Source organism: Nocardia sp. NPDC004168 (genome assembly GCF_040610355.1).
In the GTDB taxonomy this organism is placed as follows: Bacteria; Actinomycetota; Actinomycetes; order Mycobacteriales; family Mycobacteriaceae; genus Nocardia; species Nocardia sichangensis.
In genome coordinates, this window is the sequence record NZ_JBEXME010000016.1 from 1 (window position 1) to 56321 (window position 56321).

Here is a 56321-nt window from a genome sequence, read left to right on the forward strand (position 1 = left end):
CCTCTGGCGACGACGACGTCGACCGCCACACAGGACGCGGCCCATGCGTGCATTCCCGTCGCAGCCCCGAAACCCGCGACCAGCCGTGGAAACGGCTGCCCCGCCTCACGATCCGCCTGGTCAGGACCCGGACAGCGCCTTCTTCAACGCGGTTGCCGCACCCCGATAGACGGACAGAAGATCCTGGCCCTGCTCGGGATAGTTCACGATCGATACCTGTTCGACGCCCGAGTCCGGCAGCACGGCGCCGGTGGACATGTGCGCGTTGTCGAGCACGAACTGCGGCTTCTTCGCACTCAACTCCGCCAACTGACCGGGCGTCACGGGTTCAGGACCATAGGTGCCCACAATCTGCGCACCTGCCAGCTCGGCCGCCCACGTCGAGAACACCTGGGCGATGACCGTCGGCTGCCTTCCACCCGGCCAAGCCGAGCGGACGTCCCCGCCGAGCTTGTCGTACTCGGTGCTGAACGTCGCGGTCCACGCCTGCGCCGCCGCGGTGGTGCCGAAGCGCTCGCCCAGCGCCTGCACTTGGGCTTTCACCTTGGCCGCGGAGTTGTCCAGATCGACTTCGATCAATTCGGCCTTCGATCCCGCGGCTTCCTTGATTTTGGCCGCGAACGGCTCGAACGGCGCGTAGAGCACGAAATCCGCTTCCGCCACCGCGGTCAGATCCGACGGTTTGGGATCGTAGTCCGGAGCATGGTGAACCGACGGCGGAACAATGACTTTCACGTCCGCCGCGCCTGCGGCTTCGGCGAACGCAGCCTCCCAGGTGGTGGTCGCCACGACGACCGGGTGGGTGTGTCCATGGTGGTCGTGCTGTTCGCTTTCGGAGCTGGAACACCCGCTCAGCAGCACGGTTGCCGCGACCACAGTCGTCAGGCTCATACCGGCGGTCAATGGTCGAAAGCGTGCCATGAGAATGTTCTCCGTTCAGGAATCAGATGGGCCGCGAAGGCGACTGCCCCCGCGGTGAGGACCAGCACCGGCCCAGGAGGAAGATCGAAGGCCAGCGCCAGCACGAATCCCACGGAATTCACCGCAACGCCGATACCGACAGCCCAGACGATGATCGAAATCAGCGAGCGGCCCAACCGCCGCGCGGCCAAAGCCGGCAGCAAGGTGAGCGCATCCACGAGCAGCGCACCGGTCAGCCGGATCGCTCCGGCCACCGCAACCGCGATCAGCACCAGCAGAATCAGCGTGAGCCGCCCCACCGCCACACCGGAAACCAACGCCAGCTCGCGATCGTGCAACAGCAGCGCCAAATCACGTCTTCGCCACCAGAACAGCGCAGGCACCACTACCGCGAGCACCGCCAACACGACGACGTCCTGGACCCGGACCGCGAGAATCGAACCCCACAGCAGCGAAAACGCCGCCGAAGCGTTCACTCCGGCCACCGCAAGCACCAGCAGCGCTGCCGCGACGGCCGAACTCATCAGCAAACCCATTGCACCGGAGAGCGTTTCCGGCGTGCGCGCCAGCGGAGTGATCCCCGCCCCGGCCACCGCACACGCGAGCAGACCACACAACGCCGGATCCCATCCGGTCAGCATGCCGACCGCGGCGCCCAGCAGCGCGACGTGCATCATCGCGAACCGGACCGGGATGATATCCAGCCCCACGATGGCCACACCGACCACCGGCAGCCCGATCGAGCCCACCAATAGCGCCACCCCGGCGCGCTGCACCGACCCCATTCCGAGCAGATCGAACAGCTGCGCAGGCCCGTTCACGACAACTCCCGCAGTCGGCCTGCGGCCATCTCCAGCACTCGGTCGCAACGCCGCGCCATGGCGCGGTCATGGGTGACCACGACGAGGGTGACAGGCAGCTCCGTCAGTACGTCGGCGGCCTCCTCCTGACCAGCGAAATCCAACGCGGCCGTGGGTTCGTCGGCCAGAACGACGCTCGCACCAGCTGCCACGCACCCCGCCGCGCGGGCCAGGTGCATACGCTGCAGTTGCCCACCCGAGAGCGTGTCGAGTGGTCGGCCGAGCAGCTCGCCCACACCCAGCCGTGTCGCCATCGCCTGCGCCTGACGGACGTCTCCGCTGCTGGCCAAGAGCTCACCGGCCAGCAGCGGAAATCGGCCCGCCGCGGGCCGCTGGGGAATCCACCCGCACACCCGCCGCCGCCACGCATAGTCCGCCGATGTGCGGCCACCACGGCCTCCCACGGAGATCTCGCCCCGCACAGCCGCGTGCAGGCCGATCACCGCGCGCAGCAGCGTCGTCTTGCCCGAGCCATTGGTACCGGTCAATGCGACCCGTTGACCGGCAGAAATGTCGAGGTCGACATCACTGACCACGTCGACACGTCCGTGCCGGCACGACACCCCCCGCAAGCGCAGGTTCAGCCCCGCCATCATCCCACCTCCTTACCGGCCGTCACCCGCACGCCGACCGGTGTGCCCGGAAGTAGTCGCACCACCACGCCTATCGGTTCCGCGACATGATCACCGTCGGCGGCGGACCCGTCGATCCCCCGCACCACCGAGACGAGGGTTTCGCGGGCACGGGCCACCCGAGAACGAATCGTGCCGACCGGACAACCCACCGTCTGCGCCGCCTCGGCATAGGACATACCCAAGACCTGGGTCAACACGAACGCCTCGCGCCGCTCTTGCGGCAGACTGCACAGCAGGTCGTTCAACGCCACCTCCTCGGCGAAATCCGGCGTACGCCGATCAGGCCGCTGCTCGAGAATCTGCGACCATTCCGGCACCTGAGTCGTCTTCGGACGAGCGGCGACACTGCGGAACCGGTCCACCACCACGCGGCGAGCGATCGACAGCAGCCAGGTTCGTGCGGTCGAATTCCCGGCGAACCGCGGCAGACTGCCCATGGCCCGCAAGAACGTCTCCTGTGTCAGGTCGTCAGCGGATTGGACATCGGTCAGGTGCGCGACGAAACGCCACACATCGCGCTGCGTCGATTGGATGAACTGCTCCAACGCCTTTCGATTGCCGGCACCGGCCGACAACGCCAGCGCGGTCAGGAGTTCGTCGGACATCCGCGGCCTCCACATCGACGCATCCGGCACACGAGAAAGCGCCCAGCGCTTAGAGCCGATCGAGGAGAAGGACCGTCGCCGCGGCAGGCAGCCGACAGCGGAGAAGGAGAAAACATTCGCACAATTTCTGTTCGCGACACCACCATTCGGCGGTGCGGAGAGACCGGCAGCCGGACTCGCACAGTGCGCACACCGGCGTAGAGGACCGACTGCCGCTGGACGGGGGCCGGGTGTGCGCACCGGCGTCGCGGCAGACCCTGACGGCTTGCTCACGCGCATCGATGACACGAGCGGCTACGTTCGCCCCCGGAATACCGGCAGCGCCGAATCGCGCCGATCGACGATCGGCCGGGCAGCACTGCCTCCACCGGCAGCACAAGGCGTGACTGCCTCCGATGGCGAACTCTCAGAACCGAACCGCGCCCACCGGAGGCCCACGCCGCGCCATCACATGACGCAGCACGCCCGCGCGCAGCGTCTCGATGCGATGGTCGGCTTCCACCACGGTTCGGGGCTCGCTGTCGACCGACGGATGCACCAGAACCAGAAGCAGAGGCGCCAGAATCCGTGTATACAGCGTCGCCAGTAGCGCGAAGAAGGCGAGTTCCCCGCGCCACAGCCACACCGCGCACACCAGCGCGGCCGCCGCGTGCGCAGCGAACATGCCCGCATCACTGTGCGGATCAATGGTTTGGGAAGCGGCGTGAGCGGCCGACATCGATGACATGCCGAACCACACGTGCAAGCCCGCCTGCATCACCGCAAGCCCACCGCCGATGGCGAAGAAGCCACGCTGACGATCGGCCAGCGCCCACGCCATCGAACCCGTCGCGGCAAACGCCACGATGAAAGCCGACACCGACACGCTGTGCCCCGCCGAGGCCCCATGCCCCAGCGCCGACAACAACACCGCGATTCCCGCGAACACGATGGCACGTGCCGCCCGCGCGTTCCGGGGCGCGGGCACAGTGTTCATAACGCCGTCCATCATGACACTCATATGCCGGCACTGTCCCGCGGGGTTTCGATCACGGCCTCGCCGCAGGCTGCGAAACCGACGAGCCGATCATCAAGCGGCCGAGCATGATCAGGACCTGCGACGAGCCACTCCCATACCGAGTGCCACAAGCAGGCCCAGGGCGCCCAGCACAATGCCGATCCCGCCGAGCCAGCGCGCGGTCGTATCGCTCGACGAACCAGAACTGGAGGACGCCGACTGGATGTCACCATGGTTGTCGGCGCCACCGGAATGCTTGGCGGCCAACGTCAGCGAAGGAGCTGGACGCTCCGGCTCGGACCCATCACCGTCCGCCTTCTGGTCCCAGCGCACGACTTGACCATCCGCGTAGGTCTGCACCGCGGGGATCGTCACCGTCTCGGTGTCCGGCAACCCGTTCGCCAGCACGGAGAACTGCCCGAACTGACTCGGCCCGATGCCACCCCCGGCATCAGCCGTCCAGGTGATGTCGGTGACGTTCCGCGCAGAGTCTTTCCGCACTACCGCTTTCCATCCCGGAGCGGCTTCGGTATCCGCCGCCGTCACCCCCGGAAGCTGCACCGCGACTTCGACCGTGGGGCTACCAGTGCCCGATTCATTCGGCACCCGGAAAACCAGGACCCCCGACCCGCCGCGAGACGCGTCAGGCCCAGAGACAGTGATGTGCGCAAGCGCGGGGGCGGCCCCCACAGTCGTCACGAAGGCCGCGGCAGCGCCTGCCGACGCCGCACGCACCAACCAAGAACTGTTCATCGTCGAGACCTCTCCTCACGGTGAGAAAACGAACGCAACAGATGCTCGCCGACGACGATATGCCACAACTGCGGCAGAACCGCGCATCTGCCGTGAGCGCCGTCGTGGCGAAGACGGCGCACCGCGAGCTCGGCGTCGTGGAGGGTCCGGCACCCGACCACGACTTCCGGACCTACCGACTGCTCAGTGGGTGTCGTTCCAGAACTGGATACCGGCTGCGATCAACGCCGGGACGCCGACGATTACGGTGCCCGCGACCGCGCCCATGCCTGCCAGTGCGGCGCCGGTGATGAGGCAACCGCCGATCGCCGCCGGAACCGCGAGCAGACCGATCGACACCACACCCCCGGTCGCTCCACCGACGATGCCGCCGGCGACGCAGCCGATGCCGCCGCCGATCGCACTACCCAGCAGGCTCCCGACAGTCGCCGCAGCCATCATCGACATGCTGAAGTTGCCGAGGGCCGCGTTGTAATTCGGATGAGACAGTGCATCGATCTCCTGAGCTGTCGCCGCGCTGATCGGGCGCGCGTCGGCGGGGTCGGCGCTCGGGGTCAGCGTGACCGTATCGCCGTCCAGCTGCGCGGCGATCGGCATCGCGCTGCCACCGTGGACGTAGGTCAGCGGAAGAGTCGCGACGGACGTTCCGCTCCGATCGATGAACTGCAGATGGTCATCGCTGACGGTGAGCGCCCCGGCATCCACGGTGAGCACAACCGAGCGGTCGACCACGTTGGCCTGGAAATGGACATCCGGAGTCTCCTGCGTGGGATCCGCCGTCGCGGTTCCCGCCGAGATACACAAAGCCGAGATAGCCATGGCGGCCACCGCAGCGCCCTTACGAAACATCACTGTCGTCTCAACTCTCGATTTCCTTGTGGCAGCGTGGGTTCGCAGCCGACAAAAGGTCGGAGAAGTTGTCGAACCAGTTCCTGATATGACGCACAACACATACCGGCAGGAGGAGCGCGATCGCCGAGACCCGCTGTCACCCGTGCCGACGGTCACGGCCCCAGCTTCTGGGTCAGCTCCGCTCACGCTGTGACTTCGCAGTGAACCACACCGACCGTAGCGGGCCAACGCGCCGGGGACGGACACCACGTTGAACAGCAGATTGCCCATACTCACCCTGAGAGCTACCACAGCCGCCCGCGTCGCGTTCCCGGGGCAGATCCAGTAGCAGCATGCGGGATTGCCAGTCGCCGATGGGGCGGGTCACTTACAACTCTATGTGGCGGTTAGGTGCCCGTCGCTGACCGCTCGTCTCGGGTTGACATACCCGGAACTCAATCTGCGCGAGTTTGTTTGCTCTACCAACGCACGCTCGAGGGATACATTGCCGTGCAGACTATTTCGCAGTAAGAGCCGTCGCGGCCAGCGGCGGTCTACTGGTTCGCCGGGCACGGGCGGTGGTCAGAGCAGGAGATGGAAGATGTCGAAGGCGATGTTCCATTCGGCGGTCCCGGGGTTCTTACGGTCCGGTTCGATCGTGACGAATGTGTGCGCCAGCGCCACGCTCAAGCCTCCGGCAATCAGCGGCAGTCGCTGCTCGGTCGCCTCGGAAAGGGCCATGTCCAACGGCGGCCGGGCCGCCAGTTGATCGAGCACAGACTGTAGTTCGATCTCCTCATCCAGTTTCTCGAACCGGTGGATGCTCTCCTGCAGTCCCTTGGTGATCGGCAGGTCCCACGGTTCGATCACGTCCCTCAGGTTTGCCTTTGCCGAGGCCTTGCCGATGAGGATCAGATCGTAGATCTTGTCGTCGATGAAATCCGTGTAGCGCTTGACGTCGTTCCGGTCGACTTGCAGGCCGGCCGCTGCCCGGAAGAATTGCTGGAATTTCACGGTACCCATCACTGGCATGTCGTCAGCTCCTGTCGAAGTATTCATGGATTTGGCGAACCGCCATCGCTCCCTCACCGACAGCGGAGGCGACACGTTTCACGGAGCCGGTGCGGACGTCACCGGCAGCGAACAGGCCGGGCAGGCTTGTTTCGAGCGTCCTCGACGGCCGGTCGCCAGTCCGCCGGTTGCCGTCCTCACGGGCGTAGACCGCGTCCATGCCCGTGAGGACGAAGCCGTGGTCGTCGAGTGCGATCGCGTCGGCCAGCCACCCGGTGTGCGGCACCGCCCCGATGAAGACGAACAGTGCGTGTACCCGGAGGGTGTCCTGTTCGCCCGTGTGATTGTTCTCGACCACAATCCGGTCGAGGTACTTCTCGCCGTGGACCTCTCGAATCTCGGTATTCCGGTGGACGGTCACGCGTGGATGGCGTTCGATCTGGTCGACGAGGTACCGGGACATGCTCTTTCCGAGGTCACCGCCGCGGATGAGCAGGTGAACCTGGGAGACACGGTCCGCGAGAAAGACGGTGGCCTGTCCGGCGGAGTTTCCGCCGCCGACGATGGCCACTGGGTCGGTGCCGCACATCCGCGCTTCCTGATGGGTTGCGGCGTAGTACACGCTCGTCCCCTCCAGCACCTCGATTCCCGGAACCGCCAACTTGCGATATCGCGCCCCGGTGGCGAGCACGACGGCCCGGCCGCGAACCGTGCCGCCGTCCGCCAGCCGGAGCACGTGGTGGCCGTCCTCGGACCCTAAACCGCTCACCTCCGCCGACACCAGGATTCGGGCGCCGAACTTGCCGGCCTGGATCACGGCTCGCTCCGCCAATTCGGCGCCGGAGATCCCTGCCGGGAAGCCGAGGTAGTTCTCGATCCGGGAGGAGGTACTGGCCTGGCCGCCTGCGGCGAACGACTCCAGTGTCACCGTGTTCAACCCGTCCGAGGCGCCGTACACGGACGCGGCCAGACCGGCCGGTCCCGCACCCACCACGACGAGGTCGAACACGTCCTGGGCCGCGTCGTGGACCGAGTCCGGGACCGGAAGCCCGACGATGCGGGCGAGTTCCGCATTCGTGGGATTGCGCAGCACCTTCTCGCCGTGCCAGATCACGACGGGGGTGTCCTCAGGGGCGACGTCCAGGCTGCGCAGCAGCTGCTCCGCCCGTTCGTCCTGCTCCACATCGATCCACCTGTGGGGCAATCGGTTTCGAATGGCGAACTGCCGAAGCCGCAACGTATCCGGTGAATAGCAGGAGCCGATGATCCGAAATCCCGAACCGAGCCCGATCAGCAGGTGCCGGCGCACCAGGTAGGCGCGCAGGATGAGATCGCTGAGCACGGGATCGTGGGAAACCAGCTCGCGCACCCGGTCGGCCGGGACGACGAGTATCTCGCCGTCCTCGATCGCCTCGGCGGTGAAGAACGCTACCTGGCCTTCCAGCAGTCCTAGCTCGCCCAGGAATCGGCCGGGACCATGCACGCGCAGTAACCGGCGTTCGCCGTCTCCGTCGCCCTCGTCGATGATCGCGACCTTGCCAGAGAGGATGACGAAGAAGTCGTTGCTGGGTTCGCCCTCTCGGATCAGCACCTCGCCGGGGCGAACCGCTCGACGCGTGCCACCGACCTCGAGTGTCGCGACCTGGTCGTCCGTCAGCCGCGGGTATCCTCCGAGCTCATCCGGAGTCTCGTCGAGCGGCGGAATATCGCGGACGGGAGCGGCGCCCTCAGACGAAGTTCTGGTCGACATAACACCAGCGCCAATCTTCACCTGACTCCATCGACTGGACGATCGGATGGCCGATGGCGTGAGCGTGCGCGCTCGCGTGCTTGCCCGGCGAGGAGTCGCAGCAACCGACGTGTCCGCACGTCAGGCACAGCCTCAGATGTACCCACGGGGTGCCGAGGCGAAGACATTCCTCGCAGCCCTGCGGAGTCCGGGGTGCGACGGGCCGGATCGCGGTCACGTGTGGGTCGACATGGACAGAAGTCATGGCTTCGTCTCCTTGCCTGCTTTTTCCGAGAGCGCCTGGTCGAGCCATGTGCGCAGTTGTGGTACCGGAGCGGCGCCCGCCTGACGAGCCAGGATCTCGCCTCGGTCCATCACCAGCAGAGTCGGTACGGCGCGGACAATGAATCGTTCGGCCGTCCTGGGCGCAGCGTCCACGTCGATTTTCACCAGCTTGATTCGACCCGCGCGTTCCCTGGCGAGCTGCTCGAGCGCCGGACTGACCATGCGGCACGGGCCGCACCACGTCGCCCAGAGGTCGACGAGCACAGGCACCGAGGATTTCTCGGCGACCTCCGCGAAGTCGTCGTCCCCTGCCGAGGCGATCCAGGGCAGCGGCTCGTGGCAGTTCCCGCAGCGCGGTTTTCCTTCCCCGGCCGCCGCCACCCTGTTGACCTTGCCGCAGTTCGGGCACTTCACCATTTCGGATCCCACGACGGCACCTCTTCTCAGGCCGCCGCGACGGCGGGTTCCGCATACGCGACGGCGAGCTCGTCGCCGGCCACCGTGACACGGATGGTGCCACCCGGTTCGATCTCGCCGCGCAACAGCGCACGACCTATCCTCGTCTCCACCTCGTGGGCGATGTACCGCCGCAGCGGCCGCGCGCCGTAGACCGGGTCGAAACCGTGTTCGGCGATGAGCCGGCGCGCTTCCGGCGTGATATCCAGATGTATTTGCCGCTGCGACAATCTGTTGCGAAGATCGGTGAGTTGTAGCTCGACGATGTGCTCGATCTGGGGCAGCGTGAGCGGGGTGAACAACACGATGTCGTCGACCCGGTTGAGGAATTCGGGACGGAAGTGCCCGCGCAGCTCGGCCAGCACGCGCTCCCGGGCATCCGGTTTGATCTCGCCGTCGGCTGTGACTCCCTCGAGGAGATACAGGGATCCGATGTTGGAGGTCATGATGATCACCGTGTTCCGGAAATCGACCTGCCTGCCCTGAGAATCGGTGATCCGGCCGTCGTCGAGCACCTGCAGCAGGGTATTGAAGACGTCGGCGTGGGCCTTCTCGATCTCGTCGAAGAGCACCACGGAGTACGGCTTGCGGCGTACCGCCTCGGTGAGCTGGCCGCCCTCGTCGTAGCCGACGTACCCGGGGGGCGCACCGATGAGCCTGCTCACCGTGTGCCGCTCTTGGTACTCGCTCATGTCCAGGCGCACCATGTTGTCTTCGCTGTCGAAGAGGGCACTGGCCAGCGTCTTTGCGAGCTCGGTCTTTCCCACGCCCGTCGGGCCCAGGAAGATGAACGAACCGATCGGCCGGCGTGGGTCACGGATACCCGACCTCGCCCGGATCACCGCGTCTGCGACCAGTTGCACCGCCTCGTCCTGACCGACGACCCTCTCGTGCAAAATCTCGTCGAGCTTCAACAGCTTCTCCCGCTCGCCTTCCTGCAGCCGGGCGACCGGGATACCCGTCCATGCGGCCACGATCTCTGCGATCTCGTCTTCGGTGACCACCTCACGCAGCAACGGATTCCGGCCCTGCCTGGTGGCCAGTTGCTCCTCCGCCGCCCTGAGTCTGCGTTCCAGCTCGGTGATCTCGCCGTATCGCAACTCGGCGGCCCGGTTGAGGTCGTAGTTGCGCTCGGCCTCCTCGGCCTCGTGGCGCAACCGTTCCAGCTCTCCCCGCAGCTCCTGCACCCGCCGGATCGCCTGCCGCTCGGCCTCCCACTGAGCGTGCCTGGCGTCGGCCTCGGCCCGTAGGTCGGCCAGCTCCTTGCGCAGCTCTTCGAGGCGCGCCTTGCTGGCCGCGTCCGTTTCTTTGGACAGCGCGGCCTCTTCGATCTCCAGCCGGGTCACTTTCCGGGTGAGCTCGTCGAGTTCGGCGGGCATGGAGTCGATTTCGGTGCGCTGCCGAGCGCATGCCTCATCGACCAGGTCGATCGCCTTGTCCGGAAGGAAGCGGTCGGTGATGTACCGGTGCGAGAGGGTCACGGCGGCGACCAGGGCGCCGTCCTTGATCTTCACGCCGTGAAACACCTCGAGGCGTTCCCGAAGTCCGCGCAGTATCGAGATCGCATCCTCGACACTGGGCTCGTCGACGAGAACGGTCTGGAAGCGACGCTCCAGTGCCGCATCGGATTCGATGTGTTTGCGATATTCGTCGAGAGTGGTGGCGCCGATCATGTGTAGTTCGCCGCGGGCGAGCATCGGCTTGAGCATGTTGCCTGCGTCGAGAGACCCGTCGCCGCCGACTGATCCCGCGCCCACAACGGTATGTAGCTCGTCGACGAACAATAGGATGCGCCCCTCTGCCGCCTTCACCTCCGACAGCACCGCCTGCAGTCGCTCCTCGAACTCGCCGCGGTACTTCGCGCCGGCCACCAGGGAACCCATGTCGAGCGAGAAGATCGTCTTGTCGCGCAGGCCCTCGGGCACGTCGCCGCGGACGATCCGCTGGGCGAGGCCCTCGACGATCGCGGTCTTACCGACGCCGGGGTCGCCGATCAGCACCGGATTGTTCTTCGTCTTCCGGCTCAGGATCTGCGTTACCCTGCGGATCTCGGCATCTCGGCCGATGACCGGATCGAGATTGCCGACCCGGGCCTCGGAGACGAGATCGCGTCCGTACTTCTCCAGCGCCTCGTACGCCCCTTCCGGGGTCGCCGATGTGACGCGCTGATGGCCGCGCACTTTGGTCAATACGGTGAGGAAGGACTCTCGCGTGACCCCATGACTGGCGAGGACCCTGCCTGCCGCAGTGGCCGACCCCTCCTCGGAGAGGGCCATCACGAGATGCTCCACCGACACGTAGGAATCCTTGAGTCGCTTCGCCTCCCGTTCCGCGGCGTCGAGCAGCCTGGCCAGGCGCTGGGTGATCATCACCTGTCCGGGCGTCGCGCCGGGGCCGCTGACCTTCGGCCTATGCGACAGTTCACGTTCCAGATCGGATCGCAGGGCATCGACGTTGGCGCCGGCCTGCTCGAGCAGTCGGGGTACCAGCCCTTCCCGCTGATCGACCAACGCGAGCAGCAGGTGCTCTCCGTCGACCTCGGTGTGACCCATTCTGGTCGCTACATTCTGGGCTTCCTGCAGGGCTTCTCGTGACTTTTCAGTCAGGCTGCCGGTGTCCATGGGGTGCCCTCCTTCCGCGGGAAGCTGCTTCGAGTTTCTCGATTCGATCCAGCAGATCGAGTACGAGCCCGATGGCCGAGTAGTTCAGGCCCAGACCGGTCCGCAGCCGTTGGATGCGGGCGGCGTGGGCCACTTCGGATGGTTGGAACGACATCTCGCCGCCGGCGTCTCGGTGGGCGTCGAGCAGGCCGAGCGCCACAAGCCTTCGTGCCAGGTCCGGGTGCAACCCGGTACGTTCGGCGAAGGCATCTGGCGACAATCCGGGACGGCGAACCAATACGTACCGGGTGACCGGGGTCGGGGTGCTCATGTCTCTTTCCTCGGATCGAAGTTCGATTCGGTGGCCAACTGCTCGAACAGCTCACGTTCGCGTGCTGTCGGTTTCGACGGCACCATCACCTTGATCTCGGCGTAGAGGTTGCCGTTGGGGCCACGCGGATTGGGCATTCCTTCTCCGCGCAGCCGCAGCTTCCTTCCCGTCGACGAGCCCGGTACCACTTTGACTTTCGCCTCGCCACCCGGGGTGGGAACGACGACGGTCGACCCGAGCACCGCCTCCCATGGCGATACGGGCAGGTCCACGTAGATGTCGCGACCCTGTATCCGGAAGCGGGAATGCGGCTTGATGCGCACCACGAGGTACAGATCCCCGGGCGGCGCGTCACCGTTGCTCCGCCCGCCTTGCCCGGCCAGCCGGATTCGCTGGCCGTCCAGGACACCGGCGGGAATGTCGACGTCGTACTGGCGTCCGTCCAGTCTGAGTGTGCGTTTGCCGCCCCGATACGCCTGTTCCAGAGTCAGTTCCAGTTCCGCTTCCTGGTCGGCCCCGGGAATCGGCCCGTATCCGCCGGCGCCGCCGAACATCTGCCCGAAGAGGTCCTCGAAGTCGACGGCGCCCTCGCCACCGAAACCTCGACCGAAGTGCACCCTTCTGCCCCCGCCGCCGTACCCACCGGCGCCGGCCCGGACCCGTTCGTCGTAGTCCTCGGGCACACGCCGGAAGTCCTCACCGAATCGGTCGTAACGTTTCCGGGTGTCCGGGTCGGACAACACCTGGTAGGCCTCGTTGGCCTCCTTGAACTTGTCCTCCGCAGTGGGGTCCTTGTTCACGTCGGGGTGATACTTGCGCGCCAGCTTGCGGTACGCCTGCTGGATTTCGTCGGTGCCTGCGCCGCGCGGGACACCGAGGACGTCGTAGTAGTCACGCGCCATCGGTGCTCACCCCTCGGGTCGGCTGACGACCACCGAGGCGGGACGCAACTGCCGACCGTCCTCTCCATAGCCCGGGCGCAAGACCTCGATCACGGTCCCGGAGGGAACGTCCGGTTGGGCCACCACGCTGACCACTTCGTGTAGCTCCGGGGAGAACGGCACACCGACCTCGTCGTGGCGCTCGAAGCCGAACTGCGCCAGCACCTGCACCGCTTGGTCTCGGATCGCCTTCACGCCCTCGACGACGGCCTGGGGATCGCTGCCCGCATGGGCCAGCGCGAGTTCCAAATTGTCCAGCACCGGGAGCCACGCAGCGGATACCTTCGCCACCTCCGCGGCGCGGGCACGGTCCAGATCCTTGGCAAACCGCTTGCGCAGGTTGTCCAGATCTGCAAGGGCCCTGCGCCAGCGGTCCTCGAGTTGAGCCAGCTCGGCCCCCGTGTCGGTGCGATCCGGCGCCGTCTCGGTCTGATCCCCGTCGGTAGCCGACTCGGTAGCCGACTCGGTCGTCGAATGATCTGCGGACCTTTCCATCGTGTGCCTCAGCTTCGATCGAATTCGGCGTCGATCACGTCGTCGTCATCCGACGACGCCGCTTCTCCGCCGCCTGCCCGGTGTCCGTCTCCGCCGCCGGACTGGACCGGTGCGAGCCCGTAGAGCAGCTGCTGCAACTCGGAGGTGAGTGGCTCTACCTCGGCGGGGGGAGCATTGTCTTCCACGGCTTTCCTGGCGTCGGCGATCAGCATCTCGGCGCGTGCCTTGTCGTGCGGTGGAGCACTGTCACCGAGTTCGGCGAGTCGCCGTTCCACTTGATAGGCAACCGAATCCAGCGCGTTGCGCGCGTCGACCGCCTTTCGCAGCGCCTCGTCCTCGGCCCGGTTCCGTTCGGCCTCCGCGAGCATGCGCTCTACCTCACTCTGGTCGAGGTTGCTCTGCTCACTGATCGTGATGCTCTGCTCCTTACCGGTGTCCTTGTCGCGGGCGGTGACGTGGAGGATGCCGTTGGCGTCGATGTCGAACGTGACTTCGACTTGGGCCTCGCCACGGGGTGCCGGGCGAATGCCTTCCAGCCGGAACCGACCGAGCACCCGGTTGTCGGCGGCGCGTTCGCGTTCGCCCTGCAGGACCACGACATCCACTGCGGGCTGATTGTCTTCCGCGGTGGCGAACACTTCACTGCGCCGGACCGGGATCGTCGTGTTGCGCTCGATGATCTTGGTCATCACCCCGCCCTGGGTCTCGACGCCGAGGGACAGCGGGGTGACATCGAGCAACAGCACATCGGAGACCTCGCCCTTGAGCACGCCCGCCTGGACTGCGGCACCGAGCGCCACGACCTCGTCCGGGTTGACGCTCATGTTGGGGTCCTTGCCGCCGGTGAGCCGGCGAACCAGCGCCTGCACCGCCGGAATACGTGTCGAACCACCGACCAGAATCACCTCGTCGATGTCGTTGGCGGTGACCTTGGCGTCACTCATCGCCTGCTTCACCGGGCCGAGGCAGCGTTCCACCAGATCCGCCGTCAGATCCTCGAACTTCGATCGCATGATCGTGGTGGTGAGGTGCTTGGGACCGTTCGCGTCAGCGGTGACGAAGGGCAGGTTGACCTGGGCCTGTGTCACCGAGGACAGCTCGACCTTGGCTTTCTCTGCTGCCTCGAAGAGTCGCTGCAACGCCTGGGCGTCCTTGCGCAGATCGATGTTCTCCGCCCGTTGGAACTCGTCGGCGAGGTAGTCCACCAGACGTCGGTCGAAGTCGTCGCCGCCGAGATGGGAGTCGCCGGCCGTGGCACGAACCTCGACCACTCCCTCGCCGACGTCGAGCAGGCTCACATCGAAGGTGCCGCCGCCGAGGTCGAAGACCAGTACGGTCTCGTGGGTCTGCTTGTCCATGCCGTATGCCAGTGCCGCGGCGGTCGGCTCGTTGATGATTCGCAAAACCTCGAGGCCCGCGATCCGGCCGGCGTCCTTGGTGGCGTTGCGCTGTGCGTCGTTGAAGTACGCGGGAACGGTGATGACCGCTTCTTTGACCTTCTCACCGAGGAACTTGCTCGCGTCGTCGACGAGCTTGCGCAGCACGAGGGCACTGATCTCCTCCGGCGCGTACTTCTTGCCCCGCACGTCGAAGCGAGCCTCACCGTTGTCGCCCGGCACGACGTCGAAACTGACCGCTTTGGCCTCCTCGGAGACCTCGTCGTAGTGACGTCCGATGAAGCGTTTCGCGGAGTAAATTGTGCCCTTCGGATTCAAGATCGCCTGCCGTCGGGCGAGCTGACCCACCAGCCGCTCCCCGCTCTCGGTGAAGGCCACCACCGACGGCGTCGTCCGCGCTCCCTCGGCATTGGAGATCACCCCCGGCTCGCCGCCTTGCCAGCTTGCGATGACCGAGTTCGTGGTGCCCAGGTCGATACCTACAGCGGTCGCCATGACTCATTCCTTTCGATCGGTCCGGCCGGTGAGCAGGCGAACGGCTTCGTCCGTGACCTCGACGTCGGCAAGGACTTCGTAGTGACGTGGTTGTAATGACTGGATTGAGGTGAAGTCGCGCCGACCGCCCCGCAGCGCGTGCATGAATAGGCCGAGCAGGACGCCGACAACAGCGCCGAACACCAGGCCGTAGCAGGCGAGCACGAGGCCGGTGAGCAACGGCTGGACCCAGTCGAGTAGTCCGAAGATTCAGCCGAACAGTGCGCCGTCAGCGCACCCGCGGCGGCGCCTCGCAGAGCGGCCCGGCCGTAGTTCAATCGGCCGACGACCTGCTCGACCAGCTCGATGTCGCGTCCGACGACGGCCAGTTCGTCGACTGTTGAATGCTGGTCGGAGAGGTAGTCGACGGCGCTTTCAGCGTCGGCGTAGTCGTCGAATGTTGCCATTACCTGGCGCGCAGGTTGGTTCGGACGTATCGGCGAGGTTCCGCGATCGGACTCTGACATCACGCCCCCTGGGCGTCGATGATTCGGTGTTCGCCGAGCCTGCGTGAACCAGTTCGGCGTCTGGCCGGTCGGTCAACCGCTTGAACTCACGGACGGCTCAACCGCTGAAAGTTCTTCATCCGCCTGTAGGCGTCGACAGAACGGGAGGCGGTGGCGTCCACACCCCGGCTGGGGCATAGGAGTGCCGGAACCCGCTCGAGGCGGCCGGTGCGCGCACTCCGGGCATCAGCCACTACTTCAGGGCTTCCACGAGTAGAACTCCGATACGAAAGATCGGGACTGCTGAGCGGTGTGACAAGGTCCCAGCAGGTCGAAAGTAGGAAGCCAACTACGCCACACAGTGTAGCCACGGGAGCACCGGGAGTCACGGCTCCGTGCCCGCTCGCGCCAGGAACAGCGGTCACCTGCGCGAGGACTTCACCGACGAGGCATCGTCATCTGTTGCGCTCACCTCGTCGTTGCGCACCGAGAATCCGACAGGTTCGGCGGACTCGCGTACCAAAGTTCGCGGTCAGGTGGGTGACGCGGTTCTGTCGAGCTTGCGGGGGGCTGTTTCCAGTCGGTGGTTCAGAGCTTGTTGGCGAGCACGTCGAGGTTGCTGATTTCGGGCGGCGCGGCGAAGAGTTCGTCGGCGCGTTCGCCGAGGGCCTTGCCGACCGGCCCATTGAGATGTGTTTCGCGGGCGGCCTGGTCTGGGAATGCGTCGATGATGCCGAACGTCGAAGGGCCGAACCGTACCGCGAGCCAGGGCTTCGTGCCGGGCTCCTGCTCGACGAGTGGCAGCGCCGATCGGAGGAATTCCACGACCGCGTTTTCCTTGCCGGGTTTGGCTTCGAGTCGGACCAGCAGCGCCTTGGTGGCCATGGCGGGTCTCCTGTTCGAGGTGGTGGACATGATCCAGCATCACATCATCGACCGGTGAAGAGAAGGAGCCGAGCCCACAAATCAATGAGACCGATCTCGACCCCCCTAGCGATCGCGGAGCCGAAAGAGGAGACTCCAGGGTGGAGAACGCGACGCCTGGAATGCACCCACTGCTTGTTGTTCATGACGCGAAACATGTTGGTGTGCCTTAGTTTTGGTGTGTTCTTCCGTTGCGTGCGCTGTCGCCTCGGCTGCTCTAGCAGAACGGTTCGTTCGTCTGTCGCGCACACGTAACCGCCTGTGGCCGCCGGGCGTCGACCGGAAACGCCGCATGTCAGGAGTATCGAGATGAAAGCGCTTGTGTACGACGGACCCCGTGAGGTTCATGTGAAGGATGTGCCCGATGCGAGGATCGAGCAGCCGACCGATGTGCTGGTAAAGATCACCAGCACCAACATTTGCGGGTCGGATCTACACATGTATGAGGGCCGCACCGATCTGGAGCCCGGGATGGTCCTCGGTCACGAGAACCTGGGGATCGTCGCCGAGGTGGGCAATGCGGTGGTAAAGGTCACCTCCGGGGACCGGGTGTGCCTGCCGTTCAACATTGGTTGCGGTTTCTGCCGAAACTGCGAGGAAGGGTTGACCGCGTTCTGCCTGACGGTGCATCCGGATCCGAAGATGGCGGGCGCCGCGTATGGTTTCGCCGGGATGGGACCGTTCTGGGGCGGACAGGCCGAGTATTTGCGGGTGCCGTTCGGCGACTTCAACTGTCTGCGGCTGCCTGAGGATGCTCAGGACAAAGAAAACGACTATGTGATGCTGGCGGACATTTTCCCGACCGGTTGGCACTGCACCCGTCTGGCCGATATGCAGCCCGGCGATTCGATGGTGGTCTACGGGGCCGGCCCTGTGGGCTTGATGGCGGCATATTCGGCGATGATCCAGGGCGCGAGCAAGGTGATGATAGTGGACCGGCATCCAGACCGGTTACGCCTGGCCGAGCAGATCGGCGTCATACCGATCGACGACTCGAAGGGCGACCCGGTCGAGCAGGTGCTGGAGCAGACCAACGGGCACGGCGCCGACAAGGGTTGTGAGTGCGTCGGCTATCAGGCCCATGACCCGCAGGGAAATGAGGATTCGGCGATGACCATGAACCGGCTGGTCGATTCGGTGCGGTTCACCGGGCACATCGGCGTGGTGGGCATCTTCTTGCCACAAGACCCCGACGCGCCCGACAAGCTGGAGAAGAAGGGCAAGATCGCCTTCGACATGGGCAAGTTCTGGTTCAAGGGTCAAAAGGCCGGAACCGGACAGGCCAACATCAAGCACTACAACCGCCAGCTTCGTGACCTGATCCATGAAGGCCGGGCCAAACCGTCGTGGATCGTCTCTCACGAGCTCCCGCTGGCTGAGGCCGAGTCCGGCTACCAGCATTTCGATGCCCGCGACGACGGATGGACCAAAGTCGTAATGCATCCGTGAGGCGGCCCCGGACCGAGAGGAGCGCAACGATGGCAAATGCACTGCAGCGCAAGCAGATCGCGAAGACCGGGACAGGTGCGTCATGACAATGAACCAGACCTCGGTATCCCTCGACGATGCACAGCGGGTGATTGCCGCCGGGCAGGCCAAAGCCGCCGAGATCGAGTCGCCGTCGAATATTGCGGTGGTCGATGCCGGAGGCAACCTCGTAGCCCATGTGCGGATGGACGGCGCATGGATCGCCAGCATCGACATCTCGATCAACAAGGCATTCACCGCCCGAGCGCTGGACATCTCGACCGAGGACCTCGCGGCCGACGCGGGTCCGGGCAAGCAGTTCTACGGGATACATACCTCCAACGGTGGGCGCATCATGATCTTCGCCGGCGGTGTGCCGCTGCGGCGCAACGGCCAAGTCGTCGGGGCGGTCGGCGTCAGCGGCGGCACCGGAGAGCAGGACAAGGCTGTCTCCGAGGCAGCCGCAACGGCGATGTGAGCAAGGGAACTACGTCGACACGGCGCCGTCGCGGACAGCCTGACAAAGCGGCCCCGCTGCCCGCCGGCCGCACCGCGATTTTCGGCCACGGCCGGAAGAGAAAGGCGTTTGATGGTGTGCCTGCGGTTCCGTCATCGGCTGCGGTCCAGCCTGTGGATCACGCCGTTGCTATGCGTGCTGGCCTCGATCGGGCTCTCGTTCGTGACCGTGGCGATCGATCGGCAGTTCGGCGATCGGCTGATCCCGGTGACGATCACGGGCTCGGCGGACGCGGTGTCCAACATCCTCAGCACCATCGCCGCCGCGATGGTCACCCTGACCACGCTCGTACTCACGGTGACGACGGTGGCCGTCCAGCTCGCGATGGGCCAGTTCTCGCCGCGCATCGTGCGGGCGTTGCTCCAGGACCGCAGCAGCCAGCTGGCCTACGGGCTGTTCGCCTCGACGTTCATCTTCGCGATCCTCGCGATCCGCGAGGTCAACGCCGTGGGCGAGGGTACGGTGCCAGGCCTGACCGTGTCGGTGGCCTACCTGCTGATGCTGGCCAGCATCGCCACGTTGTTCCTCTACATCCACCATTCGGGAAACGCGCTGCGCGCCTCTGGCCTGATCGACCTGGTCGGCGATCATCTGCACGAGCAGCTGAACCGCAAGTACCCAGCGAAGGGGCCGCCGCCCGCCCAGCCTGATGTCGTGGTCTCGCCCGAACCGGGGCTCGTTATCGACCTGGATCGTCCCGCGCTGGTCGCAGCAGCGTCCGAGGCCGGCTGCGTGGTGGAGATGGTCCCCCTCATGGGCGACTTCGTACCAGCAGGCGCGCCGCTGTTCCGCGTGCACGGCGACCCCGTCCGTCTCGACCACGCCCGTGTCGCAGGCCTCGTCGTCCTCGCCGCGGAGCGGACCCACGGCGATGACCCGGCGTACGGCTTCCGCAAGCTGGTCGACATTGCCGAGCGTGGTCTGGCCCAACCGTTCACCGACCCGACCACCGCCGTGATGGTGATCGACCGCCTGCACGACTGCCTGCGGCAGCTCGCCAACCGCGACTTCCCCTCCGGTCGGCACCACGACGCCGGCGGCGAGGTTCGGCTCATCGAGCGAACGCTCAGCTGGGCGGGCTACGTCCGGCTCGCGTTCGACGAGCTCTGCCTCGCCGGAGCCGCCTCCCCCCAGGCATCGCGCCGGTTACGCGCCGCACTGGAAGACCTCCTGACGGTCGCACCACCCGAGCGGCACCCACCGCTCGAGCGACAACTGGACGTGCTCGTCGCCGCCGTACACCGCAGTTACGACGACCAGCGCGACCGCCGTGCGGCGCTGGTCGCCGATCAGCAGGGCATCGGTTCGGGCGCCGACCTCGCAGCGGAGTCCGAGGCGGCGACCAAGCGCGCCGGCGCGGGAACATGATCGACAGGATGTACGGCGTGCAGAAAACCCCTACCCGTGACGCAGAAAAATCTGTATCGCAGGGTGTAGACATTCGGGAGGGCGGGGTGTACCTTATCTTTCGTTGGAGATGAGATGTCTGGTTGGCCGGGCAGGTGAACTGCACCGGAAGCAAGATCCACATCCCCTCCGGCGGAGAAGAGAATCCGGTGCAGTCGGCCGGACCGCCGGAGGGGATGACGAACTTTCGCAGACAGGTCCGGCAACTCAGGAGGTGGTGACTGAACAGCTCTTCCCAGATTCCGCGTCCCGGGCTGTTGCCGGGCGTGGTTCCCGCGGTCGGCTCTACCGCCCGACCGGCGGGATCGACGTGAAAACCCCCTCGATCCCAGGCCCCGGCGCACCACGCGCCGGGGCCTGACGACGTTGACCCCAGAGGTGTTGTGCAGCAATCGAACGACCCCACCGACCCGACCGACCCGACCGACGCTTCCAGTGCCGCCGACCGGCTGGATGACGAGGACTACCCCGCCTACAGCATGGGTAGGGCCGCGGAAGTCCTCGGCGTCACCCCCGCCTTCCTGCGCGGCCTGGACGCCGCCGACCTGCTGACACCGCAGCGTTCACCGGGCGGGCACCGCCGCTACTCCCGCTCCCAGTTGCGGATCGCCGCGCGGGTCCGCGCGCTGGTCGATGCGGGCACACCGCTGGAGGCAGCGTGTCGCATCACCGTCCTCGAAGACCAACTCGCCCAAGCCCACGAGCTCAACGCCGAACTCACCCGGCAAAAACCGCCCGCGCCGGACCACGGCAGCTGAGCTCCGATCAGCCGGGGCCGCGGGTGCCGAGTTCGGCCCACACCGTCTTGCCGCCGCCGTGGTAGTCCACACCCCAGCAGGTGGCCAGCTGATCGACCAGGATCAACCCGCGCCCACCCGTGTGATCCGGTCGGCGGATCCGCGCAGGCACGGGCGAAGCATCGTCGACCTCCACACGCAACCAGCCGCCGTGGTCGGCCACCATCAACCGGCAACCACGCGGGGCGCGGGCATGCACGACAGCGTTGCCGGCCAACTCGTCACACACCTGCACCGCGTCCTCGACCCCGATACCGGCGAGCGGGGCGAGCAGGCGCCGCACCGCAGCCCGCAGCTGCCCCAACGACACAACCTCGAGATCCCACTCGACAACAGCGCCTTTGGCGCGCGCCTGATCCAGTGTCGAAATTCCCACCCTGCACCCCTCCTTCCGCTCGCTCAGTACCGGCCTCTACGCGGACAGCATTACATCGGCGACATACCCTCACCACACCCCGGCGAAAACACCGCATCCACGCTCACTGCGGACCGCGTGAGGTGTTGAGAATCGTTCGGTTCTCCGGTACCCCGCATCGATCGGGAGTGCAGAGCACGGCCTGGTCCCGCCAGCCCGCCGCACACCCGGCGTGACCGGCTGCGGTCCCGCGGTCCACATCCGAGGACAAGTCCCGCTTCGCGGGGTTGCCGAGCGGGGCGAATACCCGCACGGGTCGGCGCCGGGACGGGAATCGTCTGCGGCAGTCGGTCTCGGCGTGACGTTCAGCCGTCCGCAGCCCGTAGGCCCGGCCCTCCGATCACTGCGTGAGGCGAGCGAACGGCGACGGTTGTGGCATAGTGAGAGGTTGAGTACGGGCTTTTCACCAAGAATTTGCTCGGCTCACTACAGAAAAGAAGTTGTTTACAGCATGGCTCAAGGCAGTGTGAAGTGGTTCAACGGTGAAAAAGGCTTCGGCTTCATCGCTCAGGACGGAGGCGGCCCGGACGTCTTCGTGCATTACTCGGCCGTGAGCGGCTCGGGTTACAAATCCCTCGACGAGGGTCAGCGTGTCGAGTTCTCGGTGGAACAGGGCCAGAAGGGTCCTCAAGCCCAGGACGTCCGCGCCATCTGATTCCGCGCGCTCGCGTTTGTTTGTGAAGAGCTTCGCACCGAGGTCGGTGCGAAGCTCTTTTCGTTGAACCTCGTTCAACACCGTGTTTGTACAGGTGACGGATGCTCAGCCATGGCTGGGCCCGCCGGTCAGTCGATGCCTTCGATGATGCGGAAGTCGCGCTCGACGCCGTCGGGTAGGGCCACCAGCGCCTTCTGGTATGCCTCGCTCTCGTATGCCGCGACGGCCTGTTCAAAGCTGTCGAACTCGATCAGAACTACGCGTTGCGTGATTCCGGCCTCGTGGGCGACGACTCGACCGCTACGGGACAGGACGCGCCCGCCCCCAGCCTGGACAGCCGGACGGGCCAGCTTGTTGTATGCAGTCAGCTCCTCAGGGTCGGAAATGGCGGGGTAGACGCTGACCCAGTAGCCCTTAGCCATGGAAACCTCCTGTGTTCGGCCGGACACGTCCGACTTCGAATCGATATTCAGATCGATCGATCCCGGCGACGGGTACTGCGGTCAGCCGAATCGTCATATGCGCAGGTTAGGGCTTGATGCGCGGTCGAGGGAAAGACCGGTACGCGATAGACTCAGAACGGATCGTTATCAATCGGCAGGGAGGGCATGTGGCGCCGGATACGGTGAGCCTGCGGTACTTTCTGGTGCTGGCGCAGGAGTTGAACTTCACCCGCGCGGCCACACGGATCGGGATCGCACAGCCCGCACTCAGCGCCCGGATGCGCCGATTGGAGGCGGAACTCGGTACTGCCCTGCTGGTTCGCAACACGCGTAGCGTCGTATTGACCACGGCCGGTGCGGCTTTGGCGGAGTCCGCGCCGCCCGCGCTGGCGGCGCTGGACCGGGCATGGGACATCGCCCGGAATGCGGGGGCCGGTGAACTGGGCACGCTCCGCATCGGATACAGCCTCAGCGCGGGAGCCGAGACGGCACCGGCCCTGGTGGACAGGCTCATTCGCAGCAGCCCGGGACTCGAGGTCGGCGCGGTCCCGATGGCGACACCGGAGATCTCTCCCGCGGTCGCCGACGGCCGCATCGATGCGGGGATCACCCGCGGTGAACAGCCGGGTCGTGGCGTGCGCCGGTTCCTGCTGCGGCGTGTGCGCGTCGGGGTCCAATTGGCACAGCATCATCCGCTGGCCGAACATCCGGAGATCGAGATCGCCGATGCGGCCGTGTATCCGCTGCGACTCCCCGACCGTGCGGCCAATCCCGTGATCCACGATCAGCTGTCCGCACTTTTCCGCGAGATCCGGCCGACCACCCGATTCCACACGCTCGCAGTCTCTTTCGACATGTCTCAGCGCGACCTACGCGACGGGCTCACCCTCGCCCCGGCCGGAGAAACCGCGGTCACGGCACAACCAGCCGGTCTCACCTGGCGACCGCTGCGGGGCGCGCCCAGCCTGACGCTCCACCTGGTCCTCCCACGCGAGCAGTCGCCGCTACACCGCCGCATCCGTGCCGTCGCCAAAACCCTGGCGCACGAGCTGAACTGGCTGCCGAACTGACGCGCACCAGGTCACGCAGAGCGCGTCCCATGCTTTCACCGCGCCGTCCTGTCATCCCACCCCTCGCGATAAGCATCGGCGGCACTCCCTTCCAGGTATCGAACAACGCCTGAACCTCACGGTCCAATGCCACCGATCCCGATCTCAGCTGCTGCGCCATGTCAAGGGCATGCCTGCCGACCGCCGTCACCGCGTCAGGAACGACATTCAGCGGTTGATTGTCTGTCGCCATGCTCTCTCCTCCCCGGCCCCAGACCATCGCCCTGACCCCACCCGCCCTTCCCGGCGCTCATCAGGTCTGGGCCTGATCGAACTGGCGCCATCGACGCGGCACCAAGCTCGTCTATCGCACTACCGGCGGCAAACCGGCTCGCAGAAAGCTGCCTCGGAGCTGCCGACGGCACGGGGACGGAATGACACTGCAGTCACGCCGCGCGCTGATCCGAGCCGAAGAGGTCGGCCATATGCTCGAGGCGCGATTTCAGCTGGAGGAGAGCCGGTTTCGGCGAACAGTCGGCGAGGCACCAGCGTGCGCCTCTCAGCAGGGTTGCCGGCGCCGCCCGGCGCGCCGCGGCGCCGTCGAGGACGGAATCTCGCCGAGTACCCAGACGGCTTCGAGCAGCCGGTTGGGCTCGCTCGACGCTCGCTCGAGCGAGCGCTTCATCGGCAAGCGCTACCGCCGCCTCGACCGGCGCGTACACGGCCAGCGCGGCGACGAGGTCACGGATACCGCTGCGAATGGACGGTGCCAGCCGGGCGTGACGGGCGACGTCGAGCTCGTTTGCGATGGTCAGGACGGCGAAATCACGGAGTTCCGTTCCTCCGATCGTCTTCGAGCCGCCGCTGAATCTGTCGGTCACGGGCAAGGGCCGTCGGCCGAGCTCGCGGTAGGTGCGCGAGCGATCGCATGCGCCGTAGAGGTATACCAGCGCCGCCGCGTCGGGGCCGATGACGTGCTCCAGCCGCTGGCGATCCGTGATCGGCAGCAGGGCATGCGGCAACCCATCGGTGCCGTATGACGCGTGGCAGATCGACGCCAGCCGGGTTCGTGGCGCTGAGTTCCATTCCACCGTGAGGGCGTGCACCCGGCGAAGGTGCTCGAACAGGGTCCCGCCTGGGTGATCGATCTGCTCGGCGCCGAGCGTGCGCTGTAGCTCGAACGCGCGGCGGACGACGTCGTCGGTCCCGAGCCACTTGGTGGCGTGCGCCGAAACGATGCGCGCGAGTTCCGCAGGGGCGTCGCGAGCGACGAGGTGCCCGGCGTCCGGTACGCGGGTAACGGTGACACGCCGGTTGATCATGCGGAGCCGGTCCACGTCGGCGTCGCCGAGCGGAGACCGTGGTCCTCCCCGCACGAGCAGGATGGGCAGGTCCGATGCCGCGATGATCGCGTGGAGTTCGGAGCGGGACGCGAGAATGTCGTCGACCAGCTCGGTATCGCGGGCGAGGAGTCCGTGGTCGTCGAGCCAGCGCCGGGCGCGATCCGCATCGATATCGGGGACGACGTCCACGAGCACGAGGCCGGCGACACGCTGCGCGACGGACGACTCCGCGAGGGCGGCGACGGCGGCCAACCCTCCGAGGGAGGCGCCCACCACGACGATCGGCGCCGGTTCGCGAACCACCATCTCGATCACGTCGTCGGCGATCACCCGCAATGCGGTCGCCCGCCCAGAGCTCTCGCCGTGCCCGCGCAGATCGAAGGCCACCGTCCGCAGTCCGCACTCGGTCATCCCCTCCGTGACCGGCGCCCAGACGTCGCGACGCTCTCGGCCCGCGTGAAGCAGCAGGACCGTGGGGCCCGCGCCGGTCACCGTGGCTCGAAGTGTGACGTCGGGCAGCGTGAGGGTCATGTCTGTCATCGCCGATTCACCTCCGTGCCGAATCTCCTTCTCAACACCATGATTTCGACCATCGACATACCTTCTCCGATTTACCTTGAGCAGTCGAGGTAACGATACGCAGTGTAACCTTGGCTAGTCAAGGTACGATTCCGGGGTGAGCAATTCGAGAACGCGCAGACCACCGGACGAAGCCCGTCGGTTGATCCTCGATGCCGCGGCTTCGCTCCTGGCCGAGGGAGGCGTCGCCGCCGTACAGGTGCGCGCAGTGGCAGCGCGGGTCGGCATGACCGACGCCGGCGTCTCCCACCACTTCGGCAATCGCGACAAGCTGCTCGCCGAACTCCTTCGCCATGGCGGACGTCGGCTTCGAGCCGCGCTCCATGACGTCATCGCCGCATGGCTGGAGCATGGCACCGATGTCCTCGAGCTCGTCGAGTCGCTCGAGTCCGTGTATCGGGGCGGCTACGGCGAACTCGCGGTGGCGCTGCACGCGGCGGGTTGGCGCGACCGCGGTGGCGGCATGCTCGACCCGGTCGTCGACGCCCTGCATCGGAGTCGGCCTCCCGGAAGTTCCCTCGACGAGACACGGCTCGCGGTCGCCGCCCTCCACCAGGCGATGGCAACCGAGCCCCTCTACGGGGTCGATTTCCGTCGGAGCGCCGGCCTCACCGGCGCGGCAGCGCAAGACTCGACCGCTCACCTGCGCTGGTGGGCTAGCCAGCTTCAACGCGCGCTCGACATCGAACCAGCGCGCCATTGACCCGAGCGGCGGTCAACACCCTCGGCATCAGCAGTGCACTCCGATTCCGGTGTTCCCGCGTGATGACCAGCGGCGGAAAGCCATTCGCGACGAACACACACCGCACGCGGGCGCGATAAGCGGATCAGCGCCGTGCCCGATGCGGTAAAGATCGAACCCTCAGTGTGTGGCACAGATAGTCATGCGCCGGACATCCAGTCGAGGATCGCCCGCACGGCCGCACGAGCAGCGGCCGGGTCGGAGGCCGCCAGCGCCACGGCCCCCCTCTTCCGGAGTTCGGCGCATTCGGACGTGAGTGTCGACTGTTTGGCCCGGCGGTCAGTGGGGTGGGTTTGCCGCTCGATCAGTCGCAGGGCTTCGAGTTTGTCGATGATGACGGCGGCGTTGGACGGTTCGCGAAGTGGCCACCACCACCTTGTCCGGTTCGGGAGGAGACGCAAGCTTGCCGGAAGCCTTGTCGAGGAAGATCTGCTCGCGCCCGGCGACGGTAAGCGCGTCATGCGGGCCTCGGGAGCTGATCGCGGGTGGAGATTTCGAACACGAGCCTGGCGACCCAGCCCTGGCCAGAAGCGAGAAACCTCACCCGATGAGTACGAACCGCCCATCACAGGCTATTGTTGATCAAGTGCGTGACATGTCACGCCAAGCGTCGTAGATCGCATTCGCTTCGCAACCAGCGCTTGCCGCATCCGCTCTTCTTACGGCGATCGATTTTGCCCATCGGCAATCTCGCCACTTCGTGCCCCCGGCGCGGACCCCGAAGGTCCACAGACGGCTCGGGCACCACCTGATGTCCGAAAGGCACCGCAACATCTATGAGTTCTGCTGACATCTCTTTCGCCGCGCTCGGTGTGAGCGCACCGCTGGTGAAGGCGTTGACTCGCGCCGGGATCACCGAACCTTTTCCGATCCAGACCGACACCCTGCCCGATTCGCTGGCCGGACGCGATGTGCTGGGCCGTGGCCGGACCGGCAGCGGCAAGACGCTCGCCTTCGCCATCCCGATGGTCGACCGTCTCGGCCGCGGTCTCGCCGGTAGGCGCGCACCGAGCCGCCCGACCGGCCTGGTGCTGGCGCCGACTCGGGAATTGGCCACCCAGATCACGGCCGCGCTGGAACCCCTCGCCGCGGCCTATCGCATGACAGTCACCACGATTTTCGGTGGGGTCCCGCAGAACCGGCAGGTCCGGGCGCTGCGCGCCGGTGTCGACATTGTCGTCGCCTGCCCCGGCCGGCTCGAGGATCTGATGAACCAACGTCTGATCTCCCTGGACGCCGTCGAGGTCACCGTGATCGACGAGGCCGACCACATGGCCGACCTCGGGTTCCTGCCAGGCGTGACCCGCATCCTCGCGGCCACCCCGAACGACGGTCAGCGCCTGCTGTTCTCGGCCACCCTGGATAACGGCGTCAACAAGCTGGTCAGCCGCTTCCTGCCGGATGCCGAGCTGCATTCCGTCGATGAGGCGAACTCCCCGGTAGCCGCCATGACCCATCACGTTTTCGAAACCGCGAGCGTCGAAGCCAAGCGTGAGGTCGTACACCGGCTCGCCTCGGGCTCGGGTCGGCGAATCCTGTTCATGCGCACCAAGCATCAGGCTCGCAAGCTGGCCAAGCAGCTGACCCTCGCCGGAATCCCGGCCGTCGATCTGCACGGCAACCTCTCGCAGGGCGCCCGCGACCGCAACCTCGCGGTCTTCGCCGCCGGTGATGCCCTGGTGCTGGTGGCGACCGATGTGGCCGCGCGCGGCGTGCACGTCGACGGTGTGGAACTTGTCGTGCACGTTGATCCGCCCGCCGAACACAAGGCGTACCTGCACCGTTCGGGCCGTACCGCGCGGGCAGGCAACTCCGGTGAAGTGATCACCCTGGTGCTGCCCGGCGAACGACGCGACCTGGCCGACCTCATGCGCAAGGCCAAGATCACTGTGACCCCGCAACGAGTCACCGCCGATTCGCCCGTGGTGGCCGAGCTCGTCGGCACGGTCGCCCCATTCGTCGCGCCCTCCTACAGCGACCGGGCGGCACGGGAAGACGACCGCCGCAGCGGCAGCGGAGCGCACCGTAGCATTGGCGGACCGCGCAGGGGCAGCGGCGGACCGCGCCAAGGCCGCGGCCGTCGCAACGGCAGTGCGGCACAAGGTCAGTCGCGCGCCAAGCCGCGCGCTCATTCCGCGCGCGGAACGGTCGCATAGGGCCCATTTTGGTCGCTCCCCCAGGCAAGCCCATGCCGAGATCGCCGCGTCGCTGAGCATCGCCAGCGGATTGCCGGGCATCGAATGCTGGTGTACATGGCTGATGACGCCGGCACTGGCGGGCAACCCATCGAGCGCGAGGCAGTCGCGCCTGATGGGTTGCCGTGCGATTGCGCGGCCGCGGAATCTGCAGGCGTGGCCAAGAGGGTTGGGACACGAGACCGATCCAACCCTCCCCTCCGATTCCACGCGAAGCTGGATTGGCCGGACACCACCGACAGGGACGGACACCGACCGTCCGCGCCCAGCTCCGCGCGAAGTGAGGGCGAACCCGTCTCCAGCACAGCGACTCCGAGGTGTCAGACGTGCGGTCTCATCGTCGGGACTGGTAGATGGCCTCAGAGGCAACCGCGCCTGCCCCGCCCGCGGCAGTGGTACCGACACCTCCGGCGCCGGCCGTGCCGGTGCCACCGCGACCGGCAGCTCCCAGCGTCTACTACTCCAACTGCGCCGCCGCCAAGGCCGCGGGCGCCGCGCCGCTACGGCGGGGAGAACCCGGCTACAGATCAGAGCTGGACCGCGATAAGGACGGCATCGCCTGCGAATAGGGCAAACCGACGCTGTTGGTGCTGGCGCGGCAGAGGATGGCTCTGAATAATCCGGCTCGAGACCACGGGCGGCAGAACAGAACAACCACGTCGACTTCGCGTTGCTGACCACCCCGGAACCAGCCCGGCCGAGCATGCCAACCGACACGACGATCGTCCCGCTACACCGACGAGGCTGCTGAGTTCAAACCCCAAGGCGCCTGGGGCTTTCGGCGAGCACCTCTGGGGACGATCTCCTAGCGCCAACAGCGTGTCCGAGGTTGAACGTGTGGGACACTTCGCCGACCGGGCATACGCGATGGAGATCGAGGGGTCCCCGCTCGACCCGACTACTGGTAGCAGTAGGAGTCGGAGGAGGCGTCGCCGCCCTGGAGGCGCACCTGGTGCACCCGCAGACCTCGAAAGTCCTCGTCGTGCGGGAAGAACGACTCGTCGATGGTCATTCCGCCGTCGGGATCGATGCGCATCACGGCCATCCAGGCGCCAACCCCATCCGGGTAGAACTGGTCGTCCCATGCGCCATAGAGCGAGTTGGTGAGGTAGACCCGCTGACCGTTACGGCTGATCTCGACCATCTGGGGGCCGCCGGCAAGCGGCTGGTTCGGCGCGGCCGGGTGGGCGGCGCGGCCCACGATCCCGCCGAGCCGGACCGACCCGGTCTCTTTCGGGTCAGCCGGATCGCGCACGTCGAACTGTTTCAGCTCCCCGGTACCCCAGCACGAGACGTAGAGGTACGCGTCGTCGACCGACAGGTCGATGTCGGTGACCAGCGGCGGCACCGCGCCGAACGGTTTCAGTGCCGGCGGCAGCAGGTCGGGATCGGCTGACTCGGCCGGGATGGTGATCACCTTGTCGACCGCCCACACGCCGCCATCGCGGTGCCAACGCCACACAGAGGCCGACAGATCCTCGGTCGAGAGCACCACGCCGACGAACCCCCAAGCAGCGTCCGGATCGTGCGACGGACGCAGCTCGAGTGCCATCTGGTATTGCTCGCCGAGATCGATCCGCTGCTGGTGCCGACCGGCGCTGAGGTCCCAGAAGTGGATCGCGTGGCCGTACTTGTTGGCCAGCAGCAGCTCCGGGTTCAGTCCGTCCTCGATCATGGCCGGGGTGCCCCACTCGCTGCTGATCAGCGTGTTCTGGTTGAGATGCCACCAGGCGTCGTACGCCAGGTATTGCGGCCCACGGTCGGTCTCCCATTGCCGCAGCACATCGAACGTGCCGTGATCGAGCAGCGCGATTCCGCCCGGGCCGTCCGATCCGTCTGCCCCGCCGAGGCAGGTCATGAACACACCGTCCGGCCCGCAGTGCAGCGTGTGTGGACGGGAGTAGCCGGCCTTGGCCGCGAGCTCGGAGCTGTCCACGATCTTGGACAGGGTGGGCTGGCGTGGGTCGGGCTGGGTGTCGAACACGTACAGGCGCGACGAGCGCAGACCCGGCACGATCAGGTACCGCCGAGCCAGTCCCTCAATCTGGTGGCCCTCGTGCTTCAGCGCGCTGCTGCAGGCGTTCCAACCGAAATGGTGCAGCTCGTTGCCCAGGTGGGGTACCTCGGTCCAGCCCACCACCCGGCCGTAGGTAGCCGAGCCCGGATCCACATCGATTACCGACAGCGCATCTGGCTTCTGTGCCGCGCGGTCGAACGCAACAACGTATGCGAGCCGCTCCGGTGGCGCGGCCGCCGCCTCCGCTGCGCTCCGATAGAAGGTCGGGTCCAATTCTGAGTGATTCATTTCCAGCCTCCTTTATGTCGATAGGCGGAGACCCACGCACCTCGCCCGATCTGGCGGTTCCGAGGCGAGCGCGACCCGTGTGGTCGCGTGCCGTATGGCGCGGGCAGGCAATAACAGTCTCGGCCTATCGACGCAGATCCACCAGCTACCGCCGGCGCGGCGGCAGAGTGCGCGGTAGGGCGCAGTTCCGTCGAAGAGCGTCAGCCGGAGAATCTGGATGCATCGTCACCGTGCGGCCCACGGATTGCCTTACCCATGTCCGGATGGGGCTTCGAGGTCAGCCAGAGTCAGCACCTTCGGTTTGTGTCAGGCCGGTTCTGTCTGCGGGGCGATGGCGGGCAGCGCCTGAGGTTGAAGCGGACGGCCTCGGCGCCGTATTCGAGCATCTGGCGCTCGTAGTCGCCGATCGCGCCGAGGAGATCGCGGCCGCCGGTGCGGCAGCGGCGGAGCAGGTCGGCGTCGCGCAGGCGGTGTTGGCGCCGTTGCCTCCGGTCGGTGAGGTGGCGTGGATGGCATCGCCGAGCAGCGTGACCGGACCGGGCGACCAGCGTTCGCCGGGCTCGACCACTCGGATGGAGAGCAGGGTGCTGTTGTCCGGATCGGCCTGTTCGATCAGCGCCCGCAGGTCCGGGGCCGGCCCGGCATCCTGGACAGCACGGCCTCCTGTGGGGTCGCGGTGCCGAGTGAGCCGTTCGGCGGCACGATCGTGGCCCAGCGCACGTAGTCGCGCATATCGGGCAGGGTCACCTCGGGTGCCAGCGCCTCGACCGCCTCCTTCGGCGGGGTACGGAAGCGCATCGCGCCGAGCAGCAGGCTCACCCGTCCCCGTCAGCAGGCTCAGCGCAGCGATCGTAATTCCCGAACCGGACCCGGCCCACGTGGCGCAGTCAGCTCCTCTGTTCACCCAGATCCGTGACCAGTACCTGGAATACCCCGGCGCCTCGCGCGCCGCACTGGCCATGGTTCTCACCAACCTCGAGGCGCTGCGGGTCCGGGAGGGGATGTTCGCGCTCTGCTCGCGGGCGGAACCGAACCCCGGATTGCCGCCTGGACGCTGGACGCACTGTCCCTCTACGTCAGCGCCTACGCCCTGGAACAGTCACTGGTCCAGCACCGCCGGAAATACCCGGATCAGGAGTACGTAGTCAGCCGCGCGGAGCTGGTGCGCCGGTTCACCGCGCTGCCCGCCGACACGTTTCCGCAGACCCGGCGCTATGCCGCTGCCGCCGACCCCCACCAGGCGCCGTCCGGCCGCGCTGAGCCGACCCGTGATCACTCCGTGGAGTACCTGTCGCGGCAGCTACTCCACGCCAGCCCTGCCATCAATGCCACAACTCCGAAAACAACCGTGCTGTCACGGTCAACACAGTCCTCTTCGCCCGCCCTGTCCTCGACACTGACGGAACCTGCACCTGGCCAACGTATTTCAGGCGCGGCGCAGTAGTGTCACGCTATAAACTTCCCGTCATGGTGAAGTATCTGATCAGCGGGGCGATGATCGCGGCCTTCTCCTTCGGCGCGGCTGGTCCGGCGGCGGCCGATGAAACCGTTGACTACTACCCCACTCACGGAGCCTGTGTCGCGAATGGGGTGGCTAAATTCGGTCAAGAAGAGCTGGGTAAGACCTGGTTCTGCCGTCAAACCGGCAGCCAGTTCGAACTGTTTCGCCGCTGAGGGGGATACAGTATCGGGGTGGTTCCGCGCCCGCGACGAGATCGATTCCGCCGCACCCGCCCGGAGGCCGATGGATCTCTCGGTGACCGATTACCAGCTGGTAGCTGTTTCAGACGCTGCAAAGTGCTGACCGGGGTGGCTATCCCGCCGAATCGACAACCATCCGCGTGATGTCGTGCAACGAGTGTCGGCGCAGTTCCGACATAGCCCGACCCGGCGCTGCCGCACCCTCCCTCAACGGGATGGCTTGCCACCCGATCTCAAAAACTCCTCGTCCGCAAACCCCCGCGTCGCCACGACACCCGAACTCCAGCACACCGACCGACCTCATCGGCAGTCCCGCCGAGCGCCAACCAAGCCCATCCGCAGCCCGAGCCGCTGCAAGATGTCTTCGTGGTCAAGCCATCGTCGTTCTTTCAGTCACAGCTTTCGCATCCAACCACTGCAGCTGTGCTGACTCATGAGGTTGGTTCCGCGATGGTGATCTCGAACGTCAACTGTCCGAAGGCGGCACCGCTCACATGCCCAGCCGCCCCTGATCCGTCCGAATCCACTCCGAGGTTCCGTCCGGGTGTCGATGGAACTCCCAGGCGGTATAGTCGCCGTCCTTCTCCACCACCTTGACGTGATCGGCGAAGCCGTCGTGATCGACGTCGGTCCACACCTGCATGGCATCGTCGCCGGTGATGGTCACGCTGTCGAGCAGACCGTCTTGGTCGATGTCCTGGGTGGGATGGTGCAGCTCGACGGCGCCGAGGCCGCCTAATTCGGAGTGCGCGTCGATATGCGGTAGATCCAGTCCCGGCAAATCACCCGACGTGACCATGGCCCCTGCTTTCTGGCGCCATGCCTTCGAAGAACTCGGCCAGCATCGGCCCAGAGTATCGAGGTCTTGCTCGCCATTCAACACCTGGTATGACTGATCGCCGAATTCCAAGCCAGCCCAGTTGCTGGCCGCGCTGTCGACCCACAACGGACTTCACACACCCACCGCCGATACCACCGAGCGGCGAGGCCTTCGACCGCGAACTGCTCTACCCGCCAGCGGTATTCGACACCTTCGGCCAATTGTTCCGACGGCTGCACGACGGCAGGGCGCCGAAGAGGAACGGACCAAAGACCCTGTACTCCCGGCCCCTGATCACCAGCCGGTGCTCGCGTCCTTCTGGACTGGTTCCCACCACTCGGCGAGGGCACGCGCCAGCCATTCACTGGCTGCGGTGCCCTCCCCGATGTCATGGTGCACAGCGTAAGTGCCATGCAGACGCGTTCGTATATTCCGACACTCTGCCCATGCGACGGGCGCGGAAAGACACGAGCTCCGAATTGTCGCCGGCTACCGAAGGTTCAGTCGCGGGACGCCCTCGCCCGTGAGGTGCTCCCGACCGGCGCGGCGACCGGTGATCAGTAGGAGCAGGGAAGCGGCCGGGCCTTCGACGAGGGGTCCGGTGCCGACGGTCCAGCCGGTGTCGGTGTCGATGAGGCGATACCGGGACAGCTCACGGGCTCGGAACCCATTCGTTCCCCAGATTCTTTCGAGAGCCGATCGCGCGGCATCGACGGGCATCGGCCGATTGAGGCCGAGGGGCACCGCGATGTCCTGGCCGTGGACCAGCAGGTCCATCAGTCGGTCAGCGGCGGTGGTGCCGATCGGCGTCGCACGCAGCGTCATCCCGTCGCGCAGCGCGGCGAGCAACTGGGTGGACGTGGCGCGGTCGGCGAGACGGATCGCGGTCTCCCGGATGGCGCGGTCGAAGTTTCCGCGGGCACGGAGCACGTTGACCAGAATCCAGGCGAGGCCAGGGTTCGCGGAGAGCACGAGGTGGGCGACGACATCACGGACCCGCCAGCCCTCGCACAGGGAACTGTGGTTCCAGTCGGACTCCGACAGAGTTTCCAGAAGCTCGACGAGACTCGCCCGCTCGGCGGCGACCGCTCGCCACATCCGGTCGTTCGTCATCGTTGTGCTACCGGTCATCGGCTTGCTCCTTCTCAGCGGGGGTGTGCCAGTACGGTAGGAACTCCACCCGGGTGGAGGTTCCAGCAATCGTGACCGACGACACACGACATACCGGCTCGGTGAGCATCGGGGAGTTGTCGCGGCTGACCGGTGTGCCGGTCCGCACCATCCGCTTCTATTGCGATCACGGGATCTTGGATTCGCACCGCACATCCGGCGGACACCGGATCTTCGATTCCGGCACCGCAGTCGATCGGCTGCTGCTGGTGCGCCGGCTCCGTGCGCTCGGGGTGTCTTTACCCGCGATAGCGGACGTTCTCGCCGGCACCGTCTCCCTTGCCGACGCGGTCGCCGCCGAACGTCGCGCGCTGGACACCGAACTGGCCGCGTTGACATGGCGGCGTGCGTCGTTGCGGGCCGTCGAAGACGCCACGTCGGCCCAACGGGCCGCTCGCTTGGAAGTGCTGGCCGCAGTCCAGGACCGCCACCGCACACACGACGCGATCGTGGCGTTCTGGCGACGCGTACTCGCACCCATCCCACCGGGGCTGTTCGACGAGTTCATCGCGATGAACGTGCCCGACCTACCGCACGACCCACCTGTCCTCCACATCGCCGCCTACGCCGAACTGGCATCTCTCCTCACCGTTCCCGCGCTCTACACCGAGATCTCACGCCAGTTCTGGCGATCGGACCGGACTACCATCCGCCACCAGCGCGAGCTCCTCACCGGCGTCGCTCAGGCATGCCAGGCCGCAGGCCACCGGCTGCTCACCGGTCAGCCGCCTCGGCCCGGCCCCGAGCTCGACCAGTTCGTCGACGCCCACGCCGCCGCCCGCGGCACCCGCGACACGCCACAGTTCCGCCAGGAACTACTCAGCGGCGCAACCGACGCCGATCACCGCGTCCTCCGCTACTGGCGCCTCACCGACCGGATCACCAACACCCCCACCGTCGGCGCCGCGCACCACTGGCTCTACCTCGCACTCACCCGATCCGTCGACTCACCCAGCTGACGACACGGCGCCCGGAGCGCCTTCCACGTCCGCGCATTGCCTCGACGCAACGCCGCCGTTTTCGCCCCCGTGGAACTCCGGCGACCCGACAGATGAGGGGCGACGCCGAGACGCGCGCGGACGCGGACTATCCCAGGGCGGGATACGGGACTTTCTCGCTAAAAAGTGTTCCGGCGGTTTCCCTGGGAGTGTCTGATCTCCGGTCGATCTGATCTCGGTCTGACTGGCCGAGCCTGAGGGTCACCTGCTCCCCACCGCCCACACCCTCCATCCGACTCCCAAAAGTGGCGGCGGCCGAAATCGTCGAAACGCTGCGCCAGTGGGGCGCCCACTCCCCGACCGTGGACGGGCAGCCGTAGAGGGCCTGGTAGAGGTCTGCTTTGTCGGATCGGGCAGCTGATTCACGACGTCGGCGTGTGTAAGGCACGTCCCTGAATCGGCATCGGATGGCTTGATCTTGCCGTGGGGCCCGCGGGCTGATCAGGCCGGTGTCTCGTCTTCCGCCGAGATGACCGTTGTTCGGGTGGACAATGGGAAGATGCACCCGCACGGGACGCTGCCCGGCTCGCGGAAGGGTCTGAGTAGAGCTGAACTGCTGGCCGCGATATCGCTTGCGATCGACCTCGGTCTGGGTCAGCCGATGGAACACATGCTTCGGTCGTCCTTGATCGCGACACGGATCGCCGAGCGGATGGGGCTCGACCTCCAACAGCGAGCGACCGTGTACTACGCCAATCTGGTCGGGTGGATCGGTTGTCACGCCGATTCCCACGAACTCTCCGCGCTCTTCGGCGACGACATCGCCTTCCGGGCCGACACCTACACGGTGGACATGACCGGCCTGCCGTTTCTGCGGCTGATGATGAGTCATGTTGGACGCGGATTGCCGGGCTGGGAGCGCGGCCTCCGTGCCACCACCTTTCTGGTCGCGGCTCGCGGCCAGGTCGCCACACTGATCCAGTCGCATTGCAGTTCCGCCCGGGTTCTCTCCGATCGGATGGGCTTGGACGGGCAGGTCGGAAAGGCGCTGGCCTATGTCTTCGAACGCTGGGACGGCCGGGGATTGCCCAACGGTTCTCGCGGCGAGGATATCCCGGTCGAGATCCACATCGCTCACGTCGCAGATGTGATCGAGGTACACCTGCGGACGGGTGGGCTCGAGCACGCGAAGGATGTGCTCCGTTCTCGGCGCGGCAGTCAGTTCAGTCCAGCCGTGGCGGCGGTGTTCGATCGTGACGCGGCGGCCATCGTGGACGGGTTACTCGAAATCGACGTATGGACCCACGCGTTGGCCCGAGCACCGGATCGTGACCGAACCCTGACGGCCGAGGAGAGCGACGAGTTACTCGAGGCTATGGCTGATTTCGTCGATCTAAAATCTCCTTTCACACTGGGGCATTCGCGTGGCGTCGCGAATCTGGTGGCCGCGTCAGCCCGACACCTGGGCATGTCGCCGTCGGACATCACGCTTCTCTACCGTGCCGGCCTAGTGCACGGCCTCGGCAAAATGGGAGTGTCCAATCAGATCTGGGAGAAGAAAGGGCCGCTCACTACGGCTGAATGGGAGCGGGTACGGATGTATCCAGATCTGACCGGCCGGATACTGAGCCGAGTTAACGGCTTGGAGTCGGTGGTGCCCGTCGCGATGAAGCACCGGGAACGGATCGACGGGTCCGGCTTCCCCCGGGGGATCGCCGGCGCGGAGTTGACCGCCCAGGACCGGCTGCTTGCCACGGCGGAGGCTTATCAGGGACTGCTAGAGCCGCGGCCCGACCGGCCGCCGCTCGATCCTCGCGACGCTGCCGATCAGTTACACAAGGAGGCACGTGCCGGACGCTTCGACGCCGAATCGGCTGCGGCCGTGCTTGCGGTGGCCGGTCCGCGAATATCGCGGCGGACGCCCTGGCCGGCCGGGCTGACCGACCGCGAGGTGCAGATTCTGCGACTCGTCGCGCAGGGCCGCTCGAACCGAGAAATCGCCGCCGAACTGTTCATCGCCGAGAAAACGGCACGGAACCACGTCGAACGCGTCTACACCAAGCTCGGTGTCAACAACCGCACGCAGGCCAGTCTCGCCGCGATCGATCGGGGTCTGGCTGGCTTCCCGGTCAACGCGGCCGTGGGAGATTGAAGCAGTCGGACCGATCACCGGTCGGCCGAGCTGACAGCGCGCGTCCGGTTCGTGGCCCAGGCAGCGACTCGGTGCCGTTTCGGCCCTGCACTCGTACCGACGGGCCGGTCTGGACGTCAGATTGTGCACTCGGAAGTGCGGAACTGCCGCACGCCCGGGTCCCGCCGACATCTGTTCAGACATATGGCGGGACCGACTGCGCTGGGCCTTCATCGCCGGGACGCGCCGGGCCGGGATCGACGATCCAAGACCCATACCGTGGCCAGCATGAGGCCACCGGCAAACGAGGCGAGCGCGATGAGACTGGCGCCGGTGCCTCCGTGGAAGGTGTCACCGTAGGCGGACATGGCCGGCAGCGTGGCGGTGTACCGGTCGAGATCCAGGTCGCGACCCAGCGCTTCGAATGCGTGGCGGTTGGATAGGCCGAGACTCATCAGGCGTCCCGGGAAGGCCATCTCGTCAACGGGGACTATGGCGCCACCGAACAGAACCTGAGGGAAGCAGAGCATCGGCAGGGCGAGGGCGGCCTGCGCGGCGTTGGAGACCGCGGCCGAGGCGAGCAATCCGAGGGCCAGTGCCGAGGCCGCCTCGATCACAATCGTCAGAAACAGGAAGGCGGACACGTCCCACCCAACGGCGGGGAGCCGACCGAGCGCCCGCAGCACACCGAGGAGCACCGCGCTCACTCCTGCCAGCACCGGAAGCAGCGCTGTCACCTTGGATGTCACGTAGGCGCCCACGTTGAGTCCGGCCAGGCGCTCCCGCCGGAAGACGGCCATTTCCCCGACGATCTGGAGCAGGCCGTACGTAAGGCCGAAGAAGAAGCCTGCAAATGCGATCCAGAACACGATCTGGGCCGGGCCGAGGTCGGCTTCGCTATGCGGATCGAACGCGCCGCGCTTGAACAGCGTCGCCATCATCGCGGTGACCAGCACCGGTGACCCGAGCAGGACCGCCAGGGTCAGCCGGTTGCGAACGAGAACATCGACATTGCGTTGGGTAAGTAGCCACCATTGCCGGACCGGGCCCGTGCGCTTCACGTCTGAACTGGTGGCAGGTGCGGGCATTAGAGCCGAGCCGAGCCGGGCTTTCGACTGCCCACCGCTGTCCGCGAACCGCTTCGCCCAGATCTTGGGGGTGTGCTCACGAGCCAGCCGGTCGTACACCTCGGCGAGATCCTCCACGCCGAAGTAGCGCCGAGCCTCGGCCGGGCTGCCGGTGAAAGCCAGGTGGCCGTCGCGCGCCAGAAATACCACCCGGTCACACCGGTCGATGCCGGCCGGCTCATGCGTCGTGAGGACGACTGTGACTCCGCGCTGGCTGAGTCGGCGCAGCAGGCGCATCACGTCGGCTGCGGTCGATGGATCGAGTCCGGAGGTGGGTTCGTCGAGGAAGAAAAGGTGCGGCCGGGTCAGTAGCTCCACGGCGATACTGGCCCGCTTGCGCTGGCCGCCGGAGAGCGCACGGACCGGCACCTCGGCCCGATCAGCCAGGTCGAGATCATGCATAGTCTCTTCGACCACCTGGTCCGCCTCGGCCGCCGATGTGCCTGCGGGCAGCCGCAGCCGCGCTGCGTAGCGCAGCGTGCGGCGCAGGGGCATCTCGAGGTGGATGATGTCCTCTTGGGGCACGTAGCCGATACGGGAATCGGCGCTGGCTCGGGCCCCGCGCACGACGCCGTCATGCCGAACCTCCCCGGCAGATGGTGGTCGCAGTCCCGCGAGGATCTCCAGCAATGTGCTCTTTCCTGCGCCACTGCCGCCGGCAATGGCGACCAATTCGCCTGGTTCGATCGACAACGACAGCTCCTGGAGAATTTGCCGCGTCCCGACCTTCCTGCTTACGTTGACCGCATCGACCCGCCCGCCGCCCGGCACGCCGAGTGCGTGATCTGAAGTTCGCTTACCGCCCAGCTCGACGGTCGGTGGTTCGAATGTCGATTCGGTCGTGACCGGTGATCTCCGTGATTCCTGAACTTGCTTTGTCATGCCCTGATCATCGGTCCGCCGCCTCCGTGGTCGCATGAGGCGTTTGCCTCAAATACGCCCACCAAGAATCGATCACCCCACCGGGCAGCGGGCCCACGCGCTAGCCCGAGCGACAGGGTGTGCGGGGTGGCCGGGTCGGGCTGAGCGTGGTCAGCTGCCACAGCAGCAGTCTGGACCACCTCACGTGGCTGATACCCGACCTGACCGCCTGTACACGCTCCCAGCTGATCATCCGTCTCCAGCACCCGGCCGGGGTGAACGTCTGCTCGGGCGACGCTATCGGGCGCGGATATCTAGGCGCGCTGTTCGACGTCCAGGACGTACTCGAGGTCGCGGATGCGGTCGGCGGCTTCCGGCGAACAGCAGATGACGACGCGATCGGCGCCGCAGAGCTCGACGGGCTCGGCATCGACGGTCTGCAGCCAGTCGAAGAACACCCCTCGAACGCCGCCGTGTGGCGCACTCTCGTCGCGCAGGTATGGGTCGAGGCGAACGAGGTAGGTCCGGTCGCGCACCGCCATGACGCTCTCCTCCGATCGTCCGACAACAATCGGCATGCAGCGTCCGGTTGTCCCTTCAGGTGACTCTCATCCGTCCGCTGTTCGCCGTTTTCGGTGTTCGAGTGTGATACCCAGTTCATTCGGCCGCACGCGATCTGCAACAGAATGCCCGGAGGCGGCCCAATGCCAAGAGAACGGATCGGTGGTTCAGTCTGGCTTGACGGCATCCCAGGGCACCACTGCCGGACACCTCAGTCAAACCTGCCTGCACCGGTGGAGTGCATGTATTCGATCTGCACTGTTCGTCGACGGCGCGATCGAGGACGGCAGCGACGCCGAGTTCGGCTCGACCGGGTAGCGACCTCTGCGGGTGCGTCACAGGTCGTTCTCACCCGGATCATGCCCCGGGCAGCGTCCTTGGGTGCCGAGTTTGTTTCAACGCACACCTACCGCACCCTGCTCGACCACCTCGTTACCGGTGCGCTCTCGTTCCTGCTGTCGGCCGGACATATCCGCTTCTCCCAGGCCGCCGAGGCGCGACGGCGCGTTGCCGAGGATCGCCCACTCGGCCGGGTCTTGCTTGATGTTGCGGCAGCTTGTCTGGTTCACCGATCGCGCGGCAGGACACGCCATGGAGCTTGCTCGGTGTCGGTTGTTGCCAGAGGTGGGCAGTGCAACCCGCTGGCGGGCCGCGGTGAGTGTTTACGCTGCAGCCAGCGGTCCGCAAACGAGGCGCCGAAGCGCTCGAAACCTTCCGGGGCCAGCCTATGAGAGCCCTGGCGGTAACCAGGAGAAAGAGGGTCTGAAGTGAATTTCTTGTCGATTCTGTCGCTGCTGCTCAGCGCCGGAAGCAGCGTACTGTCCCTCGGCAGCAGCGGGCTCTGACCGCAACGATCCGACCTCGCTGACACACCGATCCGACTGGGGCCGGATGGCCCGACATCAATCGAACGAACTGCTTCCGCATGGTGCCCGGCCGGTGAGCGCTTCCGCGCCGTGCGGCGTGCGGTTGGTCCGGCCACGGTCGGATCGGGCCGGGTAAAGGTTGCTGCTGGTAGCCGGGTGCCGGGACAGTATGAGGGACCAGAGTGCTTCTAGCCGCCTGCGACGTGGTGCGAGCACCAGTCCGTTTTCGATCAGGTCGGTGGCAATCACCATCGTCCGGCGAACCAACATTCCTGGTCGCGCGGCGACGCTATGAGGTGACGCCGCCCTTCCGCGACAGGATGGGACGCACCGGCATTCGGTGCACGCGGCGCGTGAGCGCCTGCGACGACGACACTTCGAATGAGTGCCAGCATTCCTGGTACCCGCAGTGGGCGAAGCGATCCCGACCAGTATCCATGCCAGACGTTACAGTGACTCTACTAACGCGACGACTGTTGTAACACCGGCTGCCGGTGATCCGACAAACCGGACATGTCTCTCAATCGCAAACAGCCGCAACGGTTTTTGGCTCGCGCAGGTGTCACCGCAGCGTTGACCGCCGCCGGGATGGTCGGGTTCGCCGCGCCATCTCCCGCGGTACCACATGACCCGGGCTTTCCGTTCTCGCCGACGCTGACGCGCCTGGTTCCGACCAGCTGCTCGGCGATCATCGACGCGGTCACCGTGCGACAGGAGAAGGCCGGCACATTCGGCGTGCGGGTGAACGTCACCCAGACCGGGGAAAACTGCTCGGACTGGAAGGTCGCTGTGCGCTTCAAGAACCTCGATACCGGGTACGCGGACGGGCAGCAGCACCGCGTCGTGAACGGTGTCGTTCAAGACACGGTGGACGGCGTCATCGTCGGTTTCGGCACCGCTCCGGGCGTCGGCCGGGTGGAGGCTCGAATCGTCGCGCTGGACTCGAACAACAGGGAGATGGAGCAGATCTCGGGTACGGCGACGTTCACACTGAACTGAGCGCAAGTGCCGTCTCCAGCGCCGGCATCGTCGCCTGGGGTGCTGGCCGGTGGACCGGTGGCCCGCGGACCGAGCGGCGATGCTCGAGCTGCCACCGGTGGATCCGGTGGTCGGCTGGCGGACCTCGACCCGGCGGCCGCGGGATCATTATGTGCGCCTGGACTCCAACGACTATTCGGTGCATCCGGCGGTGATCGGCCGCCACGTCGATGTTCGCACCGACCTGAGCGAGGTCGTGATCACCTGCGGCGGCGCCGAAGTCGGGCGCCACCACCGTTGCTGGGCTGCGCATCAGACGCTCAGCGATCCCGATCACGTGGCCGCGGCGAAAGACCTGCGGCGTTCCCGGCATCTGGCCTCGGATTCGAACGGGATATACCCCACCTCATCGATAACGAGCAGCGGAATCCGGCCCAGCTTAATCAGCTCTGCCTGCAGTTTCCGGCCGAGTGAGCCTCGGCCAGCCGCGCAACCCATTCCGGGGCGGTCGCGAACGCCACCCGATGCCCGGCCTGGCAGGCGCGGATCGACAGCCCGATCGACAGATGCGTCTTGCCGGTTCCGGGCGGCCCCGGAAACACGCGAGGCCGCGAACCTGTTCTTCCAGCTGGTCTCGTCCCGGTATGAACGGGCAAGTTTAATCGTGACCAGCAACAAGCCGTTCGGCCGCTGGGGAGAAGTGTTCGGCGACGACGTCGTCGCCGCGGCCATGATCGACAGGCTGGTCCACCACGCCGAGGTCATCTCCCTCAAGGGCGACAGCTACCGGCTCGAGGACCGCGACCTCGGCCGCGTCCCCGCCGCCAAGACCAACACCTGACCCCGAACGCGCGATATGCGGCATTTGAGGATGTTCGTCGGACCGCCTGCTTGACCGTTCGCCTGCCGGGGCCGTTCTTGGGGGCTGGTCAAGATAGCATCGGGGGCTGGCACTAGGTCAGGACTGGAGATGCCTCGCAACAGACGTCCGCAGGATCGGGAAGAGAAGCGCGCGGAGATCGTGGTGGCTGCTCGGCGGTTGTTCGTCGAGCAGGGATACGACGCGGCGTCGATGTCGCGGATCGCCCGCGACGCCGGAGTCGTGTCGAACACGCTGTACTGGTACTTCCAGGACAAGGACGCGGTGTTGATCGCGGTCCTGGACGCGGTCCTGGCCGACTCGATGGCCTCCTACAGCGAAATGCTCGGCTCGGGGCTGGCTGACCGGCTGTTGTGGCTGGTCGAGGAATTGGAGCAACTGGGCCGGTTGGTGAGCACGGTGCACACGCGCGCCAAGGAGTCCGCGTCCATTCACGAATGGCACGAGCAGTTCCACGCGCTGGCCGAAGGATTGTTCCGGGCAGAGCTGATCGAGCTCGGCGTGCCCGCTGACGAACTGGATCCGCTGGTCGCGATCGGCGTCTTCGTTGTCGAAGGCTTGCTGACGCATCCGACGGAGCAGGCCCAGCGGCGCGCGGTGATCGAGACGTTGCTGAACAGCGCTCGCAGTCTCGCCGCGGCCGCCGACTGAGTGCCTGCTCTCCGCACGCCCACGAGCCAGGGGGCGACCTACTGCGTGTTGTGTGCGGTGTTGTCGAATTGTGTTGCCAGGAAATAGATTTGGTCACGCACGGCGCGTTCGAAGTGCTCGCCCAGGTAGATGCCGAAGTGGTCGCAGGGGTAGTTCTGGACGTGCACGTGTGCCAGGCCCTGCGCGCGACGCTTCGTGGTCTTCGCGGGCGCGGCCGCGTCGTTGTCGCAGACACACAGCAGCGTCGGAGTGCTGAAGCGAGCCAGCGCGCGACCGGGCCGATCGAGCGGGAGGTGCAGCACCAGCCGTGCGGCCAGGGCGTTGGCGGCATCGAATTCACCGTCCGGGCCGCGCAGTACACCCCATATGCTGTCGCGACCGACACCGGTCACGGGTTCTTCCCCACCGTCGATCTCGGTCAGCGCGATGTTCTTCGACACCTGAGCCCGCACCGACGGCAGCCGTTTCAACAACGCGCTGGTGCGCCGCGAGAGCCGGGTCCCCGCAGGCAGGAGTGCGGAAGCACCGGCGAGGGCGTCGGGTGAGGCCACGAACGCGGGCATCCAGGACGTCCCCGCCATCGGCAACAGGATCGGCTTCGCGCCGAACCAGGAACCGACCGTGTCGAGGATGCCTGCCACTGTCAGCGCTACCACGCTCAGCGGGCCGGTCCGGATACGCGAGCGCAACGACGCCGGTCCATCGGTGAAGGGGCACTGGGCCACGACCGCCGCGATGCGGGTGTCTTCGGAGGCGACCTGAAGGACATGTCCGCCGCCGAAAGAGCTGCCCCACAACGCGATCCGGTCGACATCAACCTCCGACAGTGTGCGTACGAAGGCCAGGGCGGCATGCCAATCGGCGCGTTGGCGGCCGATATCGAGGAGTTGGCGCGGTGCTCCGCCGCTGGCCCCGAGGTGACGGTAGTCGAACACCAGCACCGACCACCCCGCCTCGGCGAACCGTTGCGCGTAGGCATCCAGGCGCATCTCCCGCACCGCCCCGAGCCCGTGTCCCATGATCACCATCGGGCGCGGACCGTTCAGGTCGGGCGCGGTGTACAACCAGGCCGCGCACTCGTCCTGGCCAGAGGCGAACGAAACCTCACGCCGCCGCACCGCTACCGCCTCGCGCCGACCGGCCGGCCCACTCATTTTCATGACTCGCGTCCTCCCGCTTCACCACCACTCTTCTTGGACGCCATCCAAGAAGCAGGGCGCAGCTACGTTAAGGGCTTCTTGGGCGTCAGTCAAGAAGGTGGCGGGGTCACTGATCCACGTTGGCGGCAACTCAACCGCCCAATTGCGCTGTAATCCGCATTAGCCGGACGCCGTCGGACTCGGATGGGTCACCGTTGAGCCGGAAGAGATGGGTTACGGTTGGGCAGGAGTTGACAGTTCGGCGTTGGGTTCACGCGCTGCGGCCCGCGGGATAGCCCGACCATCCACCTCCCGCCGCGTTCTGCCTCGGCGCCATCACCGAGAGGGGCCTCCGAGGTGGGCAAAATCGGGCGGCAGCCGTGACAATCGAGATCGGCCGACCGCCAGGCCGAGCAAAAGCCGGGCAGGCTGCTGATGGGGGCACGGGGATGGGAAGACGACGTGGTCGCCGCGGGTCGGATGCGGCGGCGTTGATGTTCATGGCCGCGGTCGCCGCGATGGTCGCTGCACCCAAGGTCGCGGACATCGCCGAACGGCAAGCCGTGGCACTCGCATCTGCGGGGGTGTGCGCGCCGGCCGTCGCCGGCTGCGCGGCTGCGCTGGCGGTATGGCATCGCCGCCGGGTACGTGCTCGTGATGACGCGCGGGTGCTGGCGGCGTTACGGCAGAACTCGCTGAGTCCCTTCGAGTTCGAGGAGGCGCTGGCGGCGTGTGTCGGAGGGACGGCTGCACCGATGTCCGGGTCGTCGGCGGATCCGGCCGATCCGGGCGCCGACGTGATCGCACCGTCCGGGCGAAGGCAACCAGCGCGCTCGCGTCAGCGCTTGACCACCTGCGTGCCACCCGCGAAGTTGTCGTGCCACCCTTGCTTCGTCGAACTCGCGGTCACTGTGACAGCGATCGCGATGGCCGCGAAGAACCAGAAGATACCGCCGACCCACGGAATCAAGTTGAACAGCATGTACGCGTTGCGTTTCGCCGATTCCACGACATTCGGCTTCGTCGCGCCACCGGCCCCGGTGACATGCAGTCCGAGGAGCTTCTTGCCCGGCGTCGACCCGGTCACCACCTCGAAGAATACGAAGTACAGGAACCCGAATCCGGCGCCAGGAAGAATCGAAACCCATCCCGGCAGGTCGGATACCCGTTCGAGCACCCAGAACAGTAATCCGCCGATGATGCCGGCAATGATCCAGTCGATGAATCTGGCCGCGGCACGGCCTCCGATGCCGGCCGCAGCGACACCGACCACCTGCCCCGGATTCTGGCCGTACCCACCCGCAGTCATCATTCCTCCTCATATCGATCCCATGTCCGACCGCGCACTCACCCGCCGGACTGGCGCGTCGCCCGAAAACCTGTCACTCAGGACATTGCACAGATCGCAGCGACCACTGTAGACCGAGAGTACCGACTCCAGTGCACTATCGCCCGTTCGCCGGACGTGAATTCATCTGCTGCGCACCACTTCTGAAATTGGATACTGAGCCCGCCCAAGTCTCCTCGCCTCGGTGGCGGCGTTCAGGTTGCTCTTGTGACTGCCGCCACGGCGATCCAGTTTCGGGCGATCCACGGCTACTGCTGTTTCGGAGCGGCTGCGCAGTGTCCGCCGCGCCTCGCGACCGAACGCGTCACCACCGGACAGACCCTGCTGGATCAGCCCTATACGCCTCGCCGACGGACAGCACGCCGTCCATGGCCGGATCGATCAGCGCATTGGATTCGATCGCCACTCGCGGCTGCCTTGACCGACCTTTCAACTCACGCTCCCTTTGTCAGTTGAGTAACGAAGCGCGGGGGCGCGGCGATTGCGACACAGTACCCAGAGCCGCTCTCGCCGAGGGCAACTCGCCATCGAAGAAAAGTCACAGATGAGGTCAGATGCCCTACGAATCCGCTCCGTTCTTCCGGCGTCTCGCCGCACGGCTCCTCGACCTTGCTTTCTGCCTGCTACTCACATTCGTCGTCGCCGTACCCGTCGGAATTCTGTTGGTCCCGGTCGCCTTGCTGACGACCGAAGCCCATGAAGCGGTGGTCTACGGATCAGCGGCGTGGCTGTGCTACTTCATCGCCTACGTTGGATTGGAGGTCTTTCTGTTGATCCGACGCGACGGACAGACTCTCGGCAAAGGGCTTCTCGGACTTCGGGTAGTACCTTCTGGAGAGTGGGCTCGGCCAAGGCTGGAATTGCTGCCGGCAGCCTCGCGCATGCTGATCATCTTCCTGCCGTTCGTATTCATGTCCCTGTCGGGATCGAATCCGGAATCAGCCATACTCAATGGGATCGCCGTTGTCGGCTTCCTCGCGCTCATTGTGAGCTTCTTCCTCGCGGCGAATCCCGCGGGAAAACGCCTGGCCCTGCACGATCTGGCAACTGGCAGCCGGGTGGTACGCGCGGCCAAGCGAAAGATCGACTGGAAGAACGACATCCCCATGGTGCTGCCGGGCCGCGTGGACATGCGAAAGCGACCGTAGGCCAGTCCGTTTCGGCCTCGAAATCGCTGAACCGGAGCACAAGAAATTGTGCACTCCAACCGAAGCGGTCTCGAGGCGCCGTTTCTGGTCACCTGGTTCGCGCAGCGTGGTGCCAGGGGCTTGTGAGCCGGTGTGGGCGTCAGCGTTTCCTGGAAACGTGCATGGTGATCCGGGCGGTGACGAAGGCTTTGCCGTCGGCGTCGAGGATATCGACCGGGACGACGAGTTCGGTGGGTTCGTCGCCGAAGTCGGGAATGGGGTCGAGGGAGGCGACGGCGGTCACTGCGGTGGTTGCCTTGGACTTGTATTCCACGGTCATGCCGACCGGGATCCACCGGTGGGTGGCGGGGATGGTGGCGTCGGTCATCATGCCGCCGGCGAGCTCGGCCATGTTGCACGAGGCGATGGCGTGGTAGGTGCCGAGGTGGTTGTGGACGCTGCGCCGGTTGGGGGCGCTGACCCGGCACAGTCCGGGCCGCAGCTCTTGGAGAAGGGGGTGCACGCTGCGGAAATAGGGGGCTTTGAAGCAAAGCGCCTGGGTGAAGAACCAGTTGCCGAATGGCAAGCGCTGCAGTGTGTTCCAGAGCGCGAGATTGGTGCCGGCCGGCTTGTCCGTGGTGATTGTCATCGACGGTCTTCCTCGGTTCGAGCGGTGTCAGCGCAGTGCGGTGGTGACCGCGCTGTACATGGTGGTCTTGATGGCGGCGAGGGTGGCGGGGTCCTTGCCGAGAATGGGGGTGAGCCGGGTTATGGAGGTGGTGAGGACCTCGGTATCGGCGGCGGTGGCGTCGACGAGCCCGGCAGCCAGGGCGTCCGGACCGTTGAAACGGTAACCGGTGGTCATCGCTGTCACGGCGGCCTGGGGGCCGAGCTTGGCCTGGATGAGCGCGGCCATGCCTGGGGTGAAGGGGATGTTGATGTCGACCTCGGGAAAGCAGTAGTAGCCGCGGTCTTCACGCATGACGCGGTAGTCGTGGGCGGTGGCCAGCATGGCGCCGGCGCCGAAGGCGTGGCCGTTCACCGCGGCGATGGTGGGCAGCGGGAAGGTGAGGATGCGGGCGAACAGTTTCTGGACGCGGCCGACGTACCATTCGGCGCGGTCGCCGTTGGCCATCAGCCAGTCCAGGTCGAGACCGTTGGAGTAGAACTTGCCGCTGCCGGTGGTGACCAGCCCTTGCGCGTCGCGCTCGATAGCGTCGAGGTGGGTGTTGACGGTGTCGAGCCAGTCCGGGGAGAAACGGTTTTCGTCGTCGCCGAGGTTCAGTACGGCGATCTTGTCCTGGTAGTGCAGGTTCGCGGTCATGGTGTTTCCTTTCACTTCGTTGTGGTGGGGTGCAGGGGTACGGCCAGTACCGCGCGGACCGCCGCGGCGAGGCGTTGGCGCACTGCGGTATCGGGGCTCCGGCGGCCGCGCAGCAGCAGCGCGGTGGGCAGTTCCACCACGCAATCACGGATGACGGCGACGGCCTCACGGTCGGCGCGGTCGAACACGCCGCGCGACAGATTTACGAACAGCTCGGTCAGGGTCTGATCGAGTCGGCGTAGTTGCTCGGCGATGTCGTCGGGGATCTCGCTGGAACCGAGGAGTTCCCGGCGGGGCACGGTCAGCAGGAAACGCCCCGAAACCGGCTGCTGCACCAGGAATTCGGCAGGGGCGTCGGCGGCCGCGACGACCGCCTCGACGGCACCCCCGTGCGCCAGTGCACGATCCGCGGCCTCACGCTGCAAAGTCAGAAACCGCTGCGCGGCGCGCAGCCAGACACGTCCCATCAGCCCGGCGCGGGAGCCGAAGGCGTGATAGATCGCGCCATTGGACACCGACGCGGCCTCCGAGAGCGCGCGGACGGTGACCGCAGCGGGTCCGGAGTCGACTGCCAACCGTTCTGCGGCATCCATGAGCTGATCCAGAGCGTGTACACGAGGACGGGGCATGGCCGGAGCATAACAGAGCATTCGCTCCATAACTACCAGGGAGTGTGGTCGATATTGGGGTTCCCAGCTCAACGAGCCGCACAGCGGCCCAGCGCACACATGGCGGCGCGGCTCACCCAAGAATTCGAGCACATGCTCTGTTTTAGTTATGGAGCATGTGCTCTCATATGTGAGAGTTCGCACCCGCTCCCGCAGTCCGAGACCTCACTGATCAACCGGGCGGGCGAAGGCGGCGCCAGCCCGTAGCGGGCGGCTCTCGCCGGTTTGGCTCACAAACCGATATCCACCATCCGAGACGAAGGTGAACACCACCATGCCCTCCGACACAGCTACCGAATACGGCTCGTGGCACAAATCGGCGTGCATTTTGTGCGAGAACAATTGCGGGTGCAGATCCTCACCGCCGAGGGGCTGCGGGTCTCCGCGAGATCCGTGGGGACAAGGACCACGTGTCCACCCACGGCTACACCTGCAACAAAACGCTGCGCCTGGACCACTACCAGAACGGCAGTCAGCGCCTGACCACCCCGTTGCGACGGGAAGCCGACGGCAAGTTCACGCCCGTGGACTGGGACACCGCGATCGCCGAAGTCGCGCAACGATTCGCCGCGGTGCGGGATACGAGCTACGCATCATCGAACAAATGCCACTCGACGCCGACCGACGCTGGGAACGATCAGCAATGATCACCGCCGACGACATCTTGACCCGGCTCCGGCACCGACACACCCTTACCCCGACTCCACACCTCCGCCACCACGCTCCCCGAACGGTGGTTCGTCGACGGCGGGCCCGGCACCATCGGACTGATCGCCTCGGTCATACGTCCCTTCTGCCGCGACTGCGACCGGGCGCGACTCACCGCCGACGGCATGATTTACAACTGCCTGTTCGCCAATGGACAGTACTGATCACTGCGACGGGACCGAAGACCTCCTCGCGCGTGACATGTGCATACGGATCGACCTGGTCGATGACGGTTGGCGGGTAGAAGTAACACCTGCCCTCAGGCACCGCACCGCCCAGCGGCACCCGGCCTCCGTCTGCGACCGCAGACTCCACTGCTGCGGCGACGGTATCGCGTTGTGCTGCAATGACCGATGGACCCAGCGTCACTCCGTCCTCGTAGCCGACGCCCATTCGAGCCTGGCTCATTCGAGCGAGATCCGGCGAGCAGACCATTCCTTGGTCCGGCGCAACAGTTCGATCCGGGCCACCACGTGTACTGAGGTGGCTGACGATGCCCGATGCGGGGGTGCTGGACCGGTCGGGCAGTCCGAGCTCGCCGTGCTGACGGAATCTGTTGATCCACTTCGACGCACATTGCCAGGAGATACCCATCTCGGGAGCGACATGGGCGATCGGGCTCGTCCCGCAGCGGTCCACGAGCCGGTGACGGCCCTCGACAGTTAAAGGGCATCACGGTGGGACACGGCGGTTCTTTCGGTCGCGTGGCGGATGTGTGAGTTGGCGCTTCACATCCTGCCGCCGAAAGAACCGCCCCTTTCAGCTCACCGATGCCCGCGTCACCAAGTTCACGACCCAGAACAACTAGTGCACTGCGATTCCCTGGCCGGCCCGCAACTCGATCCCCCGCACACCGAGCTCGGTGCCGGTGAGCTCGGTGTCGATGGTGAATTCGCGGATCGCACGGGGACGGAAGACCAGGCACACGCTGCTTCCACCGTAGCTGAAATACCCGAGCTCTGCGCCCTTGCGCACCCTGCTGCCCACCTCTACGGACATCGAGATGGACGATACTTCGGAGATACCAATAGCGACCAGGCAGAATGTCCCGATGCCCGGATGCTCGGCATTGATGGTGACGATGGTTCTGGTGTTTACACATGACATGTAGGCCTGGGAGTATGTGCCTGCGGTCGTGTCACCCCCGAGAGCATCGACACTACTGAACATCAGCCCAGCCACGGTCTCGATCTTGGTCACGGTTCCCGCGGTCGGTGACCAGAAGCGATGATAGTTCCGGCCGTCGAGAAAGCTCTGGAATACGGTCCCTCCTACGAATTTCCATGAAATACGGTCACCGTTGAGCATGTGATAGATCGAGTAGGGCTGGGACTTGATCCAGAATCGATCGAAGCCTCTGACGTCCTGGGCTACCTTGTAAAGCGTGCCGTCATTGGGGGACACGATCACTCGCGAGTCGTCCGGGGCGGCGACAGGGCGCCTATCTGTCCGGATCTGCCTGTGGAAGAAGTCGTTGAACGACGCGAAGCCCCAGTGAGGATCCGCTGGGTTGGGAATGATGTATTCGTGCAGATTGTTCTTCTCGTACGAGGATGCGCACAACCACCCGTTATCTCCGGTATGCAGCACACCGCGTGATTCCGGGGAGTCGAGGTACCCGCACCAGCTCGCGAGGATTCGCCGCAATCCGTCGTTGAACGCAGTGTTGCGACAGAGCACCCGGCCTGCCGGAGTCTCCATCATATGCACGAACAGCGTCGAGGCCGGGAAGAAGTTCGACCGCCCTGGGTGCGGATTGTATTCCGGAGCGCGTGTCGACAGCAGGTCTAGTGCCCGGACCAGCTCGGGGATGTCGGAGACCGTGCGGTTCGGCTCTGGCACCTCGTCGAGCATGGCCTGCGTGTACATGTGTACGATTGGGTCGCGCCTCAGCAGGTCGGCGAACGCTCGCACCGGAGGGGACCACTGGCCGGGTCCGGTGCCCGATCCGCGGAGTTCCCGCACAGTGTCTGCGAGGAACGTACTGATCTCGAAACCTATATGCGACGAGTAACCACGAAGTGGCGAAATCGATTCGGTCCCATCCAGGTCCACGACTGGCCTCCTCGATCAATGTACCGGGCGCTGGAGGCGCGCGAGATCCACCTTTCCCCCACTGTTGCGCGGCAATGCCGGTAGCACGACAAACTCCGACGGCATGAGATCCGCGTCGAGTCGCCGGCGCAGGTGTTCGCGAATATCCTCGGCCGACAGCGAATTCACCCCTGCAGCGACATAGGCGACCAGAAAATCGACCAGCCCATCGGTGCCCGCAATTCCGACCACGACGCAGTCGATGACGGCCGGATGCTCGATCGCCGCGGATTCGATCTCCGCTGGCTCCACGCGCGTCCCGCGGAGTTTGATCTGGCGATCCGCGCGACCACACCATTCGAGGAGGCCGTCAGTTCGCCATCGGCCCAGATCGCCGGTGCGGTAGCACCGCAGGGACTCCGCCGCGCCGGGCGGGGAAAAGGGGCCAAACCTCGCAGCGCCGTCCGCATCGGCGCCTGCGGTGTAGCCGTCGGGGAGGGACGGCGCGCAGATCACGATCTCGCCGACGGAGCCGTTGTCGCAGAGTCGGTCGTCGCCGTTGACGACGAAGACGCGATACCCGGGAATCGCGCGGCCGACCGGCACGGTCTCGGACCATCGCGCCTCCGGCACCTCCATCCACGTCGCCAGGATGGTCTCGGTAGGCCCGTACAGATTGATCAGCCGAGTGGCTGGCAGGTGCGCCCGCAATGCGGCCGCCAGGTTTCCCGGCAGCGGTTCTCCTGTCAGGAGCAGACACGACAGTGGCGGCAGCCCACTCGACGCGCTGCCGTTGTCGAGGGCATGGACGATTTCGCGCGCGAAACTCGGAACGGTTTGCAGAACGTGCACGTCCTCCTCGGCCAGAAATTTCACGATCCGGCGTGCGTCGTATTTGACCTCGTCCGGCAGGGGAACGACAGTGCCGCCGGCAACGAGCGTGGCAGCGATCTCGCAGAGACTCGCGTCGTAGTGTGTCGAGGCCCACTGGGCCCATTTCACCGGAGGCGCCAACCGGAATTCCCGAACCATCCAGCAGACCAGATCGGTGAAGGCCCGATGGGACTGTGTGACGGCTTTCGGTCGCCCGCTCGAGCCCGAGGTGAACACCGTGTAGCAGGGAGCGTCCAGATCGATCTCGGGTTGCCGAATATGGTTGTCCCGCAGAGCATTCTGGGCGGGGCGCGAGGGGTCGAACGGCGGGAGCGGACGCCGATCCTCGGATGCGGCCCACCCGGTGGACCCGGACGGGCAGTCGGCGGAGACGACGACAATTCCCGGGGGCGAGTCGGTCAGGACCTCGCGGTCCCATCCGGTCGACGACACCGCCAGCGGCACCGTGACAGCACCGGCCCGCATCAGCGCGAGGAATACCACGACGAACTCGGGGCCGACCCCGAGCCGGGTGGCCACGCGATCCCCGGGCCGGATGCCCCAGTCGAGCAAGGTGCCGACGACCTGGTCCGTCCAAGCCTCCAGGCGGCCGTAGGTGAGGTCACCAACAGCCGGAGCGTCGGGACGCGTCGCCGCGTGTGCGCGCACGTGCTCCGGAATGAATGCCGAACGCATTCGTGCCGTCTCTGACATCGTCACTGCACCGGTGCGAAGCCGGAGAGACGACGGGAACCTGCACAACTCGGCAACGACGGAAGCAGATCGTCCACGCCCGGGTCGAGAACCGTCCGGCGCACCGTGGCCAGGAATTCCGAGGCGACACCCGCGTCGTCGCGGAAGGCTGGGGTCGCCTGTTCGAGGCGCTCGAGCAGACCCCGGGTACCGGGACTGAACTTCTCGATACCCACCATCGTCGCGGCCTGATAACAGGCCGCGACGAGCACCGAGACGATCGTGTACACGTTGTCGATGAGCGTGCACGACTTCCGGGCGGCGATCAGGCCCATGCTCACCACGTCCTGGTTCTGCCCGTTGGAAGGGATCGACTTGACTGACGCCGGAGCCGCGAGGTCCAGGTTCTCCGAGGCGATGCTGGTCGCCAGGTACTGTGAGCCCTGCAGACCGGAGTTCAGCCCCTCGTCGCCGAAGGCCAGGAACGCGGGATACGAACGGTTCAGGTGAGGATCGAGTATCCGGTTCACCTGACGCTCGGCCAGCACCCCGATTTCGCATACGGCAACATTGAGGAAATCGCATGCCATGGCGACATACTGGCCGTGGAAGTTGCCGCCGTGGAAAATGGTCTCGGGCGAATCGAAGATGAGCGGGTTGTCGTTGCACGAATTCAGTTCTTCCTCCACCAGGCGCCGACAATATTCGAGAGTCTCGACGATGGGACCGACGATCTGGGGAATGCACCGCAAGGTGTACGCGTCCTGGAGATAGTCGTGAACCTTGGTTACCCTCCCAGAGTTCGCCGCCTCCGCCTGGATGAGCTGCATCACCTCACCGTGGTCTCGGGTGAGTTCGCTACCACCGAGCAGCCCGAGGACCACCTCGGCCACCTCGCACTGTCCCGCGTGATTCTTCAGCTCGTGACCGCGCGGCTCAAATGCCCCGGTCGAGCCCTGCATCACCTGCAGGAACGTGGCCGAGGCCCACAGCGCCACCCGCAGCAGGCGACGTGCCCGGACGAGTGAAACAGAGGCAACCCCCGTCATCGCGGAAGTTCCGTTGATCAGCGCAAGCCCCTCTTTGTATCCCAGGCGCGTCGGCTGCAGACCGGCGTCGGCCAGTGCGTCGGCAGCAGAGTGAATCACCCCCTTTCGGCGGACCTGCCCGGCGCCGATGAGCGAGATCGCCAGATGCGCCAGCGGGGCCAAGTCACCACTGGCGCCGAGTGATCCCTGCTGCGGCACCAGCGGATGGATACCGGCGTTCAGCAGGTCGGCCATCAATGTCAGCGTCTCGGGGCGAACCCCTGAGTAGCCCCGCATCAGGCAGTTGAGCCGGGTGACCGAGATGGCCCGCACCGTCGTGTCCTCGAACAGCGGGCCGCCACCGGCCGCGTGTGTACGCAGGAGGTTGCCCTGCAGCGCCGTCTCGAACTGCGGTGGGATGCTTCTCGTCACCATCTCGCCGAACCCCGTCGTGACCCCGTAGATCGGATGCCCTTCGGCGCCCCATCGCTGGATCCGTCGATGCGTGGCATCGACCATCGCGAGCTGATCGGCATCGAGCTCCACCGGCTCTTGCTTGACGGCGATGTCGTAGACGTCGTCAATGGTCAATTCGCTGCCCCGAATCAGCATGCGACACTCCTTGAAGTCACCGTCAACAACGCACGGCCGCAGCCTGATTCGTTGTATCGAGTCTCGCTGGCCGCGCCTATAGAAGCCTGACACGGAGGCCGGGGCCGCCGGTATCAGCCAATCGGCCTACCTTCGGGCGGCGCCGTCCTACGCCCTGGCCCGGATTACGACGAGCTCGGTCAACCATCCTGATACGGTGGTCGGAGAGGCGGACTCCGGCGGATCTCTGCCCAATTCGGAGTTGTTGCTCATGCCCTGCAGCCAGGCTTGTTGGGACTGCCCCGGCTTTGGTTGACCCGCGAGGTTGATGGGTTCAGGCAGCCAGCGCTGTTGGTTGATTATCTTCCGGACTCGATCGGGGTGACTTTGCCGAGTCCGCGTTGTCGCCGTCTGCGCTGGTAGGTTTTTTCGATTCAGGTCACGATCTCCAGGCTCAGTTCGGCCCTGGTCGACAACCGCCGCCGGTCGAGGGCATTGCGCTGAAGCAGAGCGAAAAGTACTCCATCGTAGCGTTGTCACCACATGCTCCAACGCTACCGATGGATTCACGTATACCTTTTGGGACAGCAGTTAACGATCCTGCGTGACCGGAATTTGCTGCCCCTCTCGGAGTGCACAATCGTGCCAGCCGGTGCCCGCACCGCGATGGCGTGGGCTCGAAGCGTTGACCGCCAGTGAGGTCTTCATACGCGAGTCGAGGGAGTTATCCGACGATCCTGTTGGAATAGCAGTCCTGTTCGCGCACAGATACGGCACAACTCGCTGGCGCGACCGACGAACCGACGCCTACAACATCTATTGGGCGAAACTCCTGGACATGCCCGGACAGGCTGACCGGCGGATCGGCGAGCCGACGGTCAACGAACTGCAAGCAGTCATCAATGGAGGCGCAGGCCGCCCAGCTGATCTCTGAGTTCATCGCGTCGATGACAAAGTTTCACGTCCAGGCCGTTCCCTTGTTCGTCGAGCATGTCGACCGCGAGTTGAAGAGTGGTACGAGGTACCCGCTCGTCGCAGTAATAGCAACGCATGATTTCCGAGCGATGGTTGGGCCTATTGTCGGTGGTACAGAACACGTACGGTTGGCCGTCCTCGATCACGTCCCAGTAGCCGCCTTGGCTGCAGACCAACCTCCGAGTCCCTTACGGCGCGGCGGCTGCGTCGTTCGCCCTGCGGAGCCTTCAGTCAGGACCGGGTACCCGCGTCATGACGAATCACCGTGGGCGGCAGGCCAACTTGCACCGCTCACATTGGTTCGGTGCGATGGCATGATGTCCGATATGGCCAGCCCTACCAAGATCATGATCCGTGGCGAACGCGTCGAGATCACTGCCGACCAAGTCTTTCTTGCCACGCGTGACCAGACGCCGGACAAACCGCACACTTATGGCGTGCTTGTCAACGGTGTCCTCTGGCCC

At 65.9% G+C, this 56321-nt stretch carries 51 protein-coding genes and 10 pseudogenes (1 of these 61 running past the window's edge); 20 read left to right on the forward strand and 41 right to left on the reverse strand.

What is annotated here, in order from left to right:
* Nucleotides 1-120: 120 nt before the first annotated feature.
* From ABZW96_RS25025 to ABZW96_RS25110, 18 genes and pseudogenes are all read right to left on the reverse strand, one after another.
* Nucleotides 121-891, reverse strand: coding sequence for a zinc ABC transporter substrate-binding protein (locus tag ABZW96_RS25025; RefSeq protein WP_355078061.1), 771 nt, complete (start codon nt 889-891; stop codon nt 121-123).
* An 8-nt stretch (nt 892-899) separates the two neighbouring features.
* Nucleotides 900-1742: a metal ABC transporter permease gene (locus tag ABZW96_RS25030; RefSeq protein WP_355078062.1), complete on the reverse strand. Its 843-nt coding sequence runs from the start codon at nt 1740-1742 to the stop codon at nt 900-902.
* On the reverse strand, nt 1739-2377 hold the full coding sequence (locus ABZW96_RS25035; protein WP_355078063.1) for an ABC transporter ATP-binding protein: 639 nt from the start codon (nt 2375-2377) through the stop codon (nt 1739-1741). The genes ABZW96_RS25030 and ABZW96_RS25035 overlap by 4 nt, the downstream gene beginning before the upstream one ends.
* 125 nt (nt 2378-2502) lie before the next feature.
* Nucleotides 2503-3036, reverse strand: a pseudogene (gene sigC, locus ABZW96_RS25040) (RNA polymerase sigma factor SigC); the annotation flags it as partial.
* A 391-nt stretch (nt 3037-3427) separates the two neighbouring features.
* Nucleotides 3428-3928 (reverse strand): hypothetical protein, encoded by a 501-nt coding sequence (locus ABZW96_RS25045; protein WP_355078064.1) that lies wholly within the window; start codon nt 3926-3928, stop codon nt 3428-3430.
* A 180-nt stretch (nt 3929-4108) separates the two neighbouring features.
* The gene (locus tag ABZW96_RS25050) at nt 4109-4771 is read right to left on the reverse strand and encodes a YcnI family protein (protein ID WP_355078065.1); all 663 of its coding nucleotides are present in this window, start codon (nt 4769-4771) and stop codon (nt 4109-4111) included.
* A gap of 183 nt (nt 4772-4954) precedes the next feature.
* A complete protein-coding gene (locus tag ABZW96_RS25055) occupies nt 4955-5590 on the reverse strand; it encodes a hypothetical protein (RefSeq protein ID WP_355078066.1) in 636 nt (211 codons plus the stop codon).
* Nucleotides 5591-6184: 594 nt separating this feature from the next.
* Nucleotides 6185-6625, reverse strand: coding sequence for a DUF1931 family protein (locus tag ABZW96_RS25060; RefSeq protein ID WP_355078196.1), 441 nt, complete (start codon nt 6623-6625; stop codon nt 6185-6187).
* A 13-nt stretch (nt 6626-6638) separates the two neighbouring features.
* Nucleotides 6639-8363, reverse strand: coding sequence for an FAD-dependent oxidoreductase (locus ABZW96_RS25065; RefSeq protein WP_355078067.1), 1725 nt, complete (start codon nt 8361-8363; stop codon nt 6639-6641).
* On the reverse strand, nt 8341-8607 hold the full coding sequence (locus tag ABZW96_RS25070; RefSeq protein WP_355078068.1) for a UBP-type zinc finger domain-containing protein: 267 nt from the start codon (nt 8605-8607) through the stop codon (nt 8341-8343). Before ABZW96_RS25070 ends, ABZW96_RS25065 begins: the two co-directional genes overlap by 23 nt.
* Nucleotides 8604-9056: a thioredoxin gene (gene trxA / locus ABZW96_RS25075; RefSeq protein WP_355078069.1), complete on the reverse strand. Its 453-nt coding sequence runs from the start codon at nt 9054-9056 to the stop codon at nt 8604-8606. The genes ABZW96_RS25070 and trxA overlap by 4 nt, the downstream gene beginning before the upstream one ends.
* Before the next feature lie 14 nt (nt 9057-9070).
* Nucleotides 9071-11704 (reverse strand): ATP-dependent chaperone ClpB, encoded by a 2634-nt coding sequence (gene clpB, locus ABZW96_RS25080; protein WP_355078070.1) that lies wholly within the window; start codon nt 11702-11704, stop codon nt 9071-9073.
* Nucleotides 11686-12014: pseudogene (locus tag ABZW96_RS25085) on the reverse strand (chaperone modulator CbpM). The gene clpB and the pseudogene ABZW96_RS25085 overlap by 19 nt, the downstream one beginning before the upstream one ends.
* Nucleotides 12011-12916 (reverse strand): J domain-containing protein, encoded by a 906-nt coding sequence (locus ABZW96_RS25090; RefSeq protein WP_355078071.1) that lies wholly within the window; start codon nt 12914-12916, stop codon nt 12011-12013. The pseudogene ABZW96_RS25085 and the gene ABZW96_RS25090 overlap by 4 nt, the downstream one beginning before the upstream one ends.
* A 6-nt stretch (nt 12917-12922) precedes the next feature.
* Nucleotides 12923-13450 carry a nucleotide exchange factor GrpE gene (locus ABZW96_RS25095; protein WP_355078072.1) on the reverse strand — a complete coding sequence of 176 codons (528 nt, stop codon included), beginning with the start codon at nt 13448-13450 and terminating at the stop codon, nt 12923-12925.
* Nucleotides 13451-13458: 8 nt separating this feature from the next.
* Nucleotides 13459-15342, reverse strand: a complete 1884-nt coding sequence (gene dnaK / locus ABZW96_RS25100) for a molecular chaperone DnaK (protein WP_355078073.1) — start codon at nt 15340-15342, stop codon at nt 13459-13461.
* Between the two features lie 3 nt (nt 15343-15345).
* A pseudogene (locus ABZW96_RS25105) lies at nt 15346-15848 on the reverse strand (general stress protein).
* A 567-nt stretch (nt 15849-16415) separates the two neighbouring features.
* Nucleotides 16416-16712 (reverse strand): antibiotic biosynthesis monooxygenase, encoded by a 297-nt coding sequence (locus tag ABZW96_RS25110; protein ID WP_355078074.1) that lies wholly within the window; start codon nt 16710-16712, stop codon nt 16416-16418.
* Nucleotides 16713-17060: 348 nt separating this feature from the next.
* Between ABZW96_RS25110 and ABZW96_RS25115 the strand changes: the two genes are divergently transcribed.
* The 4 genes from ABZW96_RS25115 to ABZW96_RS25130 all read left to right on the forward strand — a co-directional run bounded on the left by ABZW96_RS25115 (nt 17061) and on the right by ABZW96_RS25130 (nt 20900).
* Complete coding sequence (locus ABZW96_RS25115; RefSeq protein WP_355078075.1) at nt 17061-18200, forward strand: glutathione-independent formaldehyde dehydrogenase; 1140 nt, start codon at nt 17061-17063, stop codon at nt 18198-18200.
* 82 nt (nt 18201-18282) lie between these two features.
* The gene (locus ABZW96_RS25120; protein WP_355078076.1) at nt 18283-18696 is read left to right on the forward strand and encodes a heme-binding protein; all 414 of its coding nucleotides are present in this window, start codon (nt 18283-18285) and stop codon (nt 18694-18696) included.
* Nucleotides 18697-18807: 111 nt separating this feature from the next.
* Complete coding sequence (locus ABZW96_RS25125) at nt 18808-20103, forward strand: DUF2254 domain-containing protein (RefSeq protein WP_355078077.1); 1296 nt, start codon at nt 18808-18810, stop codon at nt 20101-20103.
* Nucleotides 20104-20525: 422 nt separating this feature from the next.
* Nucleotides 20526-20900: a MerR family transcriptional regulator gene (locus ABZW96_RS25130; RefSeq protein ID WP_355078078.1), complete on the forward strand. Its 375-nt coding sequence runs from the start codon at nt 20526-20528 to the stop codon at nt 20898-20900.
* Nucleotides 20901-20907: 7 nt separating this feature from the next.
* On the opposite strand, the gene ABZW96_RS25135 is transcribed toward ABZW96_RS25130, so the two are convergent.
* Nucleotides 20908-21315, reverse strand: coding sequence for an ATP-binding protein (locus ABZW96_RS25135; protein WP_355078079.1), 408 nt, complete (start codon nt 21313-21315; stop codon nt 20908-20910).
* A 490-nt stretch (nt 21316-21805) separates the two neighbouring features.
* On the opposite strand from ABZW96_RS25135, the gene ABZW96_RS25140 reads away from it, so the two are divergent.
* A complete protein-coding gene (locus tag ABZW96_RS25140; protein WP_067806012.1) occupies nt 21806-22009 on the forward strand; it encodes a cold-shock protein in 204 nt (67 codons plus the stop codon).
* Nucleotides 22010-22137: 128 nt separating this feature from the next.
* On the opposite strand, the gene ABZW96_RS25145 is transcribed toward ABZW96_RS25140, so the two are convergent.
* Nucleotides 22138-22431, reverse strand: a complete 294-nt coding sequence (locus ABZW96_RS25145; RefSeq protein WP_355078080.1) for a DUF1330 domain-containing protein — start codon at nt 22429-22431, stop codon at nt 22138-22140.
* A 188-nt stretch (nt 22432-22619) separates the two neighbouring features.
* Between ABZW96_RS25145 and ABZW96_RS25150 the strand changes: the two genes are divergently transcribed.
* Complete coding sequence (locus ABZW96_RS25150) at nt 22620-23522, forward strand: LysR family transcriptional regulator (RefSeq protein ID WP_355078081.1); 903 nt, start codon at nt 22620-22622, stop codon at nt 23520-23522.
* Nucleotides 23523-23947: 425 nt separating this feature from the next.
* Here ABZW96_RS25150 and ABZW96_RS25155 read toward each other — a convergent pair whose 3' ends face one another.
* Complete coding sequence (locus tag ABZW96_RS25155; RefSeq protein ID WP_355078082.1) at nt 23948-25384, reverse strand: alpha/beta fold hydrolase; 1437 nt, start codon at nt 25382-25384, stop codon at nt 23948-23950.
* A 181-nt stretch (nt 25385-25565) separates the two neighbouring features.
* Here ABZW96_RS25155 and ABZW96_RS25160 point away from each other — a divergent pair, with 181 nt between their 5' ends.
* The 3 genes from ABZW96_RS25160 (at nt 25566) to ABZW96_RS25170 (ending at nt 28929) form a co-directional block, all read left to right on the forward strand.
* Nucleotides 25566-26126, forward strand: coding sequence for a TetR family transcriptional regulator (locus tag ABZW96_RS25160; protein ID WP_355078083.1), 561 nt, complete (start codon nt 25566-25568; stop codon nt 26124-26126).
* An 815-nt stretch (nt 26127-26941) separates the two neighbouring features.
* A complete protein-coding gene (locus ABZW96_RS25165) occupies nt 26942-28321 on the forward strand; it encodes a DEAD/DEAH box helicase (RefSeq protein WP_355078084.1) in 1380 nt (459 codons plus the stop codon).
* Between the two features lie 392 nt (nt 28322-28713).
* Nucleotides 28714-28929 carry an excalibur calcium-binding domain-containing protein gene (locus ABZW96_RS25170; RefSeq protein ID WP_355078085.1) on the forward strand — a complete coding sequence of 72 codons (216 nt, stop codon included), beginning with the start codon at nt 28714-28716 and terminating at the stop codon, nt 28927-28929.
* A gap of 329 nt (nt 28930-29258) precedes the next feature.
* Here the strand turns inward: ABZW96_RS25170 and ABZW96_RS25175 are convergent, their stop codons facing one another.
* The 3 genes from ABZW96_RS25175 to ABZW96_RS25185 form a co-directional block, all read right to left on the reverse strand.
* Entirely contained in the window at nt 29259-30665 is a 1407-nt protein-coding gene (locus ABZW96_RS25175) for a selenium-binding protein SBP56-related protein (protein WP_355078086.1), read from the reverse strand.
* 277 nt (nt 30666-30942) lie between these two features.
* Nucleotides 30943-31233 carry an FAD-dependent monooxygenase gene (locus ABZW96_RS25180; RefSeq protein ID WP_355078087.1) on the reverse strand — a complete coding sequence of 97 codons (291 nt, stop codon included), beginning with the start codon at nt 31231-31233 and terminating at the stop codon, nt 30943-30945.
* A gap of 44 nt (nt 31234-31277) precedes the next feature.
* On the reverse strand, nt 31278-31484 hold the full coding sequence (locus tag ABZW96_RS25185; protein WP_355078088.1) for a hypothetical protein: 207 nt from the start codon (nt 31482-31484) through the stop codon (nt 31278-31280).
* A gap of 648 nt (nt 31485-32132) precedes the next feature.
* Between ABZW96_RS25185 and ABZW96_RS25190 the strand changes: the two genes are divergently transcribed.
* Nucleotides 32133-32339, forward strand: a complete 207-nt coding sequence (locus ABZW96_RS25190) for a hypothetical protein (RefSeq protein ID WP_355078089.1) — start codon at nt 32133-32135, stop codon at nt 32337-32339.
* A gap of 517 nt (nt 32340-32856) precedes the next feature.
* Here ABZW96_RS25190 and ABZW96_RS25195 read toward each other — a convergent pair.
* Together ABZW96_RS25195 and ABZW96_RS25200 are read right to left on the reverse strand one after the other, a co-directional pair.
* Nucleotides 32857-33312, reverse strand: coding sequence for a DUF6802 family protein (locus ABZW96_RS25195; RefSeq protein ID WP_355078090.1), 456 nt, complete (start codon nt 33310-33312; stop codon nt 32857-32859).
* A 363-nt stretch (nt 33313-33675) separates the two neighbouring features.
* Nucleotides 33676-34317, reverse strand: a complete 642-nt coding sequence (locus ABZW96_RS25200) for a maleylpyruvate isomerase family mycothiol-dependent enzyme (RefSeq protein ID WP_355078091.1) — start codon at nt 34315-34317, stop codon at nt 33676-33678.
* A gap of 71 nt (nt 34318-34388) precedes the next feature.
* Here ABZW96_RS25200 and ABZW96_RS25205 point away from each other — a divergent pair, with 71 nt between their 5' ends.
* Entirely contained in the window at nt 34389-35315 is a 927-nt protein-coding gene (locus tag ABZW96_RS25205) for a MerR family transcriptional regulator (RefSeq protein ID WP_355078092.1), read from the forward strand.
* A 538-nt stretch (nt 35316-35853) separates the two neighbouring features.
* Nucleotides 35854-37446: an HD domain-containing phosphohydrolase gene (locus tag ABZW96_RS25210; protein WP_355078093.1), complete on the forward strand. Its 1593-nt coding sequence runs from the start codon at nt 35854-35856 to the stop codon at nt 37444-37446.
* Nucleotides 37447-37655: 209 nt separating this feature from the next.
* Here the strand turns inward: ABZW96_RS25210 and ABZW96_RS25215 are convergent, their stop codons facing one another.
* The 3 genes from ABZW96_RS25215 to ABZW96_RS25225 form a co-directional block, all read right to left on the reverse strand.
* Nucleotides 37656-39434 carry an ATP-binding cassette domain-containing protein gene (locus ABZW96_RS25215; RefSeq protein ID WP_355078094.1) on the reverse strand — a complete coding sequence of 593 codons (1779 nt, stop codon included), beginning with the start codon at nt 39432-39434 and terminating at the stop codon, nt 37656-37658.
* Nucleotides 39435-39727: 293 nt separating this feature from the next.
* Nucleotides 39728-39955, reverse strand: a complete 228-nt coding sequence (locus tag ABZW96_RS25220) for a hypothetical protein (RefSeq protein ID WP_355078095.1) — start codon at nt 39953-39955, stop codon at nt 39728-39730.
* 414 nt (nt 39956-40369) lie between these two features.
* The gene (locus ABZW96_RS25225) at nt 40370-40543 is read right to left on the reverse strand and encodes a hypothetical protein (RefSeq protein WP_355078096.1); all 174 of its coding nucleotides are present in this window, start codon (nt 40541-40543) and stop codon (nt 40370-40372) included.
* A gap of 810 nt (nt 40544-41353) precedes the next feature.
* Between ABZW96_RS25225 and ABZW96_RS25230 the strand changes: the two genes are divergently transcribed.
* Nucleotides 41354-41839 (forward strand): hypothetical protein, encoded by a 486-nt coding sequence (locus tag ABZW96_RS25230; protein WP_355078097.1) that lies wholly within the window; start codon nt 41354-41356, stop codon nt 41837-41839.
* A gap of 28 nt (nt 41840-41867) precedes the next feature.
* Nucleotides 41868-42188: pseudogene (locus ABZW96_RS25235) on the forward strand (IS21 family transposase); the annotation flags it as partial.
* A 5-nt stretch (nt 42189-42193) separates the two neighbouring features.
* Here the strand turns inward: ABZW96_RS25235 and ABZW96_RS25240 are convergent.
* Nucleotides 42194-42384, reverse strand: a pseudogene (locus ABZW96_RS25240) (ATP-binding protein); the annotation flags it as partial.
* Between the two features lie 38 nt (nt 42385-42422).
* On the opposite strand from ABZW96_RS25240, the pseudogene ABZW96_RS25245 reads away from it, so the two are divergent.
* Nucleotides 42423-42659, forward strand: a pseudogene (locus tag ABZW96_RS25245) (ATP-binding protein); the annotation flags it as partial.
* A 129-nt stretch (nt 42660-42788) separates the two neighbouring features.
* Nucleotides 42789-43349 (forward strand): helix-turn-helix domain-containing protein, encoded by a 561-nt coding sequence (locus tag ABZW96_RS25250; RefSeq protein WP_355078098.1) that lies wholly within the window; start codon nt 42789-42791, stop codon nt 43347-43349.
* Between the two features lie 38 nt (nt 43350-43387).
* Here ABZW96_RS25250 and ABZW96_RS25255 read toward each other — a convergent pair whose 3' ends face one another.
* Entirely contained in the window at nt 43388-44509 is a 1122-nt protein-coding gene (locus ABZW96_RS25255) for an alpha/beta fold hydrolase (protein WP_355078099.1), read from the reverse strand.
* A gap of 817 nt (nt 44510-45326) precedes the next feature.
* On the reverse strand, nt 45327-45800 hold the full coding sequence (locus ABZW96_RS25260) for an RDD family protein (RefSeq protein WP_355078100.1): 474 nt from the start codon (nt 45798-45800) through the stop codon (nt 45327-45329).
* A 590-nt stretch (nt 45801-46390) separates the two neighbouring features.
* On the opposite strand from ABZW96_RS25260, the gene ABZW96_RS25265 reads away from it, so the two are divergent.
* On the forward strand, nt 46391-46984 hold the full coding sequence (locus ABZW96_RS25265) for an RDD family protein (protein WP_355078101.1): 594 nt from the start codon (nt 46391-46393) through the stop codon (nt 46982-46984).
* A gap of 139 nt (nt 46985-47123) precedes the next feature.
* Here ABZW96_RS25265 and ABZW96_RS25270 read toward each other — a convergent pair whose 3' ends face one another.
* Genes ABZW96_RS25270 through ABZW96_RS25280 form a run of 3 tightly spaced genes read right to left on the reverse strand, consistent with a single transcriptional unit; the run spans nt 47124 to nt 48916 of the window.
* Nucleotides 47124-47612, reverse strand: a complete 489-nt coding sequence (locus ABZW96_RS25270) for a hotdog fold domain-containing protein (RefSeq protein ID WP_355078102.1) — start codon at nt 47610-47612, stop codon at nt 47124-47126.
* Nucleotides 47613-47639: 27 nt separating this feature from the next.
* Nucleotides 47640-48287, reverse strand: a complete 648-nt coding sequence (locus ABZW96_RS25275; RefSeq protein ID WP_355078103.1) for an enoyl-CoA hydratase/isomerase family protein — start codon at nt 48285-48287, stop codon at nt 47640-47642.
* An 11-nt stretch (nt 48288-48298) separates the two neighbouring features.
* Nucleotides 48299-48916 (reverse strand): helix-turn-helix domain-containing protein, encoded by a 618-nt coding sequence (locus ABZW96_RS25280; protein WP_355078104.1) that lies wholly within the window; start codon nt 48914-48916, stop codon nt 48299-48301.
* A 449-nt stretch (nt 48917-49365) separates the two neighbouring features.
* Between ABZW96_RS25280 and ABZW96_RS25285 the strand changes: the two genes are divergently transcribed.
* Both ABZW96_RS25285 and ABZW96_RS25290 read left to right on the forward strand, forming a co-directional pair.
* A complete protein-coding gene (locus ABZW96_RS25285) occupies nt 49366-49602 on the forward strand; it encodes a molybdopterin-dependent oxidoreductase (RefSeq protein WP_355078105.1) in 237 nt (78 codons plus the stop codon).
* Nucleotides 49533-49812: pseudogene (locus tag ABZW96_RS25290) on the forward strand (GTP 3',8-cyclase MoaA); the annotation flags it as partial. The gene ABZW96_RS25285 and the pseudogene ABZW96_RS25290, both read left to right, overlap by 70 nt.
* 7 nt (nt 49813-49819) lie before the next feature.
* Here ABZW96_RS25290 and ABZW96_RS25295 read toward each other — a convergent pair.
* From ABZW96_RS25295 to ABZW96_RS25320, 6 genes and pseudogenes are all read right to left on the reverse strand, one after another.
* A pseudogene (locus ABZW96_RS25295) lies at nt 49820-50080 on the reverse strand (aldehyde dehydrogenase family protein); the annotation flags it as partial.
* Between the two features lie 87 nt (nt 50081-50167).
* Nucleotides 50168-50302: pseudogene (locus tag ABZW96_RS25300) on the reverse strand (leucine zipper domain-containing protein); the annotation flags it as partial.
* Between the two features lie 165 nt (nt 50303-50467).
* A complete protein-coding gene (locus ABZW96_RS25305) occupies nt 50468-51718 on the reverse strand; it encodes a phophatidylserine decarboxylase associated domain-containing protein (RefSeq protein ID WP_355078106.1) in 1251 nt (416 codons plus the stop codon).
* 15 nt (nt 51719-51733) lie between these two features.
* Nucleotides 51734-53284, reverse strand: a complete 1551-nt coding sequence (locus ABZW96_RS25310) for an amino acid adenylation domain-containing protein (protein ID WP_355078107.1) — start codon at nt 53282-53284, stop codon at nt 51734-51736.
* A 2-nt stretch (nt 53285-53286) separates the two neighbouring features.
* Complete coding sequence (gene cmdF, locus ABZW96_RS25315; protein WP_355078108.1) at nt 53287-54903, reverse strand: tyrosine 2,3-aminomutase; 1617 nt, start codon at nt 54901-54903, stop codon at nt 53287-53289.
* Nucleotides 54904-55241: 338 nt separating this feature from the next.
* Nucleotides 55242-55605, reverse strand: a pseudogene (locus ABZW96_RS25320) (IS3 family transposase); the annotation flags it as partial.
* A gap of 578 nt (nt 55606-56183) precedes the next feature.
* On the opposite strand from ABZW96_RS25320, the gene ABZW96_RS25325 reads away from it, so the two are divergent.
* A protein-coding gene (locus ABZW96_RS25325; RefSeq protein ID WP_355078109.1) for a hypothetical protein crosses the window boundary here: on the forward strand, nt 56184-56321 show its start. 177 nt of this gene lie beyond the right edge of the window; only the first 138 of its 315 coding nucleotides appear in the window; its start codon is at nt 56184-56186; the stop codon falls past the right edge of the window.

Excerpts from the sequence above, each read along its gene's own strand:
- ABZW96_RS25025 (WP_355078061.1), bottom strand. The coding sequence starts at position 891 with ATGAGCCTGACGACTGTGGTCGCGGCAACCGTGCTGCTGAGCGGGTGT.
- ABZW96_RS25035 (WP_355078063.1), bottom strand. The coding sequence starts at position 2,377 with ATGATGGCGGGGCTGAACCTGCGCTTGCGGGGGGTGTCGTGCCGGCAC.
- ABZW96_RS25050 (WP_355078065.1), bottom strand. The coding sequence starts at position 4,771 with ATGAACAGTTCTTGGTTGGTGCGTGCGGCGTCGGCAGGCGCTGCCGCG.
- ABZW96_RS25055 (WP_355078066.1), bottom strand. The coding sequence starts at position 5,590 with ATGGCTATCTCGGCTTTGTGTATCTCGGCGGGAACCGCGACGGCGGAT.
- ABZW96_RS25060 (WP_355078196.1), bottom strand. The coding sequence starts at position 6,625 with ATGGGTACCGTGAAATTCCAGCAATTCTTCCGGGCAGCGGCCGGCCTG.
- ABZW96_RS25065 (WP_355078067.1), bottom strand. The coding sequence starts at position 8,363 with ATGTCGACCAGAACTTCGTCTGAGGGCGCCGCTCCCGTCCGCGATATT.
- ABZW96_RS25070 (WP_355078068.1), bottom strand. The coding sequence starts at position 8,607 with ATGACTTCTGTCCATGTCGACCCACACGTGACCGCGATCCGGCCCGTC.
- clpB (WP_355078070.1), bottom strand. The coding sequence starts at position 11,704 with ATGGACACCGGCAGCCTGACTGAAAAGTCACGAGAAGCCCTGCAGGAA.
- ABZW96_RS25090 (WP_355078071.1), bottom strand. The coding sequence starts at position 12,916 with ATGGCGCGTGACTACTACGACGTCCTCGGTGTCCCGCGCGGCGCAGGC.
- ABZW96_RS25095 (WP_355078072.1), bottom strand. The coding sequence starts at position 13,450 with ATGGAAAGGTCCGCAGATCATTCGACGACCGAGTCGGCTACCGAGTCG.
- dnaK (WP_355078073.1), bottom strand. The coding sequence starts at position 15,342 with ATGGCGACCGCTGTAGGTATCGACCTGGGCACCACGAACTCGGTCATC.
- ABZW96_RS25110 (WP_355078074.1), bottom strand. The coding sequence starts at position 16,712 with ATGGCCACCAAGGCGCTGCTGGTCCGACTCGAAGCCAAACCCGGCAAG.
- ABZW96_RS25115 (WP_355078075.1), top strand. The coding sequence starts at position 17,061 with ATGAAAGCGCTTGTGTACGACGGACCCCGTGAGGTTCATGTGAAGGAT.
- ABZW96_RS25120 (WP_355078076.1), top strand. The coding sequence starts at position 18,283 with ATGACAATGAACCAGACCTCGGTATCCCTCGACGATGCACAGCGGGTG.
- ABZW96_RS25125 (WP_355078077.1), top strand. The coding sequence starts at position 18,808 with ATGGTGTGCCTGCGGTTCCGTCATCGGCTGCGGTCCAGCCTGTGGATC.
- ABZW96_RS25140 (WP_067806012.1), top strand. The coding sequence starts at position 21,806 with ATGGCTCAAGGCAGTGTGAAGTGGTTCAACGGTGAAAAAGGCTTCGGC.
- ABZW96_RS25145 (WP_355078080.1), bottom strand. The coding sequence starts at position 22,431 with ATGGCTAAGGGCTACTGGGTCAGCGTCTACCCCGCCATTTCCGACCCT.
- ABZW96_RS25155 (WP_355078082.1), bottom strand. The coding sequence starts at position 25,384 with ATGACAGACATGACCCTCACGCTGCCCGACGTCACACTTCGAGCCACG.
- ABZW96_RS25165 (WP_355078084.1), top strand. The coding sequence starts at position 26,942 with ATGAGTTCTGCTGACATCTCTTTCGCCGCGCTCGGTGTGAGCGCACCG.
- ABZW96_RS25170 (WP_355078085.1), top strand. The coding sequence starts at position 28,714 with ATGGCCTCAGAGGCAACCGCGCCTGCCCCGCCCGCGGCAGTGGTACCG.
- ABZW96_RS25175 (WP_355078086.1), bottom strand. The coding sequence starts at position 30,665 with ATGAATCACTCAGAATTGGACCCGACCTTCTATCGGAGCGCAGCGGAG.
- ABZW96_RS25190 (WP_355078089.1), top strand. The coding sequence starts at position 32,133 with ATGGTGAAGTATCTGATCAGCGGGGCGATGATCGCGGCCTTCTCCTTC.
- ABZW96_RS25200 (WP_355078091.1), bottom strand. The coding sequence starts at position 34,317 with ATGACCGGTAGCACAACGATGACGAACGACCGGATGTGGCGAGCGGTC.
- ABZW96_RS25210 (WP_355078093.1), top strand. The coding sequence starts at position 35,854 with ATGCACCCGCACGGGACGCTGCCCGGCTCGCGGAAGGGTCTGAGTAGA.
- ABZW96_RS25215 (WP_355078094.1), bottom strand. The coding sequence starts at position 39,434 with ATGACAAAGCAAGTTCAGGAATCACGGAGATCACCGGTCACGACCGAA.
- ABZW96_RS25220 (WP_355078095.1), bottom strand. The coding sequence starts at position 39,955 with ATGGCGGTGCGCGACCGGACCTACCTCGTTCGCCTCGACCCATACCTG.
- ABZW96_RS25230 (WP_355078097.1), top strand. The coding sequence starts at position 41,354 with ATGTCTCTCAATCGCAAACAGCCGCAACGGTTTTTGGCTCGCGCAGGT.
- ABZW96_RS25250 (WP_355078098.1), top strand. The coding sequence starts at position 42,789 with ATGCCTCGCAACAGACGTCCGCAGGATCGGGAAGAGAAGCGCGCGGAG.
- ABZW96_RS25255 (WP_355078099.1), bottom strand. The coding sequence starts at position 44,509 with ATGAAAATGAGTGGGCCGGCCGGTCGGCGCGAGGCGGTAGCGGTGCGG.
- ABZW96_RS25260 (WP_355078100.1), bottom strand. The coding sequence starts at position 45,800 with ATGATGACTGCGGGTGGGTACGGCCAGAATCCGGGGCAGGTGGTCGGT.
- ABZW96_RS25265 (WP_355078101.1), top strand. The coding sequence starts at position 46,391 with ATGCCCTACGAATCCGCTCCGTTCTTCCGGCGTCTCGCCGCACGGCTC.
- ABZW96_RS25270 (WP_355078102.1), bottom strand. The coding sequence starts at position 47,612 with ATGACAATCACCACGGACAAGCCGGCCGGCACCAATCTCGCGCTCTGG.
- ABZW96_RS25275 (WP_355078103.1), bottom strand. The coding sequence starts at position 48,287 with ATGACCGCGAACCTGCACTACCAGGACAAGATCGCCGTACTGAACCTC.
- ABZW96_RS25280 (WP_355078104.1), bottom strand. The coding sequence starts at position 48,916 with ATGCCCCGTCCTCGTGTACACGCTCTGGATCAGCTCATGGATGCCGCA.
- ABZW96_RS25310 (WP_355078107.1), bottom strand. The coding sequence starts at position 53,284 with ATGTCAGAGACGGCACGAATGCGTTCGGCATTCATTCCGGAGCACGTG.
- cmdF (WP_355078108.1), bottom strand. The coding sequence starts at position 54,903 with ATGCTGATTCGGGGCAGCGAATTGACCATTGACGACGTCTACGACATC.